General features: G+C 68.8%; 54 protein-coding genes and 1 pseudogene (1 of these 55 only partly in view). 4 read left to right on the plus strand and 51 right to left on the minus strand.

Features of this window, described 5'->3' with window-relative positions; all coding sequences use genetic code 11:
* Nucleotides 1-127 (plus strand): annotated as a pseudogene (locus ACFQUV_RS22715) (IS630 family transposase); the annotation flags it as partial.
* Nucleotides 128-301: 174 nt separating this feature from the next.
* Here the strand turns inward: ACFQUV_RS22715 and ACFQUV_RS22720 are convergent.
* A complete protein-coding gene (locus tag ACFQUV_RS22720; RefSeq protein WP_129607929.1) occupies nt 302-3,088 on the minus strand; it encodes a valine--tRNA ligase in 2,787 nt (928 codons plus the stop codon).
* A 211-nt stretch (nt 3,089-3,299) separates the two neighbouring features.
* Here ACFQUV_RS22720 and ACFQUV_RS22725 point away from each other — a divergent pair, with 211 nt between their 5' ends.
* Complete coding sequence (locus tag ACFQUV_RS22725; protein ID WP_129607928.1) at nt 3,300-4,517, plus strand: MFS transporter; 1,218 nt, start codon at nt 3,300-3,302, stop codon at nt 4,515-4,517.
* A gap of 54 nt (nt 4,518-4,571) precedes the next feature.
* Here ACFQUV_RS22725 and ACFQUV_RS22730 read toward each other — a convergent pair whose 3' ends face one another.
* The 50 genes from ACFQUV_RS22730 to rplJ form a co-directional block, all read right to left on the minus strand.
* Complete coding sequence (locus ACFQUV_RS22730; protein ID WP_378395789.1) at nt 4,572-5,354, minus strand: PopZ family protein; 783 nt, start codon at nt 5,352-5,354, stop codon at nt 4,572-4,574.
* A gap of 386 nt (nt 5,355-5,740) precedes the next feature.
* Entirely contained in the window at nt 5,741-7,126 is a 1,386-nt protein-coding gene (locus ACFQUV_RS22735) for a TolC family outer membrane protein (RefSeq protein WP_129609075.1), read from the minus strand.
* A 172-nt stretch (nt 7,127-7,298) separates the two neighbouring features.
* Nucleotides 7,299-7,967 carry a protein-L-isoaspartate O-methyltransferase gene (locus ACFQUV_RS22740; protein ID WP_111383791.1) on the minus strand — a complete coding sequence of 223 codons (669 nt, stop codon included), beginning with the start codon at nt 7,965-7,967 and terminating at the stop codon, nt 7,299-7,301.
* Nucleotides 7,968-8,121: 154 nt separating this feature from the next.
* Nucleotides 8,122-8,757, minus strand: a complete 636-nt coding sequence (locus tag ACFQUV_RS22745; protein ID WP_129609073.1) for an MBL fold metallo-hydrolase — start codon at nt 8,755-8,757, stop codon at nt 8,122-8,124.
* Nucleotides 8,754-9,500 (minus strand): 6-phosphogluconolactonase, encoded by a 747-nt coding sequence (pgl, locus tag ACFQUV_RS22750; RefSeq protein ID WP_129609072.1) that lies wholly within the window; start codon nt 9,498-9,500, stop codon nt 8,754-8,756. The genes ACFQUV_RS22745 and pgl overlap by 4 nt, the downstream gene beginning before the upstream one ends.
* A 148-nt stretch (nt 9,501-9,648) precedes the next feature.
* Nucleotides 9,649-11,169, minus strand: coding sequence for a glucose-6-phosphate dehydrogenase (zwf, locus tag ACFQUV_RS22755; RefSeq protein WP_129609071.1), 1,521 nt, complete (start codon nt 11,167-11,169; stop codon nt 9,649-9,651).
* On the minus strand, nt 11,166-12,158 hold the full coding sequence (gnd, locus tag ACFQUV_RS22760; RefSeq protein ID WP_129609070.1) for a phosphogluconate dehydrogenase (NAD(+)-dependent, decarboxylating): 993 nt from the start codon (nt 12,156-12,158) through the stop codon (nt 11,166-11,168). Before gnd ends, zwf begins: the two co-directional genes overlap by 4 nt.
* Nucleotides 12,159-12,169: 11 nt before the next feature.
* A complete protein-coding gene (locus tag ACFQUV_RS22765) occupies nt 12,170-15,016 on the minus strand; it encodes a bifunctional transaldolase/phosoglucose isomerase (protein ID WP_129609069.1) in 2,847 nt (948 codons plus the stop codon).
* Between the two features lie 271 nt (nt 15,017-15,287).
* Nucleotides 15,288-15,683, minus strand: coding sequence for a response regulator (locus ACFQUV_RS22770; protein WP_111383786.1), 396 nt, complete (start codon nt 15,681-15,683; stop codon nt 15,288-15,290).
* Nucleotides 15,680-16,723: a sensor histidine kinase gene (locus ACFQUV_RS22775; RefSeq protein ID WP_129609068.1), complete on the minus strand. Its 1,044-nt coding sequence runs from the start codon at nt 16,721-16,723 to the stop codon at nt 15,680-15,682. Before ACFQUV_RS22775 ends, ACFQUV_RS22770 begins: the two co-directional genes overlap by 4 nt.
* 627 nt (nt 16,724-17,350) lie before the next feature.
* The gene (locus ACFQUV_RS22780) at nt 17,351-18,886 is read right to left on the minus strand and encodes an RluA family pseudouridine synthase (protein WP_129609067.1); all 1,536 of its coding nucleotides are present in this window, start codon (nt 18,884-18,886) and stop codon (nt 17,351-17,353) included.
* 61 nt (nt 18,887-18,947) lie between these two features.
* A complete protein-coding gene (locus ACFQUV_RS22785) occupies nt 18,948-20,303 on the minus strand; it encodes a replication-associated recombination protein A (protein ID WP_129609066.1) in 1,356 nt (451 codons plus the stop codon).
* Between the two features lie 47 nt (nt 20,304-20,350).
* Complete coding sequence (locus ACFQUV_RS22790; RefSeq protein ID WP_129609065.1) at nt 20,351-21,772, minus strand: Do family serine endopeptidase; 1,422 nt, start codon at nt 21,770-21,772, stop codon at nt 20,351-20,353.
* A 165-nt stretch (nt 21,773-21,937) separates the two neighbouring features.
* Nucleotides 21,938-22,786: a cytochrome c gene (locus ACFQUV_RS22795; protein ID WP_129609064.1), complete on the minus strand. Its 849-nt coding sequence runs from the start codon at nt 22,784-22,786 to the stop codon at nt 21,938-21,940.
* A gap of 216 nt (nt 22,787-23,002) precedes the next feature.
* Complete coding sequence (rplQ, locus tag ACFQUV_RS22800; protein WP_111383533.1) at nt 23,003-23,422, minus strand: 50S ribosomal protein L17; 420 nt, start codon at nt 23,420-23,422, stop codon at nt 23,003-23,005.
* Between the two features lie 176 nt (nt 23,423-23,598).
* Nucleotides 23,599-24,636: a DNA-directed RNA polymerase subunit alpha gene (locus tag ACFQUV_RS22805; protein WP_111383534.1), complete on the minus strand. Its 1,038-nt coding sequence runs from the start codon at nt 24,634-24,636 to the stop codon at nt 23,599-23,601.
* Between the two features lie 103 nt (nt 24,637-24,739).
* Nucleotides 24,740-25,129, minus strand: coding sequence for a 30S ribosomal protein S11 (gene rpsK / locus ACFQUV_RS22810; RefSeq protein WP_111383535.1), 390 nt, complete (start codon nt 25,127-25,129; stop codon nt 24,740-24,742).
* A gap of 72 nt (nt 25,130-25,201) precedes the next feature.
* Nucleotides 25,202-25,570 carry a 30S ribosomal protein S13 gene (rpsM, locus tag ACFQUV_RS22815; protein WP_129609063.1) on the minus strand — a complete coding sequence of 123 codons (369 nt, stop codon included), beginning with the start codon at nt 25,568-25,570 and terminating at the stop codon, nt 25,202-25,204.
* 238 nt (nt 25,571-25,808) lie between these two features.
* Nucleotides 25,809-26,429: an adenylate kinase gene (locus ACFQUV_RS22820; protein WP_111383537.1), complete on the minus strand. Its 621-nt coding sequence runs from the start codon at nt 26,427-26,429 to the stop codon at nt 25,809-25,811.
* Nucleotides 26,426-27,757, minus strand: a complete 1,332-nt coding sequence (gene secY, locus ACFQUV_RS22825) for a preprotein translocase subunit SecY (RefSeq protein ID WP_111383538.1) — start codon at nt 27,755-27,757, stop codon at nt 26,426-26,428. Before secY ends, ACFQUV_RS22820 begins: the two co-directional genes overlap by 4 nt.
* Nucleotides 27,758-27,822: 65 nt before the next feature.
* Entirely contained in the window at nt 27,823-28,311 is a 489-nt protein-coding gene (gene rplO, locus ACFQUV_RS22830; RefSeq protein WP_111383539.1) for a 50S ribosomal protein L15, read from the minus strand.
* Between the two features lie 150 nt (nt 28,312-28,461).
* Nucleotides 28,462-28,656, minus strand: coding sequence for a 50S ribosomal protein L30 (gene rpmD, locus ACFQUV_RS22835; RefSeq protein WP_207211467.1), 195 nt, complete (start codon nt 28,654-28,656; stop codon nt 28,462-28,464).
* Nucleotides 28,657-28,676: 20 nt separating this feature from the next.
* On the minus strand, nt 28,677-29,234 hold the full coding sequence (gene rpsE, locus ACFQUV_RS22840; RefSeq protein WP_111383541.1) for a 30S ribosomal protein S5: 558 nt from the start codon (nt 29,232-29,234) through the stop codon (nt 28,677-28,679).
* A 38-nt stretch (nt 29,235-29,272) separates the two neighbouring features.
* Nucleotides 29,273-29,635, minus strand: a complete 363-nt coding sequence (gene rplR, locus ACFQUV_RS22845; protein WP_111383542.1) for a 50S ribosomal protein L18 — start codon at nt 29,633-29,635, stop codon at nt 29,273-29,275.
* 11 nt (nt 29,636-29,646) lie between these two features.
* Nucleotides 29,647-30,180 carry a 50S ribosomal protein L6 gene (gene rplF / locus ACFQUV_RS22850; protein WP_111383543.1) on the minus strand — a complete coding sequence of 178 codons (534 nt, stop codon included), beginning with the start codon at nt 30,178-30,180 and terminating at the stop codon, nt 29,647-29,649.
* Nucleotides 30,181-30,190: 10 nt separating this feature from the next.
* Nucleotides 30,191-30,583 (minus strand): 30S ribosomal protein S8, encoded by a 393-nt coding sequence (rpsH, locus tag ACFQUV_RS22855; protein ID WP_111383544.1) that lies wholly within the window; start codon nt 30,581-30,583, stop codon nt 30,191-30,193.
* Nucleotides 30,584-30,596: 13 nt separating this feature from the next.
* Nucleotides 30,597-30,902: a 30S ribosomal protein S14 gene (gene rpsN, locus ACFQUV_RS22860; protein WP_111383545.1), complete on the minus strand. Its 306-nt coding sequence runs from the start codon at nt 30,900-30,902 to the stop codon at nt 30,597-30,599.
* Between the two features lie 44 nt (nt 30,903-30,946).
* Nucleotides 30,947-31,648, minus strand: a complete 702-nt coding sequence (gene rplE / locus ACFQUV_RS22865) for a 50S ribosomal protein L5 (RefSeq protein ID WP_129609062.1) — start codon at nt 31,646-31,648, stop codon at nt 30,947-30,949.
* The gene (gene rplX / locus ACFQUV_RS22870; protein ID WP_111383547.1) at nt 31,641-31,958 is read right to left on the minus strand and encodes a 50S ribosomal protein L24; all 318 of its coding nucleotides are present in this window, start codon (nt 31,956-31,958) and stop codon (nt 31,641-31,643) included. The genes rplE and rplX overlap by 8 nt, the downstream gene beginning before the upstream one ends.
* On the minus strand, nt 31,958-32,326 hold the full coding sequence (rplN, locus tag ACFQUV_RS22875; RefSeq protein WP_111383548.1) for a 50S ribosomal protein L14: 369 nt from the start codon (nt 32,324-32,326) through the stop codon (nt 31,958-31,960). Before rplN ends, rplX begins: the two co-directional genes overlap by 1 nt.
* A gap of 37 nt (nt 32,327-32,363) precedes the next feature.
* Nucleotides 32,364-32,609, minus strand: a complete 246-nt coding sequence (gene rpsQ, locus ACFQUV_RS22880; protein WP_111383549.1) for a 30S ribosomal protein S17 — start codon at nt 32,607-32,609, stop codon at nt 32,364-32,366.
* Nucleotides 32,610-32,620: 11 nt separating this feature from the next.
* Entirely contained in the window at nt 32,621-32,827 is a 207-nt protein-coding gene (gene rpmC, locus ACFQUV_RS22885; RefSeq protein ID WP_111383550.1) for a 50S ribosomal protein L29, read from the minus strand.
* A gap of 14 nt (nt 32,828-32,841) precedes the next feature.
* Nucleotides 32,842-33,255 (minus strand): 50S ribosomal protein L16, encoded by a 414-nt coding sequence (gene rplP, locus ACFQUV_RS22890; protein WP_111383551.1) that lies wholly within the window; start codon nt 33,253-33,255, stop codon nt 32,842-32,844.
* A 36-nt stretch (nt 33,256-33,291) separates the two neighbouring features.
* On the minus strand, nt 33,292-33,993 hold the full coding sequence (gene rpsC, locus ACFQUV_RS22895; protein WP_111383552.1) for a 30S ribosomal protein S3: 702 nt from the start codon (nt 33,991-33,993) through the stop codon (nt 33,292-33,294).
* 11 nt (nt 33,994-34,004) lie between these two features.
* Nucleotides 34,005-34,388: a 50S ribosomal protein L22 gene (gene rplV / locus ACFQUV_RS22900; RefSeq protein ID WP_111383553.1), complete on the minus strand. Its 384-nt coding sequence runs from the start codon at nt 34,386-34,388 to the stop codon at nt 34,005-34,007.
* A gap of 17 nt (nt 34,389-34,405) precedes the next feature.
* On the minus strand, nt 34,406-34,684 hold the full coding sequence (gene rpsS / locus ACFQUV_RS22905; RefSeq protein WP_111383554.1) for a 30S ribosomal protein S19: 279 nt from the start codon (nt 34,682-34,684) through the stop codon (nt 34,406-34,408).
* Nucleotides 34,685-34,695: 11 nt separating this feature from the next.
* A complete protein-coding gene (gene rplB, locus ACFQUV_RS22910) occupies nt 34,696-35,532 on the minus strand; it encodes a 50S ribosomal protein L2 (RefSeq protein WP_111383555.1) in 837 nt (278 codons plus the stop codon).
* A 10-nt stretch (nt 35,533-35,542) separates the two neighbouring features.
* Nucleotides 35,543-35,842, minus strand: coding sequence for a 50S ribosomal protein L23 (locus ACFQUV_RS22915; protein ID WP_111383556.1), 300 nt, complete (start codon nt 35,840-35,842; stop codon nt 35,543-35,545).
* Nucleotides 35,839-36,459 (minus strand): 50S ribosomal protein L4, encoded by a 621-nt coding sequence (gene rplD / locus ACFQUV_RS22920; protein ID WP_111383557.1) that lies wholly within the window; start codon nt 36,457-36,459, stop codon nt 35,839-35,841. The genes ACFQUV_RS22915 and rplD overlap by 4 nt, the downstream gene beginning before the upstream one ends.
* A gap of 1 nt (nt 36,460) precedes the next feature.
* Nucleotides 36,461-37,207 carry a 50S ribosomal protein L3 gene (gene rplC, locus ACFQUV_RS22925; protein ID WP_129609061.1) on the minus strand — a complete coding sequence of 249 codons (747 nt, stop codon included), beginning with the start codon at nt 37,205-37,207 and terminating at the stop codon, nt 36,461-36,463.
* Nucleotides 37,208-37,244: 37 nt separating this feature from the next.
* Nucleotides 37,245-37,553 (minus strand): 30S ribosomal protein S10, encoded by a 309-nt coding sequence (rpsJ, locus tag ACFQUV_RS22930; RefSeq protein ID WP_008385434.1) that lies wholly within the window; start codon nt 37,551-37,553, stop codon nt 37,245-37,247.
* Nucleotides 37,554-37,663: 110 nt separating this feature from the next.
* A complete protein-coding gene (gene tuf, locus ACFQUV_RS22935) occupies nt 37,664-38,854 on the minus strand; it encodes an elongation factor Tu (protein WP_129609060.1) in 1,191 nt (396 codons plus the stop codon).
* 70 nt (nt 38,855-38,924) lie between these two features.
* A complete protein-coding gene (fusA, locus tag ACFQUV_RS22940) occupies nt 38,925-40,997 on the minus strand; it encodes an elongation factor G (RefSeq protein ID WP_129609059.1) in 2,073 nt (690 codons plus the stop codon).
* A gap of 36 nt (nt 40,998-41,033) precedes the next feature.
* Nucleotides 41,034-41,504, minus strand: a complete 471-nt coding sequence (gene rpsG, locus ACFQUV_RS22945; protein ID WP_111383561.1) for a 30S ribosomal protein S7 — start codon at nt 41,502-41,504, stop codon at nt 41,034-41,036.
* Between the two features lie 107 nt (nt 41,505-41,611).
* Nucleotides 41,612-41,983 (minus strand): 30S ribosomal protein S12, encoded by a 372-nt coding sequence (rpsL, locus tag ACFQUV_RS22950; protein WP_008385443.1) that lies wholly within the window; start codon nt 41,981-41,983, stop codon nt 41,612-41,614.
* Nucleotides 41,984-42,455: 472 nt separating this feature from the next.
* Nucleotides 42,456-44,093 (minus strand): alpha-amylase family glycosyl hydrolase, encoded by a 1,638-nt coding sequence (locus ACFQUV_RS22955; RefSeq protein ID WP_129609058.1) that lies wholly within the window; start codon nt 44,091-44,093, stop codon nt 42,456-42,458.
* 388 nt (nt 44,094-44,481) lie between these two features.
* A complete protein-coding gene (rpoC, locus tag ACFQUV_RS22960; protein ID WP_129609057.1) occupies nt 44,482-48,681 on the minus strand; it encodes a DNA-directed RNA polymerase subunit beta' in 4,200 nt (1,399 codons plus the stop codon).
* Nucleotides 48,682-48,837: 156 nt separating this feature from the next.
* Entirely contained in the window at nt 48,838-52,959 is a 4,122-nt protein-coding gene (rpoB, locus tag ACFQUV_RS22965; protein ID WP_129609056.1) for a DNA-directed RNA polymerase subunit beta, read from the minus strand.
* A 257-nt stretch (nt 52,960-53,216) separates the two neighbouring features.
* Nucleotides 53,217-53,591, minus strand: coding sequence for a 50S ribosomal protein L7/L12 (gene rplL / locus ACFQUV_RS22970; protein ID WP_111383564.1), 375 nt, complete (start codon nt 53,589-53,591; stop codon nt 53,217-53,219).
* Nucleotides 53,592-53,636: 45 nt separating this feature from the next.
* A complete protein-coding gene (rplJ, locus tag ACFQUV_RS22975) occupies nt 53,637-54,152 on the minus strand; it encodes a 50S ribosomal protein L10 (protein ID WP_111383565.1) in 516 nt (171 codons plus the stop codon).
* Nucleotides 54,153-55,081: 929 nt separating this feature from the next.
* Between rplJ and ACFQUV_RS22980 the strand changes: the two genes are divergently transcribed.
* Together ACFQUV_RS22980 and ACFQUV_RS22985 are read left to right on the plus strand one after the other, a co-directional pair.
* Nucleotides 55,082-56,056: a GDP-mannose 4,6-dehydratase gene (locus ACFQUV_RS22980; protein ID WP_378395810.1), complete on the plus strand. Its 975-nt coding sequence runs from the start codon at nt 55,082-55,084 to the stop codon at nt 56,054-56,056.
* A 105-nt stretch (nt 56,057-56,161) separates the two neighbouring features.
* On the plus strand, nt 56,162-56,445 hold the 5' end (the start) of the coding sequence (locus tag ACFQUV_RS22985) for a polyphosphate kinase 2 family protein (RefSeq protein ID WP_129607944.1). It continues 613 nt past the right edge of the window; only the first 284 of its 897 coding nucleotides appear in the window; its start codon is at nt 56,162-56,164; the stop codon falls past the right edge of the window.

The raw sequence follows: 56,445 nt of genomic DNA on the forward strand, positions 1-56,445 counted from the left end.
CAACCGTGTCTTCGACACCTACGACGACATCGTCGACGCCTGCTGTGACGCCTGGAACGCCCTCGCCGCCGAGCCGGGCCGCATCCGCTCGATCGCAACCAGAGCTTGGGCAGCGGTCAATCTCTGATGCCGTGGGTATCAGAGCTCGCGGCTGGATTCCGGGTTCGGCGCTGCACGCCGCCCCGGAAAGACCATCGGCTGGATCCGCCGGATCTCGTCTCGCACGGGAGATGGATCGCCGCGTCTCCAGCGATCCTGCCGAGGGCCCCGGCGGCGCACCGCCGGCGCAGCCCGGGCGCGGTCAGTCGGCCGCCTTCAGCCGCTCCAGGGCTTCGAGGATCTTGGCGCGGCGCGCCATCGCCTCCTCGCGCTTCTCGCGCTCGCCCTCGACCACCTCCTCGGGGGCGCGGGCCAGGAAGTCGGCATTGCCGAGCTTGCCGTCGACGCGGCGGATGTCGGCCTCGGCCTTGGCCTGCTCCTTGCCGAGGCGGGCCCGCTCGGCCGCGATGTCGATGACCCCGGCGAGCGGGATCGCCGCCACCTCGCCGCGCACCACGAGCTGCACCGAGCCCTTCGGCACCGCGTCGGCGCGGCCGATGTCCTTCAGCCGGGCGAGCCGGCCGATGACCTCGGCCCAGCGGGTCGCCCGCTCGTAGGTGGCGGCCGAGCCGGTGAGCACCAGCGGCAGCAGGGTGGCGGGCGGCACGTTCATCTCGGCCCGCACCGAGCGGATCGCGGTGACGAGGTCGATCACCCAGCCGATCTCGGCCTCGGCGTCGGGATCGGCCAGCTCCTCGGCGGTCGGCCACGGGGCGAGCGCCAGCAGGCTCTCGCGCGCCGGCCCGCCGGCGCCGGCCGCCTCCCCCTCGGCGGTGACGGCCCACAGCTCCTCGGTGACGAACGGCATGAACGGATGCAGGAGCTTCAGGATCTCGTCGCGCACATGGGCCACCATAGCGCGGGTCTCGGTCTTGGCCGGGCCGTCGGCGCCGAGCAGCACCGGCTTCGACAGTTCGAGGTACCAGTCGCAGTAGACGTTCCAGACGAAGCGGTAGACCGCCCCGGCCGCCTCGTTGAACTTGTAGGCTTCCAGCGCCGCGGTGGTCTCGGCGACCGCCCGGGCCAGCTCGTGGCCGATCCAGCGGTTGAGGGTCTCGTCGCAGCCGCGCGGATCGAAGCCCGGCACGGTCACGCAGCCGTTCATCTCGGCGAACCGGCAGGCGTTCCACAGCTTGGTGGCGAAGTTCCGGTAACCCTCGACCCGCGACTTGGCGAGCTTGATGTCGCGCCCCTGCGCCGCCATGGCGGCGAGCGTGAAGCGCAGCGCGTCGGCGCCGTACTGGTCGATCAGCTCCAAGGGGTCGATGACGTTGCCCTTGGACTTCGACATCTTCTGGCCGCGCTCGTCGCGGACCAGGGCGTGGATGTAGACGGTGCCGAACGGGACTTCATCCATGAAGTGAAGTCCCATCATCATCATTCTGGCAACCCAGAAGAAAATGATGTCGAAGCCCGTCACCAGCACGCTCGTCGGATAGAACCGTCCGAGCTCCTTGGTCTCGTCCGGCCAGCCGAGCGTCGAGAACGGCCACAGGGCCGAGGAGAACCAGGTGTCGAGCACGTCCTCGTCGCGGATCAGGAAGGGCGCGCGGCTGTCCGGATCGAGCGCCATGTCGTGCCCTTCCATGGGCGTGATGGCCTCGGTCTCGGCGTAGTAGGCGAGCGCGCGGGCGACCGCCTCCTCCTCGGTCTCGGCGACGAAGACCTTGCCGTCCGGCCCGTACCAGGCCGGGATCTGGTGCCCCCACCAGAGCTGGCGCGAGATGCACCACGGCTGGATGTTCTCCATCCACTCGAAGTAGGTCTTCTCCCAGGTCTTCGGCACGAACACGGTGGAGCCGTCGCGGACGGCCTCGATGGCCCGCACCGCCAACGCCTTGGCGTTGACGTACCACTGGTCGGTCAGGAACGGCTCGATCACCGCGTTCGACCGGTCGCCGTGCGGCACCATGTGGGTGTGCGGCTCGATCTTCTCCAGGAAGCCCTCGGCCTCCAGCCGCTCGACGATCTTGCGGCGCGCCTCGAAGCGGTCGAGCCCGTGCAGCGCGATCGTCTCGGTCAGCGCCGGCGACATCGGCACGCCCTTGAGGAACTCGGCGTTCTCGGCCAGGTCGAGGCGGCCTTCGGTGTCGAGCACGTTGATCAGCGCCAGGTGGTGCCGGCGCCCCACCTCGAAGTCGTTGAAGTCGTGCGCCGGGGTAATCTTGACGGCGCCGGTGCCCTTCTCCGGGTCCGAATAGGTGTCGGCGACGATCGGGATGCGGCGGCCGACCAGCGGCAGGATGACATGCCTGCCGACCAGATGCGTGTAGCGCTCGTCGTCCGGATGCACCGCCACCGCGGCGTCGCCCAGCATGGTCTCGGGCCGGGTGGTGGCGACCGTGATGAAGGTATCCGCCATCCCTTCGACCGGATACTGAATGTGCCACAGGCTGCCCTTGACCTCGACCTGCTGCACCTCGAGGTCGGAGATCGCGGTGAGCAGCTTGGGGTCCCAGTTGACCAGCCGCTTGTCCTTGTAGATCAGCCCCTCTTCGTAGAGGCGGACGAAGACCTTCAGCACCGCGCGCGACAGCCCCTCGTCCATGGTGAAGCGCTCGCGCGACCAGTCGCAGGAGGCGCCGAGCCGCCGGAGCTGGTTGACGATGGTGCCGCCCGATTCCGCCTTCCAGGCCCACACTCGCTCCAGGAACGCCTCGCGGCCCATCTCGCGGCGCGACGGCTCCTTGCGCTCCATGAGCTGGCGCTCGACCACCATCTGGGTGGCGATGCCGGCATGGTCGGTCCCGGGCTGCCACAGCACGTCCTTGCCGCGCATCCGCTCGAAGCGCACCAGCACGTCCTGCAACGTGTTGTTGAGCGCGTGGCCCATGTGGAGCGAGCCGGTGACGTTGGGGGGTGGGATCACCAGGCAATAGGGCGCCGCGGCGCGGCGCTCGGGACGACCGGCGCGAAACGCCTCGGCCGCCTCCCAGGCGGCGGAGATGCGGTCCTCGATGGCGGCGGGCTGATAGGTCTTCTCGATCATTTGGGACTCTCGACGCGCGTTTGGGGGTCACCAAACCCGTGCCCATGCCCCCTGTCAACGGCGGGAACCGCAGGTGACGCCTGAGTTTGCGGTCGCGCCTCCGCCGGCGCGACGCCGTCGGCCGGCCACACACGCCGCCGTGGACCCGCACCGACATGGCGCACGGCTCACGCCGGTGTAAGCTGCCAGCCCGAGCCACCGGACCCATCCCTTGCCCGCACCCTCGCCTCCCGCACCCCCGGTGGCGCCGCCCTCGACCACGCGCCCGATCGTCGTGCTGGCGCTCGCCGCCTTCGCCAGCCAGGCCCAGGTGCGGGCCGCCGACTCGGCGCTGCCGCAGATCGCCGCCGACTTCGGCGTCTCGGTCGGCGCCGCCTCGGTGATGGTGTCGTCCTATCTGGTCGCCCACGGCACCATGCAGCTCTTCGCCGGGCCGGCCGGTGACCGCTTCGGCAAGTTTCGCACCGTGACGGTCGCCGCGGCGCTCGGCGCCGGGCTGGTGCTGGCCTGCGCGGCGGCCTCCTCGCTCACCGGGCTGACGCTGATCCGCCTCGCCTGCGGGGTGACGGCGGCCGGCATCATTCCGCTCGGCATGGCCTATATCGGCGACACCGTCCCGTCGGCCCAGCGCCAGCCGGTGCTCGGCCGCTATCTCACCGGCCAGATCAGCGGGCAGCTGTTCGGCCAGGCGGCGGGCGGCATCGTCGGCGATGCGCTCGGCTGGCGCGCCGTGTTCGTGGTGCTCGGGCTGATCTTCATGCTCGCCGCAGCGGCGCTGGCGCTGGAGATGCGCCGCAATCCCGCGACCCACAGCGCCGGGACGAGCGACGGCAGCCGCAGCCCCGGCTTCGTCGGCGGCTACCGCATGGTCCTCGGCGATCGCTGGGCCCGCACGCTGCTCGGCATCGTCTTCGTCGAGGGCATGATGATGTACGGGTCGCTCGCCTTCATCGGGGCGGACCTGCATCTGCGCTTCGGGCTCGGCTTCACCCTGGTCGGGGTGGTGATCGCGGCGTTCGGGGCCGGCGGCCTCGCCTATGCGGCCACGGTTCGGGTGCTGGTCCTCCGCCTCGGCCAGCGCGGTCTCGCCACGGCGGGCGGCGTCATCCTCGGTCTCGGCTACGCCATCCTGGCGATCGCCCCGGTCTGGTGGATCACGCCGGCCGCCGTCGCCCTCATCGGGCTCGGCTTCTACATGCTGCACAACACGCTGCAAACCCAGGCGACGCACCTGACGCCGGCGGCGCGCGGCACCGCCGTGGCGGCGTTCTCGGCCTCGCTCTACATGGGACAGCCGATCGGGGTGACGCTGTTCGCCGCGGTCATCGACCGGCACGGAGCGCCGCCGGTGTTCCTGGCCGCCGCCGTGGTGCTGCCGCTGCTCGGCCTGTGGTTCGCGGCCCGCCTGCGCGCCCGCGGCGGCCGTTGACCGGATCACCGCAGCCCGAGATCGATCTTCGGCCCGAGCCGGCCCGGCACCGGATCAGCTCCGGCCGCGCGACACCCGCTCGATCTCGGCCCGCACCAGGCGCTCGACCATCTGGGGCAGGTTGTCGTCGAGCCACGACTTGAGCATCGGCCGCAGCATCTCGCGGACCAGATCCTCGAGGGTGCGGGCGTTCTGCACCAGCACCGTCTGGGCGAGTGCGTTGAAGGCCGAATCGACCGCCGCGGACGTCGCCGCCGACATCAGCGGCCGCTCGGGCGGCAGCTCCGGCTGCGGCGCGGCCGACGACGGGCTGAACGACGGTCCAGCGGACGGTGGACGCGGTGCGGCATGCGAGGGCATCGCCTCGTCCCAGCCGTCCGACTCGCTGAACACCACGTCGGACGGCCGCCCGTCGATCTTGCGGAACGGCGGCGCCGGGGTCCGCATGTCCTCGGTGAGATCGAGGATGTCGTCGGCCCGGGGGGCCGGCGGCGGGGGTGGCGGCGCCTTGGCGGCGGCGGGTGGTGGCGGCGCAGGCGCCTTCGCGACGGGGGGCGGCGGCGGCGGAGGTTCCGGCTCGGGCTCGGGCGCGGGGGCCGCGTCGAAGCTCGCGAACAGCGCGTCGATGTCGTCCTGGCTGTTGGTGGCGGACGGATCGGACGCCTTCGGAGGCGGCGGCGGCGGCGGCGCGACCGCGACGGGCTTCGGCGGCGGCGGAGGGGGCGCCGCCGGCTTGGCCGGCGCCGCCTTGGTCGAGTCGTCGTCGGCGATGATCCTGCGGATCGACGCCAGGATCTCCTCCATCGACGGCTCTTGCGCCTTTGCCGGTTGGTTCATGCGATCCGTTCCCGCTGCCGGTCGCTCCGGTCGAGCCGACGCCTCGGGCGAGTGTCGATCCCACGGGATCGGCCGCCGCCCTCGAAGTCCTTACATGGCCGCACTTTCGACGGCGAACCGGGTCCCACTTCGCCGGAAAGTGCTCGAGGTGGTGCGAATCATCGCCCCGTGCCTGTCCGGCAGTATGGAGACGGGGCGATCATGCGCAATCAATCCAATGACCTTAAACCCGATTCTCGATTCCGACGAGGGCGGCCGGCGGCGACCGACCCGGCCGCCGTCCGGCTAGGGCGGCATCCGATCCAGCTGGATCGAATGCCGCCCTAGACGTGCTTATGGATCGCATTTTCGACGGCGAACCGAGTCCCACTTCGCCGGAAAATGCTCTAGCGACCGTCCGGCGTGCGCACGCCGCCCCAGGTGTCGCGAACCTGGTGATAATGCGTGACCGGATCGTAGATCGCGGTGGGCAGGCCGAGCACCACCGGCGACAGCCGTCCGACGGCCGCCAGGAGGTTGTAGGACGCCACCACGCGATCGCGCTGCGCCGTCACCAGTGCCACCCGGGCGTTGACCAGCTCCTGCTGGGCATTGAGGACGTCGAGGGTGGTGCGCTGGCCGACCCGGGCCTCCTCGCGAACGCCGTTGAGGGCGATCTCCGCGGCCGAGACCTGCGCCTGCGTCGCCTCGATCTGGGCCTTGGCGGCCTGGAGCTGGCCCCACGCCTGCGCCACGTTGGCCTGCGCCTGGTCGCGGGCCGTCTCCAGGTCGAGCCGCTTCTGGCCGAGCGTCTCCTTGGAGGCGCGGATGGCCGCATAGTTGGCGCCGCCCTGATAGATCGGCACCGCGAGCTGCCCCATGAAGGAGGCGCTGAACTGGCTCGACACCATCGGGCTCGGGTCCCAGTTCTGCTGAACGTTGGCGTTCGCCATGACGGTCGGATAGAGGGCGCCCTCGTTGATCTTCACCTGCAAGGCCTGGACGTCGATGCCGAACATCGCGGCCGTGACATTGGGGTTCTGGGCGCGGCCGGAGCCGATCGCGGCCTGGAGGTTCGCCGGCGACAGCCGGTCGACCGGAGTGGCCGCCGACAGCCGACCCGGCTCGACGCCGATGACCTGGCGATAGGTGGCGCGCGAGGCGGTGTAGTTGGATTCGGCCGCCGACACCTGGGAGCGGCCCGCCGCGAGACGGGATTCGGACTGCGCCACGTCGGTGCGGGTCACCTCGCCCACCGCAAAGCGGTCGCGGGTTTGGCGGAGCTGCTCCTGGAGCACCTCGACGTTGCGCCGCTGGAGATCGAGAATCGCGGTGTCGCGCAGCAGGTTCATGTAGGCGGTGGCGGCGTTGAGCAGCACGTTCTGCTCGATCAGCCGCAGCGTCTCGCGCGCCGCCGAGACCTGGCCCTCGGCCTGGCGCACGCGATTGCCGGTCTGGAAGCCGTTGAACAGCGTCTGGGTGCCGGTGAGGCCGACGCCGCGCGGCGTCGTCCAGCCCTCCACCACCTCGCCGCCGCGACCGCCCCCCGACACCTGGCGCTCATACTGCTGGCCGATGGAGGCGGTCGCCGAAATACTCGGGCGATAGCCGGACAGCGCCGTCGGCACGTTCTCGTCGGTGGCGCGCACGATGGCGCGCTGCGAGTTGAGCTGCGGATTGTTCTGATACGCCTGAGCGAGCGCACCCGGCAGGGTATCGGCCGATGCCGCGCCGACCGTGCCCAGTGTCGCGGCGAGAACCGCTGCGGCTACGGTATGTCGCCGGCGCGTCATCTCCCCTGTCATTGTCAACCTCGACCTCGTGAGCATTGCAAGATGTGACGCCGCCGAGGCGGCGCCACCGTGGGCTCACAATAGAAATCGGTCAGGGCCCTGGAAACCCCGCGGCCGAAAAAGATGCGAGGTGGCGCATTCGAGCCACAGCTGGGGAAAGCCTAATTGTCCCTTAGAAAACAAAGGTCGGCGGCGTCGAAAAGGCAGGCAGTACGGGGGCTGCCGCATCGAACACCGGAACCCCGCTCGCGACGCCGTTGACGGAGCGGAAGAGGACGACCTCGCCCGGCGCCTTGGTTCCCAGCACGGCGATCAGCCGCCCGCCCTCGGCGAGCTGGGACAGCAAGGCGGGCGGCACCGTCTCGACGGTACCGTTGACCAGGATGGCATCGTAGGGTCCGCCGGCCGGCCAGCCGGCCTCCAACGGTCCCTCGACGACCTTGGCGTTGGCGACGCCGGCCTCGGCGAGCAGCCGGCCCGCCGTGGCGGCGAGCGCCGGGGTCTCCTCCAGCCCCACCACGGTGGCGGCGAGGCGGGCGAGAATCGCGGTCGAGTAGCCGGTGCCGCAGGCGAGATCGAGCACCCGGTCGGTCTCCGCCAGATCGAGCGCCTGGATCATGCGGGCCTGGACCATCGGCTTGAGCAGGCAGCGGTCGGGTCGGCCGTGCGCCACCGGGGCGACCGGCAAGTCGCCGTCCATGTAGGCGAGCGCCGCCTTGGCGGCCGGGACGTAGTGCTCGCGCGGAACCTCGTTCAGGGCGGCGATCAGGCGCAGATCGGTGACGTCGTTCGGTCGCACCTGGTTGTCGACCATCTTGCGGCGTGCTGCGGCAAAATCCATGGGCTCGGCTCCGCTGGCGTCCCGGCGGACGCGGGTCGGCGGGAGTTGTGGGGCAGTGCCCGGGAAAACGCAAGGCGCCTCTCCGCGCCCCCGCCCTGCCCGACACCGGCAGCCCCGCTGTCCCGTCCGGGGCCGCGGCTCGGCTGGATTCGCCTCAGCGCAGGAACGGGTTGGTGGCGCGCTCGTGGCCGATCGTCGACGTCGGCCCATGGCCGCACACGAAGGCGAAATCGTCGCCGAGCGGCAGCAGCTTCTCCTTGATGGAGCGGATCAGCGCCGCGTGGTCGCCGCCCGGCAGGTCGGTGCGGCCGATCGAGCCGCGGAACAGCACGTCGCCGACCACCGCGAAGCCCTGGCTGCGATCCACATAGACGACGCTGCCGGGCGAGTGGCCGGGACAGTGCAGCACGTCGAGCGACAGTTCGCCGACCGCGACCGTGTCGCCCTCCTCCAGCCAGCGATCCGGGACGATGTTGCGGGCCTCGATGCCGTAGACCTCGCCGGTCTCCACCAGGTTGTCGAGCAGGAAGGCGTCGGCGCGGTGCGGGCCGGTGACCGGCACGCCCAGCCGGTCCTTCAGGTCGGCGGCGCCGGCGGCGTGGTCGATGTGGCCGTGGGTCAGCCAGATCTGCTCGACCGTCACGCCCGCCTTGTCGATGGTCGCGGCGACCGCCTCGAGATCGCCGCCCGGATCGATCACCACGCCGCGCTTGCTCGCCTCGCACCACAGGAGCGTGCAGTTCTGCTGAAACGGCGTGACGGGGACGATGGCGGCACGGGCACGGGTCATGAACGGTCCTCGATCAGGGTGTCGGGCGCGGCGGCGCGGTCGACGAGCCACAGGACCGGCCCGGCGCAGCGCACCCGCGCGGCCGGCAGGTCGGCGCCGGCCAGGAGCTGCGCGATGACCGGCCGCTTCTCGGCCCCGGCGACGATGAACAGCATCGCCCGGCTGGAGGCAAGCGCCGGCAGCGTCAGCGTCACCCGCGGCACGAAGGGGGCGAGCCCCGCGGTGTCGACCCCGACCGCCCAGCGGTCGCGCTCGGCGAGCGCCGACCTGCCGGGAAACAGCGAGGCGACATGGCCGTCCGAGCCGAGGCCGAGCAGCACCAGATCGAACAGCGGCCGCGCCGGATCGAGCCGGTCGCTTCCATAGAACCCCGCGAGCTCGGCCGCGTAGCGGCGCGATGACGTGTGCGGATCGGCGTCGTCGGTCGGAATCGCGTGGATGCGCGCGGCCGGCACGCCGAGCGGATCGAGCAGCGTCGCCCGCGCCTGCCCGGCATTGCTGCGCGGATCATCGGCCGGCACCATGCGCTCGTCGCCGAAGAACCAGTCGAGACGGTCGAGCGGCAGTCGCGCCGCGAGGTCCGGCTGCGCCAGCCGGCGATAGACGGGACCGATCGTGCCACCGCCGGTGAGGCAGACGGCCCCGCGCCCGCCGACGCGCTCCAGAATGCCGGCGATGTGCTCCGCCGCTGCAGCGGCGAGCGCGGCGGCATCGTCGAGCACGACGAAGCGTCGGTCGGCCATCCTCGCGCTCACGGTCCGTCATTCCGGGATGCGCGCCTCGGCGCGCGGACCCGGAATCCAGCCCGAACCTCAGTGCTGGTTGCTGGATTCCGGGTTCGCTGCTTCGCAGCGCCCCGGAATGACCAAAGCCCAGCCATCCTGCCCTTCCTCATCGGATCGGCCGCCAGCGCCGGCCGTGATTGCCGACCAGATCGTGGGCCTCCTGCGGCCCCTCGCTGCCGGCGTCGTAGACGCACAGCCCGTCGGCGCCGACCTCTCGCCACGCATCGAGGAACGGCTGCACGGCGCGCCACCCCGCCTCCACCCCGTCGGCACGCTGGAACAGGATGGCGTCGCCGATCATGCAGTCGTAGATCAGCGTCTCGTAGCCGGTGCTCGGCGCCGCGTCGAAGTAGTCGCGGTACTGGAACGTCATGTTGACGCCGTCGATGGCGATCGACGGCCCCGGGACCTTGGCGTTGAACTGGAGCGAGATGCCTTCTTCGGGCGCGATCCGCACCGTAAGGAAGTTCTCGGCCAGATGCTCGATCGGCATGTGGCGGAACATCGCGAACGGCGCCTGCTTGAACTTGATCGCCACCTCGCTGACGCGCCGGCCGAGCGCCTTGCCGGTGCGCAGGAAGAACGGCACCCCGGCCCAGCGCCAGTTGTCGATCTCCAGGCCGAGGGCCACGTAGGTCTCGGTGGTGCTGTCGGGGGCGACGTCGGCGGTCGCCCGATAGGCCGGCACCTCGGTGTCGCCGACCCGGCCGGCCGCATACTGGCCGCGCACCGAGCGACGCAGCGCCTCCGTCGTGCTCTCCACTTGGATCTCGTCGAGCACCGCCGCCTTGGCGCGGCGCACCGCGGTGGCATCGAAGCGCGACGGCGGCTCCATGGCGGTCAGCGCCAGGAGCTGGAACAGATGGTTGGGCACCATGTCGCGCAGCGCGCCGGTGGCGTCGTAGAACTTTCCGCGCCGCCCCACCGCCAGCGTTTCCGCCACGGTGATCTGCACATGGTCGATATGGTCGCGATTCCAGATCGGCTCGAACAGGCCATTGGCGAAGCGCAACACCAGAATGTTCTGCACCGTCTCTTTGCCGAGATAGTGGTCGATGCGGAAGATCTGATGCTCCTCGAACATGTCGAGCAGCGCCCGGTTGAGCGCCTGCGCCGAGGCGAGATCGGTGCCGAACGGCTTCTCGACGATCAGCCGCCGCCAAGCGCCCTTCTCCTCGCGCGCCATGCCGGCGGCACCGAGCGCGCGGGCGATCGGCACGAAGGCGGTCGGCGGCGTCGCGAGGTAATAGAGCCGGTTGCCGCGGGTGCCGCGCTGCGCCTCGATGACTTCGAGCCTGTCACGCAGGCGATCGAAGGAGCCCGGCTCCTCCGGCCCGCCCGAGACGTAGCTGACGCAGGACAGCAGACGATCGACCACGGCGGGATCGACCGGACGGGTGGCGAAGCGGTCGAGCGCCTTGCGCAGGCCCTCGCAGAAGGCCGCCGTGGTCATCTCGGCGCGGGCGACGCCGACGATCGAGAAGGCGTCGGGCAGATGGCCCGCCGCCGCGAGATTGTAGAGCGCCGGCACCAGCAGACGGTGGGTCAGGTCGCCGGAGGCGCCGAACACCACGAAGCAGCACGGATCGGCCGGGGGAACGACCCGTGCGGCGGTCTTGGCCGTCACGCGCGGTCCTTCGGCTCGACGTGGCCGCCGAAGCCCTGCCGCATCGCCGACAGGATCTTTTCACCGAAGGTGTGGTCGCGGCGCGAGCGGAAGCGCGCATAGAGGGCCGCCGACAGCACGTCGGCCGGCACCGCCTCGTCGATCGCCGCCATGATGGTCCACCGCCCTTCGCCGGAGTCCTCCACATAGCCGGTGTAGTCGCCGAGCTGCGGATCGCGCGTCAGCGCCGCCGTGGTGAGATCGAGCAGCCACGACGTGATCACGCTGCCGCGGCGCCACGTCTCGGCGATATCGGTGAGGTCGAAATTATAGCGCTCCTCCTTGGGCAGCGCCTCGCTGTTGGCGTTCTTGAGGATGTCGAAGCCCTCGGCATACGCCTGCATCAGGCCGTACTCGATGCCGTTGTGGATCATCTTGACGAAGTGGCCGGCGCCGCTCGGCCCGGCATGCAGATAGCCGCGCGTCGGGCGGGAGTCGCGCCCGTCGCGATCGTCACGGCCGGGCGTCGGCGAGATGTCGCCCTCGCCCGGCGCCAGCGCCGAGAAGATCGGATCGAGCCGCTTCACGATCTCCTTCTCGCCGCCGATCATCATGCAGTAGCCACGCTCCAGCCCCCACACGCCGCCCGAGGTGCCGACGTCGACATAGTGGACGCCGCGTTGCTTGAGCCAGCGGGCGCGGCGGATGTCGTCCTTCCAGAAGGTGTTGCCGCCGTCGATGATGATGTCGCCGGCCGACAGCAGGCCCGACAGGGTCTCGATGGTGCCCTCGGTGATCGGGCCGGCCGGCAGCATCACCCAGACGACGCGCGGCGGCGTCAGCTTGCGGAGCAGATCCTCGATGTCGGCGGCCCCGACGGCACCGTCGGTCACCAGGGCGGAGACCGCCCGCTCGTCGCGGTCGTAGACGGCCGCCGTGTGACCGTTGCGCATGAGGCGGCGCACGATGTTGCCGCCCATCCGTCCAAGCCCGATCATGCCGATCTGCATGGGGATCTCCTTCAGCTCAGGGCGTGCTCGACGGCCGCGGCGAGTGCCGCCAGCCCGGCCGCCACGTCGGTCTTGATGTGGACCCGCAGGGCCCGTCGGCCGCGCTCGGCCAGCACGCCGAAGTCGCCGCGCGCCTGCGCCGCCTTGACGATCCCGAAGCTCGCCGCCTGGCCCGGCACCGGCAGGTCGGGATGATCGTCGGCGGTGATCTGGAGGAACACGCCGGTGTCGGGGCCGCCCTTGTAGGCTTGCCCGGTGGAGTGCAGGAAGCGCGGCCCGAAGCCCACGCAGGTCGCCACCTTGCGGCGGGCCCGCACGGCGAGCCGCATGCTCTGCAACATGCCGGCATGGGCGGGGTTGCGCGCCACATAGGCGAGCAGCGCCACATAGTCGCCGGGCTTCACCCGGGCGAGATGCGCCCGCAGCCAGCCGTCGAGATCGGTGCCGGCGCCGGCGGCGCGCAACGCGGCGGCGTTCGCCGGATCGGTGAAGACGTCGAAGGAGTCGCTCGACGCCACCGGCGTCTCGGCCGGCAGCCGGCCGGTCGCTTCGAACGCCGCGGTCAGCTCGCGGGTCTTGATCTTGCTCGCCTCGACATCGGGCTGGTCGAACGGGTTGAGACCCATCACGGCGCCCGCCACCGCGGTGGCGATCTCGAAGCGGAAGAACTCCTGGGCGATCTCGGCGCGGTCGCGCAACACGATGCGCACCACCGGATGACCGGCCTTCTCCAGCGCGGCCATCTCGGCGTCGTGGTGCGACGGTGCGTCGCCGGCGAGCCGCAGATCGACGAACAGGCGGTCGTCGCCGTAGCACACCGGCGAGCCCAGCGGCTCGCCGTCGACCGGGATGATCGCCTGGCCGTTCTTGCCGGTCGACTCGGCGACGAGCTGCTCGGCCCAGGCGCCGAAATCGGCGAGCCCGCGCGACGCCAGCATGGTCATCTTGTCGCGTCCGGCCTTGGCGGCGACCCCGAGCAGCAGGCCGAGCTGCACCCCCGGATTGGCGGCCGGCGGCACATCGGGGCCGCAGGCGTTGACCATCAGCTCGGCCGAGGCGAGAAACTGCGCCACATCGATGCCGGCGGCCGCCGCCGGCACCAGCCCGAACGGCGACAGCACCGAGTAGCGGCCCCCGATGGTCGGCTCGCCATGGAAGATCGCCCGGAAGCCGTCGCGCTGCGCCACCTTCTCCAGCGACGAGCCGGGGTCCGTGATGGCGACGACGTGACGGCCGGCCGCGTCGCCCACCACCTTGCGGAGCCGGTCGAGGAAGTAGGCCAGCATGACGTTGGGCTCGGTGGTCGAGCCCGACTTGCTGGCCACGATGACCAGCGTCGAGGCGAGCTTGACGGCCGCCTCGGTGGCGCGCACCTGCGCCGGGTCGGTCGAATCGAGGATGCGCAGCCGCGGGAAGCCGGGCTGCGGCCCGAAGGTCTCGGCCAGCACCTCGGGGCCGAGGCTCGACCCACCCATGCCGAGCAGCAGCACGTCGGTGAAGCCGGCCGCCTTCACGTCGGCCGCGAACGCCTGATAGTCGGCGAGCTTCGCCTGGCCCTCGGCGGTGCCGGTGAGCCAGCCGAGCCAGCGGTGCTCGTCGGTGCCGGTCCACACGGACGCATCCTTCGCCCACAGCCGGCGGATGGTGCCGGCCTTGCGCCAGGCGTCGGCCTCCGCCGCGACGGCGGCGGCGAGCGCCGGCGGCACCGATACGGCCTGCCGGTTCAGACGATCGCCCAGCACCGCGGCGCGCGCCTGCGCCACAGCGCCGAGCAGCTTGTCGAAGGCGTCGGCGAACAGCGCGACGCCCTCCTCCACCAGCCGGTCGGTGACCGCATCGAGCGAGATGCCGGCGGCGTCGAGCGCCGCGAGCGCCGCCTCGGCCTCGTCGACGCCGCGCTCCAGGGTGGCGGCCGGACGGCCGTGGTCCAGGAAGGCGTCGAGGGTCGCCGGCGGCACCGTGTTGACGGTGTCGGGGCCGATCAGCTCGTCGACATAGAGGACGTCGCTGTAGGCCTTGTTCTTGGTCCCGGTCGAGGCCCACAGCAGCCGCTGCGGCCGCGCCCCCTTGGCGGCCAGCACCCGCCAGCGGTCGCCGGCGATCAGCGCCTTGTAGCTGCGATAGGCGAGCTTGGCGTTGGCGACGGCGATCTCGCCCTTCAGCCCTTCGAGGCGGGCCTTCTCGTCGGGATCGTTGGCGGCGGCGATGCGGGCGTCGAGCAGCGCGTCCGCCGCGGTGTCGATGCGGCTGACGAAGAAGCTCGCCACGCTCGCCACCCGGGCGACATCGCCGCCCTTGGCGCCGAAATCCTCGAGACCGGCGATGTAGGCGTTCGCCACCGCCTCGTAGACCGGGCGGGCGAACAGGAGCGTGACATTGACGTTGATGCCATCACCGATCAGCGTGCGCACTGCCGGCACGCCCGCCGCGGTGCCGGGGACCTTGACCATCAGGTTCGGCCGATCGACGGCGGCCCACAGGCGGCGCGCCTCGGCGATCGTCGCGTCGGTGTCCATGGCCAGATAGGGCGACACCTCCAGGCTGACGAAGCCGTCCACCCCGCCGGTCTGGTCGTAGATCGGCCGCAGCACGTCGGCGGCGCGCTGGATGTCTTCGACGGCGAGGCGCTCGTAGAGGTCGCCGACGCCGCGGTCGCCGTCGGCCAGGGCCGCCCGAATGGCGCCATCGTACTCGGTCGAGCCGGCGATCGCCTTCTCGAAGATGGACGGGTTGGAGGTGACGCCGCGCACCCCCGCCTCGACCAGCCGGCGCAGCTCGCCGGTCTCGACGAAGCTGCGGGCGAGGAAGTCCAGCCACACGGCCTGTCCTTGGGCGTGCAGCGCATGGAGTGGGGTCATCGTCATGGTCCAGAGGTTCGGGTGGCCGGCCGGCGAGCCGGCCGCGAGCCGAACGGTGCGCGAGGGCCGGTGACCGGAGCGAAATCCGAGTCGATCTTAGCCCGTCGGACGGCACCGACAAACGACCCCCGGCGGAACTCCACCGCCGCGACGCCGCGGGGCACGGCCGGGCGGCAGGCGCAAGGGCGCGGCAGCCGGGGGCGCGGCGACGGGACGCCGACGGGGCACGGCGATGGGGGCACGGCGATGGGGGCACGCCAATTGGGCGTCGTCAGGGCTTGACCAGGACGGCTTCGAGGGCGCGGGCCAGCATGTCGGAGCGGAACGGCTTCTGCACCACCGGCATGTGGGCCCAGCCGGGATCGAGGCCGTCGGCGCCGTAGCCGGTGGTGAAGACGAACGGAATGCCGCAATCGCGCAGCCGCTCGGCCACCGGATAGACCTCGACCCCGTCGAGATTGACGTCGAGAACGGCGACGTCCGGGCGGGCCTCGTCGAGCGCCGCGAGCGCCTCCGCGATGCCGGCCACGTTGCGCACCACGCCGCAGCCCAGCTCGCGCAGGATGTCCTCGATCAGGAACGAGATGATGGCCTCGTCCTCGACGATGAGGACGCTCAGACGGTCGAAGTTCGGTAGAGACGGGTCCGCGCTCTGGTCCAAGCTCATCCCGGCGTCGACGACAATGGAATATCCATTGTACATCGCAACCCGGCGGGATCGTAGTCAAGCGCGGCCGCCCCCCGGAGCTGGCGGGCCAGCCCCTGCTCCACCAGCCGGGTGCCGAAGCCCCGGTGCCGCGGCGGCGCCACCTCGGGTCCGCCCTCTTCCTGCCAGGCGATGCGCACGACCGGACCGCGGTCGGCTTCGCGCACCGTCCAGGTCACCGCGACCCGGCCGTCCGTCGACGACAAGGCGCCGAACTTCGCCGCATTGGCGGCCAGCTCGTGGAACACCAGCGACAGCGTCAGCGACGCCTGGGCGCCGAGCCGGATGGAGTCTCCCGCCACATGCAGCCGGGCCGGAGAGGCGCCGGTGGAGGGAGCGACGGCACTCTCGATGATGGTTTTCAGGTCGATCGGGTCCCAGCAGCCGCGGGTGAGCTGATCGTGGGCTCGACTGAGCGCCACCAGGCGGCCCTCGAAATCGTCCTGGGCCTCCTTGGAGGCGCCGCACTTGCGGATGGTGTGGTCGGCGAAGGACTGGACCGTGGCCAGCGCGTTCCGGACCCGGTGGTTCAGCTCGTCGAGAAGCGCGCGTTGCCGGTGGTCGGCGCGCTTGCGCTCGGTGATGTCATGGAAGCAGCCGACGGCGCCCAACACGGCCCCGTCCGGATCGGTGATCGGCTCGACATTGGCCAGCACGATGGCGCGGCCGCCATCCGAGCGCTCCAGGATGATCTCGCGGTCGCGGACCGGCTCGCCCACGCGCATGAAGGTGCCGACCGGGGTATCGACGAGGCCGAGATGGCGCCCGTTGTCGCGGACCGGGCGGAGCGGCACGCTGCCGGGCGCATCGTCGGCGACGATCGGCGAGCGGCCCCACATCTCGGCGGCGCGGCGGTTGCAATGGACGATCGCGCCGGCGTCGTCGCACAGATAGGCGGCGACCGGAAGGACGTCGAGCATCTCCTTCCACGAGTCGAGCTTGCCTGCGGCCGAGGACTGGGATGCAGCGCCGTCGCGGACGTCGTGAGTCAGGGCATCCATGGCGGAACCTTCAGGGGGTAACCGGCGCAGCGGTAATACGATCGCAGGCCAACGCCGCAGCGCCGGATTGGTTCCATGCCGCCCCCTACCCCTGGGCCGTTCGGGTGAGTTATCCACCGGATGGGCTATGGGGGGCGATCGGAGGACGATCGGAGTCGCGACGGCGGCGCATGGAGGAGAACCGGCTGGCGTCCATTCGATGTCACTCCGGACGCCGCGAAGCGGCTGTGCGGGCTCCGGCCGAGCGTTCCTTGCGCACCGGCATCAGGCAGGGCGGCGGGCCGTCCTCGCCGTCCGCATGGGTCTCGGTGGACAGGCGAAGTCGCCGATGGACAGCGTCACGCGCGCCACCGCGTGATCGCTCCCGGCGGGACGCCGGATCTCGGAACGCCGGATTTCGGGACGACGGGTCTGGTCGTGGCGCAAGTCTGTCATGCCGGTCCTCCCGTGCGAGGCACGGTCCGCCCGAATGGCGAGGGTCTCGACGACCGGCGGCGAGCGACGCCCACAACGTCCCGACAGACCCGAAGCACCGGCACCGGCAGACTACGGGAGGCCCGCCTGCGTCGGGCATCCGGGCGATTGCGATTCGGAAGAGTCCGCACACCTCGGCGGAGTAATCGCCGATCAATCCTCGTCGGGGGACTCCTCGATCGGGTCGTAGCGGGTGGCGTCGAAGCCGACCAGGTTCCACGATTGCAGCATGTGGGGCGGCAGCGGCGCCGTCACGTCGATGACGCCGCCGCGCGGATGGGGGATCACCAGGCGGCGCGCCATCAGGTGAAGCCGGTTCTGAATTCCGCCTGGCAACTGCCAGTTTTCAATGGAGAAGTACTTGGGATCGCCGACGATCGGATGGCCGATATGGGCGAGGTGGGCGCGGAGCTGATGGGTGCGCCCGGTGACCGGCTTGAGCGACAGCCAGGCGAGCTGCTGGGCCGCCGTCTCGACCACGGCATAGTAGGTGACGGCGTGGGTCGCACCCTCTTCGCCGTGGCGGGCGATCCGCATGATGCTCTCGTCCTCCCGCTCCTCCTTGACCAGGAAGGTCGAGATGCGGCCCTGGCGCGGCTTCGGCACCCCGGCGGCGAGCGCCCAGTAGATCTTCCGCGCCTCCCGCGACCGGAAGCTCTTGGCGAGTGTCGAGGCGGCGAACCGTGTCTTGGCGATCAGCAGGCAGCCGGCCGTGTCCTTGTCGAGCCGGTGGACCAGCCGGGGCCGCTGGCCCTTGGCGTCGCGCAGAACCTCCAGCATGCCGTCGACATGGCGCGTGGTGCCGGAGCCGCCCTGCACCGCGAGACCCATCGGCTTGTTGAGCACCAGCACGTCGGCGTCCTCGAACAGGGTGATCGAGGCGAGGAGCTTGCGGGTCTTCTCGTCGGCCTCGGCGGCGGCGCCGCTGCGCGGCGGCGGCGCGTCGAGCCGCAGCGGCGGGATGCGCACCGCCTGTCCGGTCGCGAGCCGGTCCTTGGTGTCGACCCGCTTGCCGTTCACCCGCACCTCGCCCTTGCGGACGATGCGCTGGATGTGACTGAATGACAGGCCCGGAAAGCGCGCCTCGAAGAAGCGGTCGACCCGCATGCCGTCCTCGTCGGGCGACACCGTGACGGTCTGCACCGCGGTCGGCTGCACCGCGGTCGGCGGCGGCGCGGGCACGGCGGCGGGCTCCGCCACGGCGCGGGCGGCCGAAGGACGCCCCCCCGACGCCTCGCCCCGGCTGCGGGGTGATCGGACGCGCGCGTCGCCGGCGCGGTCCCCGTGCGATCGCTCGTCATGCCCCTCTCGCCGCGGCCCGACCGACCGGGCGGCCACGGGGCGCTCCGTCGCGGCCCAATCGTCCCGCTCGTCACGCTCGTCGCGGCGTGGCCCGGTCTTGACGAACCGCTGGTCGGGACGCCGCCGCTCGTCCTTGTTGCGCCCGGTCCGCGGCCGATCGTCGAAGCGTGGCCCGCGCGAGCCCTGCTCGGTGGTGCGCTTGCCGCCGATCCCCGGTCCGCCGCCCGGCCGCTTGGCCCCGAATGCCCCCTTGGGCTTCCGGCCCGGCTTGCCGGCCGGCCCGCGGCCCGGTCCGGTGCCGGCGCTGCCGCTACGATCGTGATCGCGCGGCCCGGCGATCCGCCGTCCGCCACCCGGCTGCCGGGGGCCGCCGCTGCCTCGTTTCATCTCGTGCTCCGCTGGGATCGGGTCATCCCGGTGTCTCGTATCCCGGTGTCTCGTGAAGGGCTCACCCGCCGCCCCGCTCCTTGCGCAGCCGCGCCCAATAGTCCAGCCGCTTGCGGATCTCGCGCTCGAAACCGCGCTCCGGCGGATCGTAGAAGGTCTGCCGCCCGAGCGTCTCGGGGAAGTAGTCCTGGCCCGAGAACGCCTCGGGCGTGTCGTGATCGTATTCGTAGCCGGCGCCGTACCCTTCTTCCTTCATCAGACGGGTCGGCGCATTGAGGATGTGCTTGGGGGGCAGCAGCGAGCCCGCCTGCTTGGCGGTGCGCATCGCGGCCCCGTAGGCCCGATAGGCGGCGTTCGACTTGGGCGCCGTCGCCACATAGATCACCGCCTGGGCGATGGCCAGCTCCCCCTCGGGGCTGCCGAGGAAGTCGTAGGCGTCCTTGGCGGCGTTGGCGATCACCAGCGCCTGCGGATCGGCGAGCCCGATATCCTCGACCGCCATGCGGACGATCCGGCGGGCCAGGAACAGCGGGTCCTCGCCGGCGTCGACCATCCGGCAGAACCAGTAGAGCGCCGCGTCGGGATCGGAGCCGCGCACCGCCTTGTGCAGCGCCGAGATGAGATTGTAGTGGCCGTCCTGGCTCTTGTCGTAGATTGGCGCGCGCCGCTGGACGATCTCCTGGAGGGTCGCGAGGTCGAAGGTCTCGCCCGCGCGCGCCGCCCGCCACACCTCCTCGGCGAGCGTCAGGGCGGCGCGGCCGTCGCCGTCCGCCATGCGGACGAGCGCCGCGCGGGCCTCCGGGTCGAGCGGCAGCGGACGTCCCTCGGCCGCCTCGGCCCGCCCCAAGAGCTTGCCGACCGCGGCCTCGTCGAGCGAGCGGAACACCAGCACGCGGGCGCGCGAGAGAAGGGCCGCGTTCAGCTCGAAGCTCGGGTTCTCGGTGGTGGCGCCGACCAGCACCACGGTGCCGTCCTCCATCACCGGCAGGAAGGAGTCCTGCTGGGTGCGGTTGAAGCGATGCACCTCGTCGACGAACAGCAGGGTCCCCTGCCCGGCCTCGCGGCGGGCGCGTGCCGCCTCGAACGTCTTCTTGAGATCGGCGACGCCCGAGAACACCGCCGAGAGCTGGACGAATTCGAGATCGGTGGCGTGCGCCAGCAGCCGCGCCACCGTGGTCTTGCCGGTACCGGGCGGCCCCCAGAACACCAGCGAGCCGAGCGACCGCGTCTCGATCATCCGGGTCAGCGCGCCGTCCGGCCCGAGCAGGTGATCCTGACCGACGACCTCGTCGAGCCGGGTCGGCCGCAGACGGTCGGCGAGCGGTCTCGGCGCGTCGTGCTCCAGCCCGGCCGCCGCGAACAGCGACGGCCCGTCTTCGGACGTCTTGGTGCCGGAGCTCTTGGCACGCGGAGCCATGGAAAACACCCTCGGCCGGCGGCGCGCCAGAGGCCGCGCGCCTGCGGTCAGCCGCCGAACACCACCGAGATCGGCTGCCCGTCGCGCTGGATGGTGATGCGCCACACCCGCTGCTGCTGGCCGGCGATGCGCTCGAGGTCGCCGCTCGACCCGATGGCCTCGCCGTTCACGGCGAGCACCAGATCGCCTTTCCGGAAGCCGAGGCCACGCGCCGTGGAGCCGTCCTGCACCTCGATGATGGCGACCCCCTGGAGGGTGACGTCGAGGCGCAGCTCGTCGGCCAGCGCCGGCGACAGATTGGCGACCCGGGCGCCCGCGAACGGCGAGCGGCTGCGGATCAGGCGCTCGTCGCGCGGCCCGTCGGGCACGCTCTCCAGCGGCACGGCGACACGGATCTCGCGGCCGCTGCGCAGCACGCCGATCTGCGCCTGGCCGCCCATCGCCTTCATGGCGAAGCGATAGTCGAAGGCGTTGGGATCGTCGACCTCGACCCCGTCGATCGCCACGATCAGGTCGCCGGTGCGCAGGCCCGCCCGCTCGGCCGGGCTCTTCTTGGCGACGGTGCCGACCAGCGCGCCGGCCGGGCGCTTGAGGCCGAACGCCTCCGAGATCTCCGCCGTCACCGCCTGGAGCTTGGCGCCGAGCCACGGCCGGCGCACCACGTTCGATCCGCCCTGGGCCGAGGCGATGACCACCCGCACCATGTTGACGGGGATGGCGAAGCCGATGCCCTGCGAGCCGCCCGAGCGCGAGAAGATCGCCGTGTTGATGCCGACCAGCCGGCCCGACAGGTCGACCAGCGCGCCGCCCGAGTTGCCCGGATTGATGGCCGCGTCGGTCTGGATGAAGAACTGATAATCGGTGATGCCGATCTGGGTGCGGGCCACCGCCGACACGATGCCGTGCGTCACCGTCTGGCCGACGCCGAATGGGTTGCCGATGGCGAGCACGAGGTCGCCGACCTGCAACGTGTCGGAGTCGCCGATGGCGATCGCCGGAAACTTCTCGGTGACGTCCTTGAGGCGCAGCACGGCGAGATCGGAGCGGGCGTCCTTGAGGACGATCTCGGCCTCGAACTCGCGCTTGTCGGCGAGCGAGACCTTCACCTGATCCATGTTCTCGACGACGTGGTTGTTGGTCATGATCAGGCCGCTCGGATCGACGATCACGCCCGAGCCGAGCGAGCGCTGCACCTGCTCCTGCGGCCGGCCGCCGAAGAAGCGGCGGAACACCGGATCGTCCATCAGCGGATGACGGTTCTCGACGATGCGGGCCGCGTAGACGTTGACGACCGACGAGGCGACGCGCTTGACCACCGGCGCATAGGACAGCCGGATCTCGCCGGTCGAGCTCGGCACCCGGGCCTCCTGCGCCCGGCTGTCCTGGGCGAGCACGAGCGGCGCCGCGACAGCGAGCATCGTCAAGGCGGTGACGACGGCAGGTCCGAACCGCGACGGCAGAGACGGCATGGGGTGGCACTCCTGGACGAGAATCCGCGCACCATAGAGCCTCGCGCCGATCAGTTGAAGGCCGCAGGCGGGCGTTGCCGCCGCCGGGCGGGTCCGGTGGCGGCCGTCTCGTCGTCCAGCCGACAGAGGCCGCTCGCGGCGGGCGACCCCGGCGGCACCTCCGGCCTACTCCCGCGGCGGCAGCGTCCGCAGATAGGCCACCACGGCGTCGACATCGGCCGGTGTCATCTTGGCGTAGAAGCCGTAGCCCATCGGCGGCTTCAGCTTGCGGCCGTCGCGCGAAAGGCCCTCCGTCAGGGCGCGCCGGATCTCGGCATCGCTCCAGCCACCCAGCCCCTTCTGCGGATGCGACGAGATGTTGGGGGCGACCGAAACGCCCCACGGCCCCCTGAACTCCTGACCACCCGCCCCGGCCGCCGCGAAGTTCAGCCGCCCGTCGACACGCGGCGTGTGGCACTCCAGGCAGTGCGCGATGGTGACGAGATAGCGGCCGAGCTCGACCTTGTCGGCGAAACGGGCCGGATCGGCGGGACGCTCGGCCTCCGGCATCACCTCGCGCTCCACCGCGGCCCGGTAGACCGGCGCCTCGACCCGGTTCGGCGACGGCGGCAGGCTGCGCAGATAGGCCACGATGGCGTCGGTATCGGACGGCGTCAGCACGCCGTAGAAGCCGGTCGGCATGATCGGCGCGAGCGGCACGCCGTTCGGGCGCACGCCCTCACGCAGCGCGGCCTTCAGCTCGGCGTCGCTCCAGGCGCCGATCCCGTGCTCGCGATCGGGCGTCAGGTTGGAGCCGCGCACCCGAAACGCCGGCTCGTCGAACAGCACCGTGCCGCCGGTGAGCGCCTTGCTCATGTCCGGCCCGGCCGGGCCGATCGGGGTGTGGCAGTTGTGGCAGGTCATCACCGTGCCGACCAGATAGGCGCCCCGCTCCACCGGCGTCTCGGCGAAGGCCGTCCCGGCCGCCCCGGCGAGACTCACGGCCAGCAACAGCCCGGTGGTCCGCTCGAACATGCATTTCCTCCCATTTGCCGCTTTGTGCGACTTTCGCTTGGTGCGATTGGCGGGCGGATTGTTCGAGACCTGTCGACGTTCGTCCAGGGCAGAGGGGCCGTTGAAACAGCGAGCCGAACAAAAAAGCGCGCCGCGGACAGGGTCCGGGCGCGCTCTCGCTACTCGATCTGGCAGGCGCCGGCGTCGCGATGCGACGGCCGGCACGGGGATTCCGCGTCAGGCCGCCTCGGCCTCGCCGCCGTCGGCGGTCGGGCCGGAGTCCTTGCCCTTGGCGGTGACGTCGCGGTCGACGAACTCGATGACGCCGACCGGCGCCGAGTCGCCATAGCGGAAGCCGGCCTTGAGCACGCGGGTGTAGCCGCCCTGACGGTCCTTGTAGCGCGGGCCAAGGACGTCGAAGAGCTTCTTGACCATGGCGACGTCGCGCAGCTCGGCGATCGCCTGGCGGCGGGCGTGCAGGTCGCCGCGCTTGCCGAGGGTCACCAGCTTCTCGACGATCGGCCGCAGGTCCTTGGCCTTCGGCAGCGTGGTGACGATCTGCTCGTGCTTGATCAGCGCCGCCGCCATGTTGGCGAACATGGCGCGCCGATGCTCGGAGGTGCGGTTGAGCTTCCGGTGGGCGGAGCCGTGGCGCATGGTCCTATCCTCTATTTGGGCCCGTTCGACCGGCCCAGAATTCCGATTTGTCCCCTCTCCCCTGCGGGGAGAGAGCTAGGGTGAGGGGGACGGGCCTCGACAAATTTCGACGCCTGGTCCCCTCACCCGGACCGCGTCGCGGTCCGACCTCTCCCCACAGGGGAGAGGTGAAGAGGTCAGTAGTGATCCTCGAAGCGCTTCGCCAGCTCCTCGATGTTCTCGGGCGGCCAGCCGGGCACTTCCATGCCGAGATGCAGGCCCATCTGTGCCAGCACCTCCTTGATCTCGTTGAGCGACTTGCGCCCGAAATTCGGCGTGCGGAGCATCTCCGCCTCGGTCTTCTGAACGAGATCGCCGATATAGACGATGTTGTCGTTCTTCAGGCAGTTGGCCGACCGCACCGACAGCTCCAGCTCGTCGACCTTCTTGAGGAACGCCGGCGGGATGCCGCCGAGATCGTCGGCCAGCAGCATCGGCTGCTCCTGGCGCTTCGGCTCCTCGAAGTTGACGAAGACGTTGAGCTGGTCCTGGAGGATGCGGGCCGCATAGGCGAGCGAGTCCTCGGGGCTGACGGCGCCGTTGGTCTCGATCGACATGGTCAGCTTGTCGTAGTCGAGGATCTGACCCTCACGGGTGTTCTCGACCTTGTAGGAGACCTTCTTGACCGGCGAGTACAGGCTGTCGACCGGGATCAGGCCGATCGGCGCGTCCTCGGGCCGGTTGCGCTCGGCCGGCACGTAGCCCTTGCCGGTGTCGACGGTGAACTCCATGCGGATCTCGGCGCCCTCGTCGAGATGGCAGAGCACCAGCTCCGGATTGAGGATGACGACGTCGCCGACCGTCTGGATGTCGCCCGCGGTGACGACCGACGGTCCCTGCTTCTTCACCACCATGCGCTTCGGGCCTTCGCCCTGCATCTTGATGGCGATGTCCTTGATGTTGAGGACGATGTCGGTGACGTCCTCGCGCACGCCGGCGATCGACGAGAACTCGTGCAGCACGCCGTCGATGTGGACCGACTGCACGGCGGCGCCCTGGAGCGACGAGAGCAGAATCCGGCGCAGCGCGTTGCCGAGCGTCAGGCCAAAGCCCCGCTCCAGCGGTTCAGCCACCACGGTCGCGAGCCGCTTGGGGTCGGCCCCGGCGGTGACCTGGAGCTTGTTCGGCCGGATCAGTTCTTGCCAGTTCTTCTGAATTGTCACGTCATCACCCATCGTTAGGTGGCGCGGGGGTCTTTCGGCCGCGCGTCCCGCTCCGCCCGCGGGACCGAAATGCGGCGACGGACGCGACGGTCGTCCGCCGGAACACTGAAAATCGTCAGACGCGGCGGCGCTTACGCGGCCGGCAGCCGTTGTGCGGAATCGGCGTCACGTCGCGGATCGAGGTGATGGTGAAGCCGGCCGACTGCAAGGCCCGCAGCGCCGACTCGCGGCCCGAGCCCGGCCCCGCCACCTCGACCTCGAGGGTCCGCATCCCATGCTCCTGGGCCTTGCGGGCGCAGTCCTCGGCGGCGATCTGGGCCGCATAGGGGGTCGACTTGCGCGAGCCCTTGAACCCCATGGTGCCGGCCGACGACCACGCGATGGCGTTGCCCTGGGCGTCCGTGATGGTGATCATCGTGTTGTTGAACGAGGCGTTCACATGCGCCACGCCGGAGGCGATGTTCTTGCGCTCGCGGCGACGGACGCGGGTGGTTTCCTTGGCCATTGTCGATCCTTCTGCGGTCCGTCGCTCGCGCGCTCCGACCCGCCCTGTACCCTGAAGACTTGCGGCTCTCGCTTACTTCTTCTTGCCGGCGATCGGCTTCGCCGGGCCCTTGCGGGTCCGCGCATTGGTGTGGGTGCGCTGGCCGCGCACCGGCAGGCCGCGACGATGGCGCAGGCCGCGATAGCAGCCGAGATCCATCAGCCGCTTGATGTTCATGGAGACATCGCGGCGCAGATCGCCCTCGACCAGATAGTCGCGGTCGATCACCTCGCGGATCTGGAGCACCTCGTGGTCGGTGAGCTGCGACACGCGGCGCTCGACCGGAATCCCGACCTTCTCGATGATCTCCTGGGCCTTCGCGGGCCCGATCCCGTGGATGTACTGAAGACCAATGAGGACGCGCTTATTGGTCGGAATGTTGACGCCAGCGATACGGGCCAAGGCCGCAGCTCCTTCTTCCCCCGGCTGTCAGCCGGTTAAACCGAATCAGTCACGCGCTGCCGATAAGCGCGAAAACGACGCCATTCCCCGACCTCCGGGGCGCGGCGCCGTCCATGAGTTCACTCCGACTGGGACGCCGTGTTTACGAGTTCCGACGGAACTCGTCAACCTTCGGCACCCGTCGTCGCGGACCGGACGGCCGGGCCGGCCGCCGCCGGCCACCCCGTCCTGGCTCGCCTCACCGAACCGCCGCCGGGGTGGATCGGCTCTCCCCCGCGGCCGTCTTCAGCACCGCGTCGATCGCCGCGCTGACCGCCCCGATGGGCGCCATGCCGTCGATCGTCCGCAGCATTCCCTTGGTCTCGTAATAGGCCGAGAGCGGCGCCGTCTGGGCCCGGTAGGCGGCCAGACGGGTCTTCAGGGCCTCGGGATTGTCGTCCGCCCGCAGCGGCTCGCCGCGCGCCGTCATCTCGCGCACCCGCTTCTCGACGCGCTCCAGCAGCGCCTGCTCGTCGACCTTGAGCTCCACCACGGCGTCGAGCGCCAGGCCGCGCTCGGCGAGCATCCGGTCGAGCGCCTCGGCCTGCGGCACGGTGCGCGGAAAACCGTCCAGGATGAAGCCCTTGGCGGCGTCCGGCTCGCCGATCCGGTCGGCCACGATGGCGACCACCACGGCATCCGGGACCAGGTCGCCGCGCGCCATGATCTCCTTGGCCTCCAGCCCGACCGGGGTACCGGCCTTGACGGCGGCGCGCAACATGTCGCCGGTCGAGAGCTGGACGATGCCGTGCGCCTGGACCAGGTGTTGGGCCTGGGTGCCCTTGCCGGCACCGGGCGGTCCGAGGAGGATCAGTCTCATCGCCGGCGGCCCCTCAGCTTGGATTTCTTGATCAGGCCCTCGTACTGATGGGCCAGCAGATAGCCCTGCACCTGGGCCACGGTGTCCATGGTGACGCTAACCACGATCAGCAGCGACGTGCCACCGAAGTAGAACGGCACCGACGCATAGGAGATCAGGATCTCGGGGATCAGGCAGACCACCGCCAGGTAGGCGGCGCCCACCACGGTGATCCGCGACAGGACGTGGTCGATGTACTCGGCGGTACGCTCGCCGGGACGGATGCCCGGGATGAAGCCGCCGTGCTTCTTCAGGTTGTCGGCCGTCTCGGTCGGGTTGAACACGATCGCCGTGTAGAAGAAGGCGAAGAAGACGATCAGCCCGATATAGAGAACCAGGAACAGCGGCCGGCCATGCCCGAGCTGCGTGGTGATGATGTTCAGCCACTCGGGCCCCTGCCCGGCGTTCAGGTTGGCCACCGTGGTCGGCAGCAGCAGCAGCGACGAGGCGAAGATCGGCGGGATGACGCCCGAGGTGTTGAGCTTGAGCGGCAGATGCGAGGTCTGGCCCTCGAACATGCGGTTGCCGATCTGGCGCTTCGGATACTGGATCAGCAGCCGGCGCTGCGCCCGCTCCATGAACACGATGAAGCCGATCACCACGACGGCCATCACCATGATGAGCAGGATGATGCCGGTCGACAGCGCGCCCTGACGGCCGAGCTCGAACATGCCGACCAGCGCGCCGGGCAGCTCCGCCACGATGCCGGCCAGGATGATCAGCGAGATGCCGTTGCCGATGCCGCGGGCGGTGATCTGCTCGCCCAGCCACATCAGGAACATGGTGCCACCCGTCAGGGTGATGACGGTGGAGATGCGGAAGAACCAGCCCGGATCGGACACCACCGACCCCGCCCCTTCGAGGCCGACCGAGATGCCGTAAGCCTGGAAGACCGACAGCACGACGGTGAGGTAGCGGGTGTACTGGTTGATGACCTTGCGGCCCTGCTCGCCTTCCTTCTTGAGGTTCTCGAGCGTCGGCGAGACCGTGGTCAGGAGCTGGATGATGATCGAGGCCGAGATGTACGGCATGATGTTGAGGGCGAAGATCGCCATCCGGTGGATGCCGCCGCCCGCGAACATGTTGAACATGCCGAGGATTCCGCCCGCTTGCGTGCGGAAGATCTGGTCCCATTGCCCGGGATCGATGCCGGGCAGCGGGATGTAGGTGCCGAGCCGGTAGACCAGCAGAGCCCCGAGCGTGAACCAAATACGCTTCTTCAGCTCCTCGGCCTTGGCGAGGGCCGAGAAGTTGAGGTTGGCTGCCAGTTGCTCTGCTGCAGAAACCATGTCCGAGGCTCCGGTTGCCCGCGTCCGGCGGTGTCACCCGCCCGGCGTGACCCGCAATATAAGGATCAACCGGCCTGTTCGCCCGTCTCTTTTCGCGGCGCCAGCACCGTCACGGTGCCGCCGAGCTTCTCGACCGCGGCGATCGCCGACTGCGACGCACCGTGGACCTCGAATTGCAGCTTGCTGGTCAGCTCGCCACCGCCGAGCAGGCGGACCCCGTCGCGGGCGCGGCGCAGCACGCCGGCCTCGACCAGCGCAGCCACGTCGATCACCGCGCTCGCATCGAGCCGGCCCTTGTCGACCGCCTGCTGCACCCGGCCGAGGTTCACCTCGTTCAGGGTCAGCGCGAAGATGTTGTTGAAGCCGCGCTTCGGCAGGCGCCGATGCAGCGGCATCTGGCCGCCCTCGAACCCCTTGATGGCGACGCCGGTGCGCGCGGTCTGGCCCTTGCCGCCACGCCCGCCGGTCTTGCCCTTGCCGGAGCCGATGCCGCGACCGACCCGCATGCGCCCCTTGCGGGCGCCCGGCTTGTCGGCGATCTCGTTGAGCTTCATGGTTCTTCCTCGGTCGTCTCGGGTCGCGCGCGGTCGGCGGGCCGACGGTCGGCGGATCGATGCTCGGCGGGCGAATGACAGGCTGTCGGGCGCCCGCCCCCCGGTTGCGCCGGCCGACCGGCCGGGGACCGGCCCCGGCCGCCTCGCGCCTCACTTCTCGTCGATCACCCGGACCAGGTGGCCGACCTTGCTGATCATGCCACGCACCGACGGGGTGTCCGGAAGCTCCGACACCCGGCCGATACGGTTGAGGCCGAGCCCGATCAGCGTCTCGCGCTGATCGTGGCGGCGGCGGATCGGGCTGCCCGTCTGCTGGACCCGAACGGTCTTGGACTCGGTCGCCATCGTGGATCTCCCCTGCCGCATCACTCGCTGGCGGCCTGGTCGTCGGCGCCCTCGCGGCGACGCGACTGGAGGGCCGACACCTTGATGTTGCGCCGGGCCGCGACGGACCGCGGCGAATCCTGGTGCTTCAGGGCATCGAAGGTGGCGCGCACCATGTTGTACGGGTTGGACGAGCCGATCGACTTCGCCACCACGTCCTGCATGCCGAGCGTCTCGAAGACGGCGCGCATCGGGCCGCCCGCGATGATGCCGGTGCCGGGAGGCGCGGCGCGCAGATACACCTTGCCGGCGCCGTGGCGACCCGCCACGTCGTGGTGCAGGGTGCGGCCCTCGCGCAGCGGCACCCGGATGAGGCCGCGCTTGGCCGCATCGGTCGCCTTGCGGATCGCCTCGGGCACCTCGCGGGCCTTGCCGTGGCCGAAGCCGACGCGGCCCTTCTGATCGCCGACCACCACCAGCGCCGCGAAGCCGAAGCGCCGTCCGCCCTTCACCACCTTGGCGACGCGGTTGATGTGGACCAGCTTGTCGGTGAACTCGCTGTCCCGCTCGTCACGGTCGCGTCCGTGTTCACGTGCCATCTGAAACCGTCTCCCTCGGGCGATCGCCCGTCATCGCCCTAGAAATTCAGCCCGCCCTCGCGGGCGCCGTCGGCCAGCGCTTTGACGCGGCCGTGATAGATGTAGCCGCCGCGATCGAAGATCACGTCCTTGACGCCCTTGGCGACCGCCCGCTCGGCGATCAGCTTGCCGATGGCCTTGGCGGCCTCGGTGTCGGCGCCGGTCTTGAGGGTCGACCGCAGGTCCTTCTCGAGCGACGAGGCGGCCGCGACCGTGACCCCCTGCCGGTCGTCGATGACCTGGGCGTAGATGTGCTTCGACGAGCGGAACACCGACAGCCGCAGGCGATCGCCGGCGGCCGCCTTGAGGGCGCGACGAACCCGACTGGTGCGACGCGCAGTCTTGATATTGAGCCTGGACATCCTGCGCTCCGCTATTTCTTCTTGCCTTCCTTGCGGAAGATGTATTCGCCCGCGTACTTGACGCCCTTGCCCTTGTAGGGCTCGGGCGGGCGGAACGCCCGGATCTCGGCGGCCACCTGGCCGACCTTCTGCTTGTCGATGCCGGCGATCAGCACCTCGGTGGGCTTCGGCGTCGTGATCGCGATCCCCTCGGGGATCGGATAGACGACGTCGTGGCTGTAGCCGAGCGCGAGTTGCAGGTTCTTGCCCTGCACCGACGCGCGGTAGCCGACGCCGACGATCTCCAGCTTCTGCTCGAAGCCCTTGGTCACCCCGGTGAACAGGTTGGAGACGAGGGTGCGCGAGGTGCCCCACATGGAGCGCGCCCGCTTGGTCTCGTTGCGAGGGTCGACCTTGACGGTCCCCTCCTCCATCTTGATCACGACGTCGTCGGGCAGCACGAGCTGAAGAGCGCCCTTCGGGCCCTTCGCCTTGACGGTCTGCCCCTCGATATTGGCGGTGACCCCGGTGGGGACCGGCACCGCCTTCTTGCCGATGCGAGACATGCTGGCCCCTCTAGAACACCGTGCAGAGAATCTCGCCGCCCACGTTGGCGTCGCGCGCGGCGTGGTCGGCCATGACGCCCTTCGGGGTCGACACGATGGCCACCCCGAGGCCGTTGTTCACCCGCGGCAGCGCCTTCACCGAGGCGTAGACGCGGCGGCCCGGCTTCGACACCCGGGCGATCTCACGGATCACCGGAGCACCGTCGAAATACTTCAGCTCGATCTCGAACTCGGTGCGCCCGTCGGCGTGCTCGGTGGTCGAGAAGTCGCGGATGTAGCCTTCGCTCTTGAGCACCTCGAGGACGCTCGCGCGCAGCCGGGAGCCGGGGGTCGAGACCTTCGACTTCGCCCGCATCTGCGCGTTGCGAATCCGGGTGATCATATCGCCGATCGGATCGTTCATCGCGGCGCCCTCCTCACCAGCTCGACTTCAGGAGGCCGGGGATCAGGCCCTTCGACCCGAGCTCGCGCAGCGCGATCCGGCTCATCTTGAGCTTCCGGTAGTAGGCGCGCGGCCGGCCCGTCACGTCGCAGCGGTTGCGGATGCGGGTCTTCGAGCCGTTGCGCGGCATCTCCGCGAGCTTGAGGGTCGCGGCGAAGCGCTCCTCCATCGGCTTGTCCTTGTCGTTGGCCTCGGCCTTCAGACGCGCACGCTTCGCCGCCTGCTGGGCGACGAGCTTGCGCCGGTGCTCGTTCTTCTCGACAGAGCTCTTCTTCGCCATGCGATGCTCCTAACTCCGCGTTTGAGACGGAACGTCAGTCCGACTCACTGCCGGAACGGGAAGTTGAAAGCGGCCAGCAGGGCGCGGCCTTCCGCGTCGCTGCGTGCGGTGGTGCAGACGGTGATGTCCATGCCCCACACCTCGGCCACCTTGTCGTAGTCGATCTCGGGGAACACGATGTGCTCCTTGACCCCGAGCGTGTAGTTGCCGCCGCCGTCGAAGCTCTTCGGATTGAGGCCGCGGAAGTCGCGGACGCGCGGCAGCGCGATGTTGATCAGCCGGTCGACGAACTCGTACATCCGGTCCTTGCGCAACGTCACCTTGCAGCCGATCGCCTGCCCCTCGCGCACCTTGAAGGTGGCGATGGACTTGCGCGCCTTGGTGATCACCGGCCGCTGGCCCGCGATCAGCGCCAGATCGGCGGCCGCCTGCTCGACCTTCTTGCGGTCCGCGACGCCCTCACCGACACCCATGTTGATCACGATCTTGGTGATCTTGGGCACCTGGAACTGGTTCTTGTAGCCGAACTGCTCGGTCAGCTTCGCCTTGACGACCTGGTCGTACTGGACGCGCAGGCGCGACGGACCCTTCGGCTCCTCGACGGCGGGAGCCGCCGGCTTCGCGGCAGCCTTCTCGGTCTTGGCGGCGCCCTTGTCGGTCTTCGGGGCAGCGGCCTTCGCGCCCTTCTCGGCCTTCGGGTCCGGCTTGCCGGCCTTCTTGGCGTCCTTCTTGTCCTTGTCAGCCATTGATCTCGGCTCCCGAACGCTTGGCGACCCGCACCTTCTTGCCGTCGGCCAGCACCTTGAACCCGATGCGGGTGGGCTTGCCGTCCTTGGGATCGGCGACCGCCAGGTTGGACAGATGCACCGGCGCCTCCTTGGAGATGATGCCGCCTTCCTGGTTGGCGGACTGGCGCTGGTGACGCTTGACCATGTTGACGCCGCGCACGAGCGCACGGTTCTCGGTCGGACGCACCTCGATCACCTCGCCGGTGCGGCCCTTGTCGCGCCCGGTGAGCACGACGACCTTGTCGCCCTTGCGAATCTTCGCAGCCATCACAGAACCTCCGGGGCGAGCGAAATGATCTTCATGTGGTTCTTGGCACGAAGCTCGCGCGGCACCGGGCCGAAGATACGAGTCCCGACCGGCTCCATCTGCGGGTTGATCAGCACCGCGGCGTTCCGGTCGAACCGGATCACCGAGCCGTCGGGCCGGCGAATGTCCTTCGCCACCCGCACGACGACCGCCTTCATGACGTCGCCCTTCTTCACGCGGCCGCGCGGGATCGCCTCCTTCACGGACACCACGATGACGTCCCCGATGGTCGCGTACTTGCGCTTCGAGCCGCCCAGCACCTTGATGCACATGACACGGCGCGCGCCGGAGTTGTCCGCCACGTCGAGATTGGTCTGCATCTGGATCATGAGCCGCCTCTAATTCTTTCGTGTCTGAGTGCGCGGTCTACTTCGCGCGCTTCTCGCCTTGGACGACAGCCCACCGCTTCAGCTTGGAAATCGGGCTGTGCTCTTCGATCCATACGGTGTCGCCCACGGCATACTGATTCGTCTCGTCGTGTGCGTGGTACTTCTTCGACCGCCGGACGGTCTTCTTCATCACCGGGTGCGTGAAACGACGCTCGACCCGCACGATGACGGTCTTGTCCTGCTTGTCGCCCACCACGACACCCTGCAACATGCGCTTCGGCATCGTCGTTCTCCTTACTTCGTGACGTCCGAGGCGCGCTTGGCCTGGGCGACCGTCTTGACGCGGGCGATGTCGCGGCGAACCTGCCGCACCCGCGAGGTGTTCTCGAGCTGGCCGGTCGCCTTCTGGAAGCGCAGGTTGAACTGCTCCTTCTTCAGCTTGAGCAGCTCGTCGTCGAGCTGGTCGACCGTCATGGCGCGGAAGTCTTCGATCGTCGACATGGCGTTCGGCGTCCCTACTCGGCGATGCGCTCGATGAAGCGCGTCTTGATCGGCAGCTTGGCCGCGGCGAGCGTCAGCGCCTCGCGCGCGACCTCGCTGGTGACGCCGTCGACCTCGAACAGAATGCGGCCGGGCTTCACCCGGGCCACCCAATACTCCGGCGCGCCCTTGCCCGAGCCCATGCGGACCTCGAGGGGCTTCTTGGAGATCGGCACGTCCGGGTAGATGCGAATCCACACCCGCCCGGCGCGCTTCATGTGGCGCGTCATCGCCCGGCGAGCCGCCTCGATCTGGCGGGCCGTGATGCGCTCGGGCGCCATCGCCTTCAGTCCGAACTGGCCGAACGCCAGGGTGGTCCCGCTGGTCGCGATGCCGTGGATGCGGCCCTTGTGCGCCTTGCGGAACTTTGTGCGCATCGGTTGCAGCATGGATCGTCGCCTTTCCTGTCTCTCGCGCCGGGCCGATCAGGCCGCGTCGCGGCGCGGGCGACCACCCGCATCGCTCTCGGCCGCGCGCTTGTCCTGCGCCATCGGGTCGTGCTCGAGAATCTCGCCCTTGAAGATCCACACCTTGACGCCGCAGGTGCCGTAGGTGGTGAACGCCGTGGCGACGCCGTAGTCGACGTCCGCCCGCAGCGTGTGCAGCGGCACCCGCCCCTCGCGGTACCACTCCATGCGGGCGATCTCGGCGCCGCCGAGCCGGCCGGAGCAGTTGATGCGGATGCCCTCGGCGCCGAGGCGGATCGCCGACTGCACGGCCCGCTTCATCGCCCGGCGGAACGCCACGCGGCGCTCGAGCTGCTGGGCGATCGACTCGGCGACCAGCTGGGCGTCGAGCTCCGGCTTGCGGATCTCGACGATGTTCAGCACGACGTCCGAATTGGTGAGCGACGCCACCTTGCGGCGCAGCTTCTCGATGTCGGCGCCCTTCTTGCCGATCACCACGCCCGGACGGGCCGAGTGGATGGTGACGCGGCACTTCTTGTGCGGCCGCTCGATCACGATGCGCGACACCGCCGCCTGCTTGAGCTGCTTATGCAGCTCGGCGCGGATCGCCATGTCCTCGTGCATCAGCTTGCCGTACTCGTTCTTGCCCGCGAACCAGCGCGAATCCCAGGTGCGGTTGATCCCGAGGCGAAGCCCGATCGGATTGACCTTCTGACCCATGGGGCCTCTCCTTACGATGCGCTGGCTTCGACCTGACGGACGACGATCGTCAGGTGCGAGAAGGGTTTCATGATCTTGCCGGAGCGACCGCGGCCGCGCGGCACGAACCGCTTGATCACCAGCGCCTTGCCGACATGCGCCTGCGAGACGACCAGATCGTCGATATCGAGATCGTGGTTGTTCTCGGCGTTGGCGATCGCCGACTGGAGGCACTTGCGGACGTCGCGCGCGATCCGCTTGCGCGAGAACTCGAGATCCGCGAGCGCCGTCTGCACCTTCTTGCCGCGAATGAGCTGCGCGACCAGATTGAGCTTCTGCGGCGACACCCGGAGCATCCGGGCGACCGCCTTGGCCTCGTTGTCGGCGAGGCTGCGCGGGCGTGCTGTCTTGCTCATCGTTTATCGTCCTCGGCTCACGCCCGCTTGGCTTTCTTGTCGCCGGAGTGACCGTGGAAGGTGCGGGTCGGCGAGAACTCGCCGAACTTGTGCCCGACCATCTCCTCGGTCACCAGCACGGGGACGTGCTTGTGCCCGTTGTGGACCCCGAAGGTGAGCCCGACGAACTGCGGCAGGATCGTCGAACGCCGCGACCAGATCTTGATCACGTCGTGCCGGCCGGATGCGCGGGCGGTTTCCGCCTTCTTCAGCAGATAGCCGTCGACGAACGGACCTTTCCAAACGGAGCGCGCCATCTCGTGCTTCCTTACTTCTTCTTCCGCGCGTGGCGGCTCGAAACGATGAACTTCGTGGTGCTCTTGTTCTTGCGGGTCTTCTTGCCCTTGGTCGGGAAGCCCCACGGAGTCACCGGATGCCGACCGCCCGAGGTGCGGCCTTCGCCGCCGCCATGCGGATGATCGACCGGGTTCATCGTGACGCCGCGATTGTGCGGACGCTGGCCGAGCCACCGGGATCGACCGGCCTTGCCGATCGACGTGTTCATGTGGTCCGGGTTCGACACGGCGCCGACCGTCGCCATGCAACGGCCATGCACGAGCCGCTGCTCGGACGAGTTGAGGCGCAGGATCACGTAGTCGCGGTCGCGACCGACGATCTGGGCGTAGGTGCCGGCCGAGCGCGCGATCTGCCCGCCCTTGCCGATCTTCAGCTCGACATTGTGGACGATCGTGCCGATCGGCATCGAGGCCAGCGGCATCGCATTGCCGGGCTTCACGTCGACATGCTCGCCCGCCACCACCTGGTCACCCACGGCCAGGCGCTGCGGCGCCAGGATGTAGGCGAGCTCGCCGTCCTCGTACTTGATCAGCGCCAGGAACGCGGTGCGGTTGGGGTCGTACTCCAGCCGCTCGACCCGCGCCGGCTGGTCGAACTTGCGACGCCGGAAATCGACCGTGCGCAGCGTCCGCTTGTGGCCGCCGCCGCGAAACCGAACCGTGATGCGCCCGTTGTTGTTGCGGCCGCCGCTCGACGACTTGCCAACCGTCAGCGCCTTGACCGGCTTGCCGGCGTGCAGGCCGGAGCGGTCGACGATGACGAGCTGCCGCTGTCCGGGCGTCGTCGGCTTGAAAGTCTTGAGTGCCATCGCGGTTCCCCTAGAGCCCCGTGGTCACGTCGATCCGGTGCCCCTCTTCGAGGGTCACGATCGCTTTCTTGACGTCCGACAGCTCGCCCTTGACGCCACGGAAGCGCCGCAGCTTGCCCTTGCGGATCAGCGTGTTGACGGCCTTCACCTTGACGTCGAACAGCTTCTCCACCGCGTCCTTGATCTGCGGCTTGGTCGCGGTCTTGCGAACGTTGAACAGGACCTGGTTGTTCTCCGATGCCGTCGTCGCCTTCTCGGTGATGATCGGGCTGACGATGACGTCGTAGTGGCGCGGGTCACGGGTGCTCATTTGAAGCGCGCCTCCAGCGCATCCACCGCGGCGCGAGTCAGCACGAGCGTGTTGCGACGCAGGATGTCGTAGACGTTGATGCCCTGGATGGGCAGCACGTCGATGTTCGGGATGTTGCGGGCCGCCAGCGTGAACTTCGACTCGAGCTCGGCCCCGTCGACGATCAGCGCGTTGCGGACGCCGAGCTTCTCGAAATGCGCCTTCAGGGTCTTGGTCTTGCCGTCGTCCAGCGCGGCGCGATCGAGCACCACGATGCCGCCGTCCTTCGCCTTGGCCGACAGCGCGTGGCGCAGCGCCAGCGCCCGCACCTTCTTGGGCAGGTCGATGGCGTGGCTGCGGACCTGCGGCCCGAAGGCCCGGCCACCGCCGCGGAACTGCGGCACGCGGGCCGAGCCGTGGCGGGCACTGCCGGTGCCCTTCTGCTTGTACATCTTCTTGCCGGTCCGCCAGATCTCGGCGCGGTTCTTGACCGCGTGGGTGCCGCGCTGACGGCGCGACAGCTGCCACACGATGCAGCGCTGGATCAGGTCGGCGCGCGGCTCCAGCCCGAAGATCTCGGCATCGAGCTGGATCGAGCCGGCGGCGCCACCGTCGAGGGTCTTCACTTCCATGTCCATATCACGCTCCCTCGCCGGGCGCCGCCGCCTGAGCCTCGGCCGCCTGAGCGTCCGCCGCCTCACCGTCGCCGGACGGCAGCCGGAACTTGCCGGGCCGCGGTGCGTCCTTCGGCAGCGACTTCTTGGCGGCGTCACGCACCGTGATCCAGCCGCCCTTCGCGCCGGGCACGGCGCCTTCGACCAGGATCAGGCCGCGATTGACGTCGGTCTGCACCACCTTGAGATTGAGGGTGGTCACCCGCTCGACGCCGAGATGGCCGGCCATCTTCTTGTTCTTGAAGGTCTTGCCCGGGTCCTGACGGCCGCCGGTGGAGCCGTGCGAGCGATGCGAGATCGACACGCCGTGGCTGGCGCGAAGGCCGCCGAAGTTCCACCGCTTCATCGGGCCGGCATAGCCCTTGCCGATCGACGTGCCGGTCACGTCGACGAACTGGCCGACCACGAAGTGGTCCGCCGTGATCTCGGCACCAACCGGGATCAGCCCGTCGTCGTTGACGCGGAACTCGACCATCTCGCGCTTCGGCTCGACCTTGGCGACGGCGAAGTGGCCGCGCTCGGCCTTGCTGACATTCTTCGGCTTGCGCGATCCGGCGCCGAGCTGCATCGCCACGTAGCCGTTCTTCTCTCGGGTGCGGTGGGCCACGACCTGACAGTTCGCGAGCCTGAGCACCGTGACAGGCACGTGCTCACCCCCATCCGTGTAGATGCGGGTCATGCCGACCTTTTGTGCGATCACACCGGAACGCATCGTTCTCGTCCTTTTCTGCGCTCTGCCGTGTGGCGCCTTAGAGCTTGATCTCGACGTCCACGCCGGCGGCGAGGTCGAGCTTCATCAAGGCGTCGACGGTCTGCGGAGTCGGATCGACGATGTCGAGCAGCCGCTTGTGGGTGCGCATCTCGAATTGCTCGCGGCTCTTCTTGTCGACGTGCGGCGAGCGATTGACGGTGAACTTCTCGATCTTGGTCGGCAGCGGAATCGGACCGCGCACCTGGGCGCCGGTCCGCTTCGCGGTCGCCACGATCTCGCGCGTCGAGGCGTCGAGAATCCGGTGATCGAACGCCTTGAGGCGAATTCTGATGTTCTGGCCGTTCATGGTCTCTCTGCCTCGATCAGGCGCGAGTATTGACTATCGGTGGCGAATAGAGAGTAGCGAGTAGCGAGTAGCGAACCCGCCGTTCGCTACTCCCCATTCGCTATTCGCCCCTACTCGATGATGCTGGCGACGACGCCGGCGCCGACCGTGCGGCCACCCTCACGGATGGCGAAGCGCAGCTTCTCCTCCATGGCGATCGGCACGATCAGCTCGACCGTCATGGCAATGTTGTCGCCCGGCATCACCATCTCGGTGCCTTCCGGCAGATGCACGACGCCGGTCACGTCGGTGGTGCGGAAGTAGAACTGCGGGCGGTAGTTGGTGAAGAACGGCGTGTGGCGACCGCCCTCCTCCTTGGTGAGGATGTAGGCCTCGGCCTTGAACTTGGTGTGCGGCTTCACGGAGCCGGGCTTGCACAGCACCTGGCCGCGCTCCACGTCCTCGCGCTTGGTGCCGCGCAGCAGGCAGCCGACGTTGTCGCCCGCCTCGCCCTGGTCGAGCAGCTTGCGGAACATCTCGACGCCGGTGACGGTGGTCTTGACGGTCGGACGGATGCCGACGATCTCGACTTCCTCGCCGACCTTGACCACGCCGCGCTCGATACGGCCGGTCACCACGGTGCCGCGGCCCGAGATCGAGAACACGTCCTCGACCGGCATCAGGAAGGGCTGATCCTTCGGACGCTCCGGCTGCGGGATGTAGTCGTCGACCTGACGCATCAGCTCGAGGATGGCCTCCTTGCCGAGCTTCTCGTCCTTGCCCTCGAGCGCCATCAGGGCCGAGCCCTTGACGATCGGGATCTTGTCGCCCGGGAAGTTGTACTTGGACAGGAGCTCACGAACCTCGAGCTCGACCAGCTCCAGGAGCTCCGGATCGTCGACCATGTCGACCTTGTTCATGAACACGACGAGCGCCGGCACGCCGACCTGGCGGGCGAGCAGGATGTGCTCGCGGGTCTGCGGCATCGGGCCGTCGGCGGCCGACACGACCAGGATGGCGCCGTCCATCTGGGCCGCGCCGGTGATCATGTTCTTCACGTAGTCGGCGTGCCCGGGGCAGTCGACATGCGCGTAGTGGCGCTTCTGGGTCTGATACTCGACATGCGCGGTCGAGATGGTGATGCCGCGCGCCTTCTCTTCCGGAGCCTTGTCGATCTGGTCGTAGGCCGTGAACGTGGCGCCACCCGTCTCGGCGAGGATCTTGGTGATCGCGGCCGTCAGCGTCGTCTTGCCGTGATCGACATGCCCGATCGTGCCGATGTTGCAGTGGGGCTTGTTACGTTCGAACTTCTCTTTGGCCATCGGGACTCTCCGTTGCCTCTAGACGTCTGTGTCGTTGCGGTCGTGGTGGTCGTCGGGCGGTGGTACGCGATCAGGCGTACTTGGCCTGGACCTCCTGAGCCACGTTCTGCGGAACCTGCTCGTAGTGGTCGAACTGCATGGTGAACGTGGCGCGGCCCTGCGACATCGACCGCAGGGTATTGACGTAGCCGAACATGTTGGCGAGCGGCACCATGGCGTTCACCACGTTGGCGTTGCCGCGCATGTCCTGGCCCTGGATCTGGCCGCGGCGCGAGTTGAGATCGCCGATGACGGAACCCGTGTAGTCCTCCGGCGTCACGACCTCGACCTTCATGATCGGCTCGAGCAGCACCGATCCGCCCTTTTGCAGAGCCTCACGCAGCGCCGAACGCGACGCGATCTCGAACGCCAGCGCCGAGGAGTCGACGTCGTGATACTTGCCGTCGATCAGCGACACCTTGAGGTCGACGACCGGGAAGCCGGCCAGCACGCCCGAGGTGAGAACCGAGTTGAGACCCTTCTCGACGCCGGGCACGTACTCCTTCGGCACCGCGCCGCCGATGATCTTGTTCTCGAACACGAAGCCCGAGCCCGGCTCGGTCGGCTCCACCTCGATCTTGACGCCGGCGAACTGGCCCGAGCCACCCGTCTGCTTCTTGTGGACGTACTCGATGGTCACCGGCTTGGTGATCTTCTCGCGATACGCCACCTGCGGGGCACCGATATTGGCCTCGACCTTGTAGGTGCGCTTGAGGATGTCGACCTTGATGTCGAGATGCAGCTCGCCCATCCCCTTGAGGATGGTCTGGCCGGACTCCTGATCGGTCGACACCCGGAACGACGGGTCCTCGGCCGCGAGCTTGGCCAGCGCGACGCCGAGCTTCTCCTGGTCGGCCTTCGACTTCGGCTCGATGGCGATCTCGATGACGGGGTCCGGGAACTCCATCTTCTCGAGGATCACCGGGTTCTGCGGATCGCACAGCGTATCGCCGGTGCGGGCCTCCTTGAGGCCGGCCAGCGCCACGATGTCGCCCGCGTAGGCTTCCTTGATGTCCTCGCGGTTGTTGGCGTGCATCAGCAGCATGCGGCCGATGCGCTCCTTGCGCTCGCGCGTGGAGTTGATGACGCCGGTGCCGCTCTGGAGGACGCCCGAGTAGATGCGGCAGAACGTGATGGTGCCGACGAAGGGGTCGTCCATGATCTTGAAGGCGAGCGCGGCCAGGGGCTCCTGGTCGGTCGAGTGGCGCACCACCTCGTTGCCCTTGGGATCGACGCCCTTGATGGCGGGCACGTCGACGGGCGACGGCAGGAAGTCCACCACGGCGTCCAGCAGCGGCTGCACGCCCTTGTTCTTGAAGGCCGAGCCGCACAGCACCGGATAGAACGCGCCGGTGACCACGGCCTTGCGGATCAGCGCCCGCAGGGTCGCCTCGTCGGGCTCCTGGCCCTCGAGGTAAGCGGTCATCGCGTCGTCGTCGAGCTCGACGGCGGCCTCGATCATCAGCTCGCGATATTCCTTGGCCTTGTCGAGCATGTCGGCCGGAATCTCGACGTCCTCGTACTGCGAGCCGAGCGCCTCGTCGTTCCACACCACGCCGACCATGCGGATCAGGTCGACGAGGCCCTTGAACTGGCTCTCGGCGCCGATCGGCAGCTGGATCGCCACCGGCTTGGCCCCGAGGCGGACCTTGATGTCGTCGAGGCACTTGAAGAAATCGGCCCCGATCTTGTCCATCTTGTTGCAGAAGACGATCCGCGGAACCTTGTACTTGTCGCCCTGACGCCAGACCGTCTCGGTCTGCGGCTCGACGCCCTGGTTGGAGTCGAGCACGCATACGGCGCCGTCGAGCACGCGCAGGCTGCGCTCCACCTCGATGGTGAAGTCGACGTGCCCGGGCGTGTCGATGATGTTCAGGCGCTTGTTGCGCCAGAACGCCGTCGTCGCGGCCGACGTGATGGTGATGCCGCGCTCCTGCTCCTGCTCCATCCAGTCCATGGTGGCCGCGCCCTCGTGGACCTCGCCGAGCTTATGGCTCTTGCCGGTGTAGTAGAGGATGCGCTCCGTGGTCGTCGTCTTGCCGGCATCGATGTGCGCCATGATGCCGAAGTTGCGGTAGTCCTCGATCGGATGCGCGCGGGGCATGGGGGTATCCTTCGATGTTCCTGGGTCTCGCCCGCGTCACCAGCGGTAGTGCGAAAAGGCGCGGTTCGCTTCCGCCATGCGGTGCGTATCCTCGCGCTTCTTCACGGCATTGCCGCGGTTGTTGGAGGCGTCGAGCAGCTCGGCCGAGAGCCGCTCGGTCATGGTCTTCTCGTTGCGGTCGCGGGCCGCGGAGATCAGCCAGCGGATGCCGAGCGCCTGGCGGCGATCGGTGCGAACCTCGACCGGCACCTGATAGGTGGCGCCGCCGACGCGCCGCGAGCGGACCTCGATGGCCGGCATCACGTTGTCCAGCGCCTGCTGGAACACCGACAGCGGGTTGGTCTTGGTCTTGCCTTCGATGATGTCGAAGGCGCCATAGACGATCGCCTCCGCGGCCGACTTCTTGCCGGCGTACATGATCGAGTTCATGAACTTGGTGACGACCACGTTCCCGAACTTGGGGTCCGGAAGGATTTCACGCTTGTCGGCACGGTGGCGGCGGGACATGCTCTTCTTTCCTTCGTCATGGCCGGGCTCGTCCGGCCATCCACGTCAGAATTCCTCGGTTCGAATTCCTCAGGGCTCGCCCGAGGAGGACCTTCGCTGGGCTCAGGTCACTTCGGCCGCTTGGCGCCGTACTTCGAGCGGCGCTGCTTGCGGTTCTTGACGCCCTGGGTATCCAGCACGCCACGCAGGATGTGGTAACGCACGCCCGGCAGGTCCTTCACGCGGCCGCCGCGGATCATCACGACCGAGTGCTCCTGCAAGTTGTGGCCCTCGCCCGGGATGTAACCGATCACCTCGAAGCCGTTGGTGAGGCGAACCTTGGCGACCTTGCGGAGCGCCGAGTTCGGCTTTTTCGGCGTCGTCGTGTAGACGCGCGTGCAGACGCCGCGCTTCTGCGGGCTCTGTTGCAGGGCCGGAACCTTCTTGCGCGCCCGCTGCGGGACCCGCGGATTACGGATCAGCTGATTGATCGTCGGCATCGCTCGCCTTCAGTCTCCCTGCGGGTTTCCCCTGCGGGCTTTCCCAACCTGTGCGGGACATCCCGCTCCGGCGGTTCGCCCCGTTCAACGCCCCTGCCCGTGTCCGGACCGGAGCGCCTGCGGGCTCGCCCGCGCTCGCCGACGCGGCACACGAGCACGCTCACGCGCGCAAACGCACCGCGCGCCATCCCTCGCGGAGATGGCGCTTCCGTCGACAGAGGAGCACGTGACGTCGCCGTCCCGCGCTCGTGTACATCCAACCTGACAGTCGTGTGTCAGAGGCAGCGTTTGAGCATCAATCGTCGAGGCTTGGGTGCCCTGCCGCCCGCCGGACCAAAGAGTTCCGGACGAGCGTGACTGCAAGACATGCCGTTCCGAACAGCGAAGCTCACCGCCTGCCGAAAAGTGGGCGGGTTTTAGCGGCCGTACCGCGGGAAGTCAAGCACCATCGGCCGCGCGCAACGGCGGATCGTCATGCCTCGCCGTGGGTTTCGGCCGGGTCGAGGCCGACGACCGCACCTTCGTGGCTGCGAAGGTAGAGCTCGCCGGTGACGGCCTCGCCGTCGCGGTCGCCCAGCGAGGAGACCAGCACGCGCCCCTCCGCCGCGTCGCCGCGTAGCGACACGGTCACCGGCTCCGGACCGAGATTGAGGGCCACCAGGACCCGCTCCCGACCGTGCCGGCGCACATAGACGAGCAGGTCGCCGCTCGCCGCCATCGGTTCGTAGCTGCCCCGCGTGAGCGCCGTGTGACGCCGCCGAGCGGCGATCAGGCGACGATAGAGATTGAGCAGGGAGCCCGGATCACCCCGCTGATTCGTCACGTTTTCCCGGCCGCTATCGGGCCCCGGCGGCAGCCACGGCTCGGCCGTCGAGAAGCCCGCCGCAGCGCCGCTGTCCCACTGCATGGGGGTGCGGCAGCCGTCGCGGCCGACGCCGATTCCCGGCACGTTCTTCTCGAACGGGTCGCGCACCCGATCGGGCGGAATCGCCACGTCGGCCATGCCGATCTCCTCGCCGTAATAGATCGTCGGCGTCCCGCGCAGGGTGAGCAGCAGCATCGCCGCCACCCGAAGCTGGTCGCGACCGACGCGACTCGCCACCCGGGGCCGGTCGTGATTCCCGAGCACCCAGTTGGGCCAGCCGCCCGGCGGCAGCGCCGCCTCGTACTCATCGACGAGCTGGGCGATTCGCCGGGCGTGCCAGGGGGCATTCAGCAGCGCGAAGTTGAACGGCAGATGGGCGCCCGACAGGTCGGCGCCGTAATAGGTGACGAGCCGCTCGATCGGCAGATAGATCTCGCCGATCAGGACCCGCTCCTCGAACTCCTCAACCACCCGACGCATCTCGGCGATCACCTCGTGCACCTCGGGCCGGTCGGCCGTGTAGATCGGCACCAGCGATTCGTTGGGGGGCCGGCCGGGCCGCCAATCGGGATTGGACGGGTTGTCGCGGAACTGGTCGTCCTTGATCAGATGCCAGATGACATCGACCCGGAAGCCGTCCACCCCGCGCCGCAGCCAGAACCGCATGACGTCGTAGATGGCGGCGCGCACCTCGGGGTTGCGCCAGTTGAGGTCGGGCTGGGCATCCAGGAAGGCGTGGTAGTAGTACTGGCCCGTCGCCGGGTCGAACGCCCAGGCGCTGCCGCCGAACTCCGACAGCCAATTATTGGGCGGCCCGCCATCCGGCGCCGGATCGCGCCAGATGTACCAGTCGCGCTTGGGATTGTTCCGGGACGCGCGGCTCTCCTCGAACCAGGGATGGCGGTCCGAGGTGTGATTCGGCACCAGGTCGAGCAGCACCTTGATGCCATGCCGGTGCGCCGCGTCGAGCAGCGCGTCGAAATCCGCCAGCGTGCCGAACACCGGATCGATGTCGGTGTAGTCGGAGATGTCGTAGCCGAAGTCCGCCATCGGCGACGGATAGATCGGCGACAGCCACAGGGCATCCACCCCGAGCTCCACCAGGTGGGGCAGCCGCCGCATGAGCCCGGGAAGATCACCGATGCCGTCGCCGTCCGTGTCCTGGAACGAGCGCGGATAGACTTGGTAGAGCACGGCGGACTGCCACCAGGGCGCGGTGCGATCGGCGACGCGCGCGGGTTTCATCTGCTGTTCGGCGAGAGCCCCCATGGGTACGCCCTTTCGTCTCTGGATCTGGTGACGACAGATCGCCCCGGCGGATGATCTGCCGGTAGACGAACGCACTGGAGCCCATGCGGTTCGCCCGTGATGCCGCATTGCGGCATTGCCCCAGTCGCCGCCCTATCCTCTTCTCGTCACGCGACCCGCATGCCCGCCCGTGCGGGGGCGCGACCGCGCCTGCGGCCCGACGATGCCGCGAACCTATGGGGCACACAACTTTCGGGATCGGCTGACGACCGAAACACGACCGAAACGCGAGCGGGCCACCCGTCGCCGGGCGGCCCGTCGCTTTCGTCGTCATCCATCGCGGCTGCAGTCGCGGCCGCGATGGTGCAGCCCGGACGCGCGCCGGCTACTCGGCCGCCGGCAGGGCGGCCGGCTGCTCCGCGGCCTTCTCGGCCCGCTCCTTCTCACGCTCCTCGAGGATGAGGGTGTCGCGCTTGGTGGCGACCTCGCGCAGGACGTTCATGGTGGCGCCGGTGCCGGCCGGGATGAGGCGGCCGACGATGACGTTCTCCTTGAGCCCGTCGAGCGTGTCGATCTTGCCGGCGACCGCCGCCTCGGTGAGCACGCGCGTGGTCTCCTGGAACGACGCCGCCGAGATGAACGAGCGGGTCTGCAACGAGGCCTTGGTGATGCCGAGCAGGACCGGATGCGCCTTCGCCTCCTTCTTGCCCTCCTCGCGCGCCCGCGCATTGACCTCGTCGAACTCGACCCAGTCGATCTGCTCGCCCTGGATGAGGTCGGTCTCGCCCGAGTCGTCCACCTCGACCTTCTGCAACATCTGGCGAACGATCACCTCGATGTGCTTGTCGTTGATGCTCACGCCCTGGAGCCGATAGACCTCCTGGATCTCGTTGACCAGATAGGCGGCCAGCTCCTCGACGCCCTTGACGGCGAGGATATCGTGCGGGGCCGGGTTGCCCTCGACGATGTAGTCGCCCTTCTCGATCAGGTCGCCGTCCTGGAGATGGACGTGCTTGCCCTTCGGGATCAGGTACTCGCGGGCCTCCTCGTCCTTGTCGTTCGGCTCGATGGTGAGGCGACGCTTGTTCTTGTAGTCGCGCCCGAAGCGCACCGTGCCGGAGACCTCGGCGATGACCGCCGCCTCCTTGGGCCGCCGCGCCTCGAACAGCTCCGCCACCCGCGGCAGACCGCCGGTGATGTCGCGGGTCTTGGCGCTCTCGGTCGGCATGCGGGCGATGGCGTCACCCGCCTGCACCCGGCTGCCCGGATCGACCGAGAGAATGGCGTCGACGGCGAGCTGATAGCGCGCGTCGCCGCCACGGGCGAGCTTGAGGATCTTGCCGTCGTCGCCCTTGATGACGATGGCGGGACGCAGGTCGGCACCGCGGCCGGCCCCCTGGGCGCGCCAGTCGATGACGACGCGCTTGGCGATGCCGGTCGACTCGTCGAGCGTCTCCGACATCGACTGGCCTTCGACCAGGTCCTCGAAGTCGACCACGCCGTCCACCTCGGTGAGAATCGGACGGGTGTACGGGTCCCACTCGGCGATGCGCTGGCCGCGCTTGATCTTGTCGCCCTCGTCGACCTTCATGCGCGAGCCGAACTGAATGCGGTGCACGGCCCGCTCGGTGCCGTCCTGATCGACGACGATCACCGCCATGTTGCGCACCATGGCGATCAGCTCGCCATCGGAGTTCCGCATGATGTTGCGGTTCTTGATCCGGATGGTGCCCTCGAAGTTCGACTCGACGAAGGACTGCTCCGAGATCTGTGCCGCGCCACCGATGTGGAAGGTGCGCATGGTGAGCTGGGTGCCCGGCTCGCCGATCGACTGCGCCGCGATGACGCCGACCGCCTCGCCCATGTTGACCGGCGTGCCGCGGGCGAGATCGCGCCCGTAGCAGGCCCCGCACACGCCCGCGGTGCTCTCGCAGGTGAGCACGGAGCGGATCTTCAGCTCCTGCACGCCGGCGGTCACGATGGCGTCGACGTCACGCTCGTCGAGGAGCGTGTTGCGCGGCACGATCAGCTCGTTGGTGGACGGATCGCGCACGTCCTCGGCGACGGTGCGGCCGAGAATGCGGCTGCCCAGCGACGCGACCACCTGGCCGGAGTCGATGATGGCCCGCACCTTGATGCCGCCGAGCGTGCCGCAGTCGTCGGACGTGATGATGCAGTCCTGCGCCACGTCGACGAGACGGCGGGTCAGGTAGCCCGAGTTGGCGGTCTTCAGCGCGGTGTCGGCGAGGCCCTTGCGGGCGCCGTGGGTGGAGTTGAAGTACTCCAGAACCGACAGCCCCTCCTTGAAGTTGGAGATGATCGGGCTCTCGATGATCTCGCCCGACGGCTTCGCCATCAGGCCGCGCATGCCGGCGAGCTGACGCATCTGGGCCGGCGAGCCGCGGGCGCCCGAGTGCGCCATCATGTAGATCGAGTTGATCGGCACCTCGCGGCCGGTGGCCTCCTGCTTCCGCACCGCCGAGATCTCGCGCATCATCTCGTCGGCGATCTGCTCGGTGCACTTCGACCAGGCGTCGACCACCTTGTTGTACTTCTCGCCCTGGGTGATCAGGCCTTCGAGGAACTGCTGCTCGAACTCCTTGGCGAGCGTGCGGGTCTGCTCGACGATCTTCCACTTCGAGCTCGGCACCACCATGTCGTCCTTGCCGAACGAGATGCCGGCCTTGAAGGCGTGGTGGAAGCCGAGCGCCATGATGCGATCGCAGAAGATCACCGTCTCCTTCTGACCGCAGTGGCGGTAGACGGTGTCGATCATGTTGGAGATCTCGCGCTTGGTCATCAGCTTGTTGACGACCTCGAACGAGATCTTGCGGTGCTTGGGCAGCACCTGGCCGAGAATGATGCGGCCCGGCGTGGTGTCGACGACACGACGGACGAAGTCGCCGTTCTCGTCGATGCCCTCCCAGCGATACTTGATCTTGGAGTGCAGCGTGACGACGCGCTGGCCGAGCGCATGCTCGATCTCGGCCAGGTTGCCGAACACCTTGCCCTGCCCCGGCTCGTTCTCGCGGGTGAGCGAGAGATAGTAGAGCCCGAGCACGATGTCCTGCGACGGCACGATGATGGGCGAGCCGTTGGCCGGGTGCAGGATGTTGTTGGTCGACATCATCAGCACGCGCGCCTCGAGCTGCGACTCGAGCGACAGCGGCACGTGAACCGCCATCTGGTCGCCGTCGAAGTCGGCGTTGAAGGCCGCGCACACCAGCGGATGGAGCTGGATCGCCTTGCCCTCGATCAGCACCGGCTCGAACGCCTGGATGCCGAGGCGGTGCAGCGTCGGGGCGCGGTTCAGCAGCACCGGATGCTCGCGGATGACCTCGTCCAGGATGTCCCAGACCTCCGGCTTCTCCTTCTCCACGAGCTTCTTGGCCTGCTTCACCGTGGTCGACAGGCCCTTGGCGTCGAGCCGCGAGTAGATGAACGGCTTGAACAGCTCCAGCGCCATCTTCTTGGGCAGGCCGCACTGGTGCAGCTTGAGCTCCGGACCGACGACGATCACCGAGCGGCCCGAATAGTCGACGCGCTTGCCGAGCAGGTTCTGGCGGAACCGGCCCTGCTTGCCCTTGAGCATGTCGGCGAGCGACTTGAGCGGCCGTTTGTTGGCGCCGGTGATGACGCGGCCGCGCCGGCCGTTGTCGAACAGCGCGTCCACCGCCTCTTGCAGCATCCGCTTCTCGTTGCGGATGATGATGTCGGGCGCGCGCAGCTCGATCAGCCGCTTGAGGCGGTTGTTACGGTTGATGACGCGGCGATAGAGATCGTTGAGGTCCGAGGTCGCGAAGCGGCCGCCGTCGAGCGGCACCAGCGGACGCAGGTCCGGCGGGATCACCGGCACGACGGTGAGGATCATCCACTCCGGCTTGTTGCCGGACTGGACGAACGCCTCGATCAGCTTGAGCCGCTTCGCCAGCTTCTTCGGCTTGAGGTCGGAGGTGGACTCGGCGATCTCCTTGCGCAGATCCGTCGCGAGCTTCTCCAGGTCCATCGCCTTGAGCATCTCGCGGATCGCCTCGGCGCCGATCATCGCCGTGAAGCTGTCCGCCCCGTACTCGTCCTGGGCGCGCAGGAAGTCCTCTTCCGACAGGAGCTGCCGGTGCTGGAGCGGCGTCAGGCCGGGCTCGATGACGACGTAGTACTCGAAGTACAGGATGCGCTCGAGGTCCTTCAGCGTCATGTCGAGCAGCAGACCGATGCGGCTCGGCAGCGACTTCAGGAACCAGATGTGCGCCACCGGCGCGGCGAGCTCGATGTGGCCCATCCGCTCGCGCCGCACCCGCGACAGCGTCACCTCGACGCCGCACTTTTCGCAGATGATGCCCTTGTACTTCATGCGCTTGTACTTGCCGCACAAGCACTCGTAGTCCTTGATCGGACCGAAGATGCGGGCGCAGAACAGGCCGTCGCGCTCCGGCTTGAAGGTCCGGTAGTTGATCGTCTCCGGCTTCTTGATCTCGCCGTACGACCACGACAGAATCTTTTCCGGGCTCGCGATCGAGATGCGGATCTGGTCGAACACCTGGGCCGGCACCTGCGGCCCGAAAAGATTCATGACCTCTTGATTCATTGCTGTCTCCACACTTGGTGGGTTCGACCGCCGAGGGTTCCGCAGCCGTGTCGATCGAAAAATCCGCCCTCGACCCGTCGCGCGAGGGCGCGATCCCGTCCACGGCCCGTCGGCCGCGGCGGGAGGGCCGGGACATGCCCGGCCCGCATGGTCGCGCTACTCGGCCGCCTCCGCCGCGTCACCCGAGCCGCGCGCGCTCTTGGAGTTGTAGAGGTCGACGTTGAGGCCGAGCGACCGCATCTCCTTGACCAGCACGTTGAACGACTCCGGAATGCCGGCCTCGAAGGTGTCGTCGCCGCGGACGATCGACTCGTACGCCTTGGTGCGGCCGGCGACGTCGTCGGACTTCACGGTCAGCATCTCTTGCAGCGTGTAGGCGGCGCCGTACGCTTCGAGCGCCCACACCTCCATTTCGCCGAAGCGCTGGCCGCCGAACTGCGCCTTGCCGCCCAGCGGCTGCTGGGTGACGAGCGAGTACGGACCGATCGAGCGGGCGTGGATCTTGTCGTCGACGAGATGGTGGAGCTTCAGCATGTAGATGTAGCCCACCGTCACCTTGCGATCGAACTCCTCGCCGGTGCGCCCGTCGTACAGGTTGACCTGGCCCGAGCCGTCGAGCCCGGCGAGGTTCAGCATGGCCTCGATGTCGTGCTCCTTGGCGCCGTCGAACACCGGGGTGGCGATCGGGACGCCCTTGCGCAGATTGGTTCCGAGCTCGACCAGCTCGGGCTCGCCGAGCGACCGGATGGTCTCGTCCGCGCCATAGACCTTGTCGAGGGTCTCCTTCAGCGGCTTCAGCTCGCTGCGCTCGTAATAGGCGTCGACCGCCTGCCCGATGCGCTTGCCGAGGCCGGCGCAGGCCCAACCCAGATGGGTCTCGAGGATCTGTCCGACATTCATGCGGCTCGGCACGCCGAGCGGGTTGAGCACGATGTCGACCGGCTGGCCGTCGGCCAGGAACGGCATGTCCTCGGACGGCACGATCTTCGACACCACGCCCTTGTTGCCGTGGCGTCCGGCCATCTTGTCGCCGGGCTGGATCTTGCGCTTCACCGCGACGAAGACCTTGACCATCTTCATCACGCCGGGCGGCAGCTCGTCGCCACGCTGGAGCTTCTCGACCTTGTCGAGGAAGCGCTGCTCGAGACCCTTCTTGCTCTCCTCGTACGACTTCCGGATCGCCTCGATCTCCGACATCAGCCGGTCGTCGGCGACCGCGAACAGCCACCACTGCGAGCGCGGATACTCGTCGAGGCCGGCGCGGGTGATCTTGGTCTCCCGCTTGAACCCCTTCGGGCCGGCCACCGCGGTCTTGCCGTCCAGCATCTCGGCCAGGCGGCCGTAGACGTTGCGGTCGAGGATCGCCTGCTCGTCGTCGCGGTCCTTGGCGAGACGCTCGATCTCCTCGCGCTCGATGGCGAGCGCACGCTCGTCCTTCTCGACGCCGTGGCGGTTGAACACCCGCACCTCGACGACGGTGCCCTGCACGCCGGGCGGCACCCGCAGCGAGGTGTCGCGCACGTCCGACGCCTTCTCGCCGAAGATGGCGCGCAGCAGCTTCTCTTCCGGCGTCATCGGGCTCTCGCCCTTCGGGGTGATCTTGCCGACCAGGATGTCGCCGGCATGCACCTCGGCGCCGATATAGACGATGCCCGCCTCGTCGAGATTCTTGAGCGCCTCTTCCGACACGTTCGGGATGTCGCGGGTGATCTCCTCCGGCCCCAGCTTGGTGTCGCGGGCCATCACCTCGAACTCCTCGATGTGGATCGAGGTGAACACGTCATCCTTCACGATCCGCTCGGAGAGCAGGATCGAGTCTTCGAAGTTGTAGCCGTTCCACGGCATGAACGCGACGAGCACGTTGCGGCCGAGCGCCAGCTCGCCGAGATCGGTCGAGGGACCGTCGGCGATGATGTCGCCCTTCTTCACCGCGTCGCCCACCTTCACCAGCGGACGCTGGTTGATGCAGGTGTTCTGGTTCGAGCGCTGGAACTTCTGGAGCCGGTAGATGTCGACGCCCGACTTGGTGGGGTCGAGATCTTCGGTGGCGCGCACCACGATACGGGTGGCGTCGACCTGGTCGATGACGCCGGTGCGGCGCGCCGCGATGGCGGCCCCCGAGTCACGGGCGACCACGCCCTCCATGCCGGTGCCGACGAACGGCGCCTCGGCCCGCACCAGCGGCACCGCCTGCCGCTGCATGTTGGAGCCCATCAGGGCGCGGTTGGCGTCGTCGTTCTCCAGGAACGGGATCAGCGCCGCGGCGACCGAGACGAGCTGCTTCGGCGACACGTCCATGTAGTCGACGCGGTCGGGCGAGATCATCAGCACGTCGCCGGCGTGGCGGCAGACGATCAGGTCCTCGGTGAACTTGCCGTTGCTGTCGACCGGCTGGTTTGCCTGGGCGACGTAGTAGCGCCCCTCCTCCATGGCCGAGAGATAGATCACCTCGTCGGTGACCCGCCCCTCCTTGACGCGCCGATAGGGCGTCTCGACGAAACCGTACTTGTTCACCCGCGCATAGGTGGCGAGCGAGTTGATCAGGCCGATGTTCGGACCTTCCGGCGTCTCGATCGGGCAGATGCGGCCGTAGTGGGTCGGGTGCACGTCGCGCACCTCGAAGCCGGCGCGCTCGCGCGTCAGGCCGCCCGGGCCGAGCGCCGACAGGCGGCGCTTGTGGGTGATCTCGCTGAGCGGGTTGGTCTGGTCCATGAACTGCGAGAGCTGCGACGAGCCGAAGAACTCGCGCACCGCCGCCGCCGCCGGCTTGGCGTTGATCAGGTCCTGCGGCATCACGGTGCCGATGTCGACCGAGCTCATCCGCTCCTTGATGGCGCGCTCCATGCGCAGGAGACCGATGCGGTACTGGTTCTCCATCAGCTCGCCGACCGAGCGCACGCGCCGATTGCCGAGATGGTCGATGTCGTCGATGGCGCCCTTGCCGTCGCGCAGATCCACCAGCGTGCGGATGACGCCGATGATATCGTCCTTGCGCAGCACCCGGATGGTGTCCGGGCACTGGAGATCGAGGCGCATGTTCATCTTGACGCGGCCGACCGCCGACAAGTCGTAGCGCTCGGCATCGAAGAACAGCGACTGGAACATCGCGCTCGCCGTGTCGATGGTCGGCGGCTCGCCCGGGCGCATCACGCGGTAGATGTCGAACAGGGCGTCCTCGCGCCGCATGTTCTTGTCGACGCTGAGGGTGTTGCGGATGTAGGCACCGATGTTGACGTGGTCGATGTCGAGGACCGGCACCTCCTTGTAGCCGACGTCGGCCAGGAGCTTCAGGGTCTTCTCGGTGATCTCCTCGCCGGCCTCGACATAGATCTCGCCGGTGGCGGCGTTGACGAGGTCCTCGGCGATGTAGTTGCCGATCAGCTCGTCGTCGGTCATCCGCAGCGCCTTCAGCCCCTTCTCCTGGAGCAGGCGCGCCTGACGCACCGTGATCTTCTTGCCGGCTTCCACCACCACCTTGCCGGTGTCGGCATCGACGAGGTCGTTGATCGCCTTGTAGCCCTTCAGGCGGTTGGCGTCGAAGGGCACGCGCCAGCCATCCTTGGTGCGCTTGTAGAGGATCTGGTTGTAGAAGGTGTTGAGGATCTCCTCGCCGTCCATCCCGAGCGCATAGAGCAGCGACGTCACCGGAATCTTCCGGCGCCGGTCGATACGGGCGTAGACGATGTCCTTGGCGTCGAACTCGATGTCGAGCCAGGAGCCGCGATACGGAATGATGCGGGCCGCGAACAGGAGCTTGCCCGACGAGTGGGTCTTGCCCTTGTCGTGATCGAAGAACACGCCCGGCGAGCGGTGCATCTGCGAGACGATGACGCGCTCGGTGCCGTTGACGATGAAGGTGCCGTTGTTGGTCATGAGCGGGATGTCGCCCATGTAGACATCCTGCTCCTTGATGTCCTTGACCGACTTGGCTCCGGTCTCCTCGTCGACGTCGAACACGATGAGGCGCAGCGTCACCTTGAGGGGTGCCGCATAGGTCATGCCGCGCTGGCGGCACTCGTCGACGTCGTACTTCGGCGGCTCGAACTCGTAGCGAACGAATTCGAGCTGGGCCGTGTTGGAGAAGTCGGAGATCGGGAACACCGACTTGAAAACCGCTTGCAGGCCCTCGTCGGGGCGGCCGCCTCGCGGCTCCTGGATGAGCAGAAACTGGTCGTAGGAGGCCTTCTGAACCTCGATGAGGTTCGGCATCTCCGCGACTTCCTGGATTTTGCCGAAGAACTTGCGAACCCGCTTACGACCCGTGAACGTCTCTGCCATCGTGGCCTCTCGCTTCCTCCGCCGGCCGACATGGCGGCGGGGGGCTTCCGGGGGCCCTGGAGGGCGCTGCCTGGAAGCGGCATCGCGGCGAACCTTTCGCATGCTCGCCGCCCGAACCGGGCGGTCCGGGAGGTCCCGGACCGCCTGATCGACCGCGCGGGCGGGTGCACCCACCTCGCACGGTCGATTCCGTCACCGCGCCGGTGACGCTGTCGATTCCGCAATATAGGAACGGAATCGCTTGACAAAGCTCACGATTACTTGAGTTCGACCTTGGCGCCGACCTTCTCGAGGGTCGCCTTGATCTTCTCGGCCTCGTCCTTGTTGACGCCTTCCTTGACGGCCTTCGGGGCGCCCTCGACCAGATCCTTGGCCTCCTTGAGGCCGAGCCCGGTGAGCGCGCGCACCTCCTTGATGACCTCGATCTTCTTGTCGCCGGCGGCGGCCAGGATCACGTTGAACTCGGTCTTCTCCTCGGCCGGCGCCGCGGCCGCGGCACCCGGAGCAGCGGCGACCGCGACGGCCGCAGCCGCCGACACGCCCCACTTCTCCTCGAGCAGCTTGGCCAGCTCGGCCGCCTCGAGCACCGTGAGGCTCGACAGGTCGTCAACGATCTTTTGCAGATCAGCCATTGAAGTCAGTCCTTCTCGATTTCGACTTGTTCGGGTTTGCGAGCCTCACGCCTCGCCCTTGCTGGCATAGGCCTGAACCACCCGGGCGAGCTTGCCCGCCGGCGCGTTGACCAGCTGAGCCACCTTGGTCGCCGGGGCCTGCACGAGGCCGACGATCTTGGCGCGCAGCTCATCGAGAGACGGCAGCGAGGCGAGTGCCTTCACGCCGTCCGGGTTCAGGGCGGTCCTCCCCATGGCGCCGCCGAGGATCACGAGCTTGTCGTTGGCCTTGGCGAAATCGGAGACGACCTTCGGCGCAGCGATCGGATCACCCGAATAGGTGAGCACGGTCGGCCCCTTGAGGAGGGGCGCGACGATCGCCGCGTCGGTGCCATCAAGAGCGATCTTGGCGAGACGGTTCTTGGCGACCTTCACCGAGGCACCCGCCTGCTTGGCCTGCCTGCGCAGGGTCTGCATCTGGGCGACGGTGAGGCCGGCATAGTGAGCCACCACGACCACGTTGGAGGCCTTGAAGACCTCGTTCAGGGTCGTGACGAGCTCTTTCTTTGCCGCTCGATCCACGTCTTGCTCTCTCTGGTTGGCGGCCCCCCGGAAGGAGCCGCCGGTTGCGTCGAATCGTCCCGCGCCTGCGCCTCACGGCGCCGAAGCGGAACGACGCTTCTTGCCCTGTCCCCCGAGAGCGCGCGGACCGCGCCGCCGGGACAAACCCGAGTCGGAACCGTACGGGGTCTCCCCCGAATCGATCTTCCCCGTCTGTGCAGGCCCTGGGATCGAATTAAGCCGTCGCTCTTGCGTCCTAATGCCTATGCAATTGACATTGCTCATGCAAAATCGCGCGCTAGCAGCAGCACCTGCAGTCTCGGACAGGACTGGCCGCTCCACCGGAGCGGCCGCGTGCGTCACGGAGGCGGCCGGTTTCCGGCCCTGCCCTTCTGATCGATCCGATCGGATGCCCAAAAGGAACAGAGTCCTGATCCAACAGCTTTTCCGAGAACACGCAAGGGCGCGCCGACAAAGGGCCGGCACGCCCGTGGGCGCTATTTAACGGCTCGCACACCGTTTGCCAAGTCCCTCTTAGCAACCTCCGTGCCGCGCGATCCGCCGCACCCCGGAATCTCAGGCCCGATCGCCGAGGGCAGCCGGAATCGACCTTGACGAAAAACTTCAAAATCGAAGCTTATATGATTGATATAGTGATTTTTTAGCTTCATTCCAGCTCCGATCGAGGCCCCCCGCCGGGGCGCGCCCGACGATCTGCCCGTCACCCGGCGCCGGGCCGTGGATCGCCGCGCCACACCGGCGGAACGCGGCCGGAGCAGCGCGACCCGGACACGCTGTTCCGGAAGCCGCCCCTCTGGTAAGACGGCGCTCGCCGCCACCACGCCCGAGCTTCGATCCATGGTGCCCGCCGCCCCCCGATCCACTGCCTTCGCGACCCGGTCGCCGTGCTCCGCCGGTGGGCGCAGGGCCACGCGCGGGCCGCACCGCGCATGAGCCGCACCGCGCTCGTGTTCGGCGTCTCCGGCCAGGACGGCAGCTTGCTGGCCGAGCAGCTCGCCGCCGAGGGCACCGTGGTGCATGGCACCTCGCGGCAGCCGGCCGGCCCCTTCCCCAACCTGGCAGCGCTCGGCCTCGGCGACAGGGTCCGGCTGCACGGCTGCCGGCCCGACGACATCGATGCGGTCCGCCGCCTGCTCGATGCGGTGCAGCCGGACGAGGTCTACAACCTCTCGGCCCAGAGCTCCGTCGGCCTGTCCTTCGCGGAGCCGCGCGAGACCATCGACAGCATCCTGTCGGCCACCGTGGCGATCCTCGACGCCATCCGGCTAAGCGGGGCCGCGATCCGCTTCTGCAACGCCGGCTCGGGCGAGTGCTTCGGCGAGACCCCGCCGACGGGCGCCGACGAGAGCACGCCGTTTCGCCCCCGCAGTCCCTACGCGGTCGCCAAGGCGGCCGCGCACTGGACGGTCGCGACCTATCGCGAGAGCTACGGCCTGTTCGCCGCGACCGCCATCCTGTTCAACCACGAGTCGCCGCTGCGGGCCGAACGCTTCGTCACCCAGAAGGTGGTGCGCGGCGCCGCCCGCATCGCGGCGCGGCTGGCCGCCGGCCAGGCCGCCGAGCCGCTGCGGCTCGGCAATCTCGACATCTGCCGCGACTGGGGCTGGGCCGCCGACCATGTCGCGGCGCTGCGCCTGATGCTGCGGGCCGACAGCGCCGAGGACTTCGTCATCGCCACCGGCGAAGCGACCACGCTGCGCGACTTCGTCGCCGCGGCGTTCTCGGCCTTCGGGCTCGACTGGCGCGATCATGTCGTCTCGGTTCCGGAGCTGATGCGACCGTCCGACATCGCCGTCTCGGTCGGCCGTCCCGACCGCGCCTTCGCCCGTCTCGGCTGGCGGGCCACGACCCGGATGCCCGAGCTGGTCCATCGCCTCGCCGCGGCGGCCCGGACAGCCGGCTGACCGGCGCCCCCACCCGGCTCACGGTCCGTCCTTCGTGATTTGCCGGGGCCGGCCGGCCCCGTTACAGCCGGAGCCCCGCCGCCCCTGCCCCCCAGGAGACGCCGCATGCCGATGAAGGCCGCCGAGCTGATCGCACCCTACCGGGTCACCAAAGGCCGTAAGTTCGAGTTGTCCGACATCGCGCCCGACGACACCAACGGCCTCGACATCGAGAAGGAGGAAGCCAAGCTCTACATCGCGGCCGGGGTGACGCGGCTCTCCGAGATGCAGGAGATGCTCTACGCCCAGGACCGCTGGTCGGTGCTGCTGATCTTCCAGGCGATGGACGCGGCCGGCAAGGACGGCGCCATCAAGCATGTGATGTCGGGCGTCAACCCGCAGGGCTGCGA

Source organism: Rhodoplanes sp. P11, assembly GCF_964266735.1.
Taxonomy (GTDB): domain Bacteria; phylum Pseudomonadota; class Alphaproteobacteria; order Rhizobiales; family Xanthobacteraceae; genus Rhodoplanes; species Rhodoplanes serenus.

Excerpts from the sequence above, each read along its gene's own strand:
- ACFQUV_RS22955 (WP_129609058.1), bottom strand. The coding sequence starts at position 44,093 with ATGAAACCCGCGCGCGTCGCCGATCGCACCGCGCCCTGGTGGCAGTCC.
- rpsG (WP_111383561.1), bottom strand. The coding sequence starts at position 41,504 with ATGTCCCGCCGCCACCGTGCCGACAAGCGTGAAATCCTTCCGGACCCC.
- rplP (WP_111383551.1), bottom strand. The coding sequence starts at position 33,255 with ATGCTGCAACCGATGCGCACAAAGTTCCGCAAGGCGCACAAGGGCCGC.
- rpsN (WP_111383545.1), bottom strand. The coding sequence starts at position 30,902 with ATGGCGAAGAAGAGCTCTGTCGAGAAGAACGAGCACCGGCGCAAGCTC.
- ACFQUV_RS22805 (WP_111383534.1), bottom strand. The coding sequence starts at position 24,636 with ATGGGTGATGACGTGACAATTCAGAAGAACTGGCAAGAACTGATCCGG.
- gnd (WP_129609070.1), bottom strand. The coding sequence starts at position 12,158 with ATGCAGATCGGCATGATCGGGCTTGGACGGATGGGCGGCAACATCGTG.
- ACFQUV_RS22795 (WP_129609064.1), bottom strand. The coding sequence starts at position 22,786 with ATGTTCGAGCGGACCACCGGGCTGTTGCTGGCCGTGAGTCTCGCCGGG.
- ACFQUV_RS22765 (WP_129609069.1), bottom strand. The coding sequence starts at position 15,016 with ATGACCCCACTCCATGCGCTGCACGCCCAAGGACAGGCCGTGTGGCTG.
- ACFQUV_RS22775 (WP_129609068.1), bottom strand. The coding sequence starts at position 16,723 with ATGGATGCCCTGACTCACGACGTCCGCGACGGCGCTGCATCCCAGTCC.
- rplV (WP_111383553.1), bottom strand. The coding sequence starts at position 34,388 with ATGAGCAAGACAGCACGCCCGCGCAGCCTCGCCGACAACGAGGCCAAG.
- rplB (WP_111383555.1), bottom strand. The coding sequence starts at position 35,532 with ATGGCACTCAAGACTTTCAAGCCGACGACGCCCGGACAGCGGCAGCTC.
- rpsS (WP_111383554.1), bottom strand. The coding sequence starts at position 34,684 with ATGGCGCGCTCCGTTTGGAAAGGTCCGTTCGTCGACGGCTATCTGCTG.
- rpmD (WP_207211467.1), bottom strand. The coding sequence starts at position 28,656 with ATGGCGACCGAGTCCAAGACCGTTCGGGTCCAGCAGACGGGCAGCCCG.
- rplE (WP_129609062.1), bottom strand. The coding sequence starts at position 31,648 with ATGGCTGACAAGGACAAGAAGGACGCCAAGAAGGCCGGCAAGCCGGAC.
- ACFQUV_RS22790 (WP_129609065.1), bottom strand. The coding sequence starts at position 21,772 with ATGCCGTCTCTGCCGTCGCGGTTCGGACCTGCCGTCGTCACCGCCTTG.
- rpsL (WP_008385443.1), bottom strand. The coding sequence starts at position 41,983 with ATGCCGACGATCAATCAGCTGATCCGTAATCCGCGGGTCCCGCAGCGG.
- rplC (WP_129609061.1), bottom strand. The coding sequence starts at position 37,207 with ATGCGTTCCGGTGTGATCGCACAAAAGGTCGGCATGACCCGCATCTAC.
- ACFQUV_RS22980 (WP_378395810.1), top strand. The coding sequence starts at position 55,082 with ATGAGCCGCACCGCGCTCGTGTTCGGCGTCTCCGGCCAGGACGGCAGC.
- fusA (WP_129609059.1), bottom strand. The coding sequence starts at position 40,997 with ATGCCCCGCGCGCATCCGATCGAGGACTACCGCAACTTCGGCATCATG.
- ACFQUV_RS22915 (WP_111383556.1), bottom strand. The coding sequence starts at position 35,842 with ATGAGCACCCGTGACCCGCGCCACTACGACGTCATCGTCAGCCCGATC.
- ACFQUV_RS22720 (WP_129607929.1), bottom strand. The coding sequence starts at position 3,088 with ATGATCGAGAAGACCTATCAGCCCGCCGCCATCGAGGACCGCATCTCC.
- rpsK (WP_111383535.1), bottom strand. The coding sequence starts at position 25,129 with ATGGCCAAGGAAACCACCCGCGTCCGTCGCCGCGAGCGCAAGAACATC.
- rplR (WP_111383542.1), bottom strand. The coding sequence starts at position 29,635 with ATGTCCAGGCTCAATATCAAGACTGCGCGTCGCACCAGTCGGGTTCGT.
- rplD (WP_111383557.1), bottom strand. The coding sequence starts at position 36,459 with ATGGACATGGAAGTGAAGACCCTCGACGGTGGCGCCGCCGGCTCGATC.
- rpoC (WP_129609057.1), bottom strand. The coding sequence starts at position 48,681 with ATGAATCAAGAGGTCATGAATCTTTTCGGGCCGCAGGTGCCGGCCCAG.
- rplQ (WP_111383533.1), bottom strand. The coding sequence starts at position 23,422 with ATGCGCCACGGCTCCGCCCACCGGAAGCTCAACCGCACCTCCGAGCAT.
- rplN (WP_111383548.1), bottom strand. The coding sequence starts at position 32,326 with ATGATCCAGATGCAGACCAATCTCGACGTGGCGGACAACTCCGGCGCG.
- rpsJ (WP_008385434.1), bottom strand. The coding sequence starts at position 37,553 with ATGAACGGCCAGAACATCAGAATTCGCCTCAAGGCGTTCGATCACCGG.
- rpsQ (WP_111383549.1), bottom strand. The coding sequence starts at position 32,609 with ATGCCGAAGCGCATGTTGCAGGGTGTCGTGGTGGGCGACAAGCAGGAC.
- ACFQUV_RS22770 (WP_111383786.1), bottom strand. The coding sequence starts at position 15,683 with ATGAGCTTGGACCAGAGCGCGGACCCGTCTCTACCGAACTTCGACCGT.
- rpsC (WP_111383552.1), bottom strand. The coding sequence starts at position 33,993 with ATGGGTCAGAAGGTCAATCCGATCGGGCTTCGCCTCGGGATCAACCGC.
- rplX (WP_111383547.1), bottom strand. The coding sequence starts at position 31,958 with ATGGCTGCGAAGATTCGCAAGGGCGACAAGGTCGTCGTGCTCACCGGG.
- ACFQUV_RS22735 (WP_129609075.1), bottom strand. The coding sequence starts at position 7,126 with ATGACGCGCCGGCGACATACCGTAGCCGCAGCGGTTCTCGCCGCGACA.
- rplL (WP_111383564.1), bottom strand. The coding sequence starts at position 53,591 with ATGGCTGATCTGCAAAAGATCGTTGACGACCTGTCGAGCCTCACGGTG.
- ACFQUV_RS22745 (WP_129609073.1), bottom strand. The coding sequence starts at position 8,757 with ATGACCCGTGCCCGTGCCGCCATCGTCCCCGTCACGCCGTTTCAGCAG.
- ACFQUV_RS22730 (WP_378395789.1), bottom strand. The coding sequence starts at position 5,354 with ATGAACCAACCGGCAAAGGCGCAAGAGCCGTCGATGGAGGAGATCCTG.
- ACFQUV_RS22820 (WP_111383537.1), bottom strand. The coding sequence starts at position 26,429 with ATGAGACTGATCCTCCTCGGACCGCCCGGTGCCGGCAAGGGCACCCAG.
- secY (WP_111383538.1), bottom strand. The coding sequence starts at position 27,757 with ATGGTTTCTGCAGCAGAGCAACTGGCAGCCAACCTCAACTTCTCGGCC.
- tuf (WP_129609060.1), bottom strand. The coding sequence starts at position 38,854 with ATGGCCAAAGAGAAGTTCGAACGTAACAAGCCCCACTGCAACATCGGC.
- rpoB (WP_129609056.1), bottom strand. The coding sequence starts at position 52,959 with ATGGCAGAGACGTTCACGGGTCGTAAGCGGGTTCGCAAGTTCTTCGGC.
- ACFQUV_RS22780 (WP_129609067.1), bottom strand. The coding sequence starts at position 18,886 with ATGAAACGAGGCAGCGGCGGCCCCCGGCAGCCGGGTGGCGGACGGCGG.
- rpsH (WP_111383544.1), bottom strand. The coding sequence starts at position 30,583 with ATGAACGATCCGATCGGCGATATGATCACCCGGATTCGCAACGCGCAG.
- rplO (WP_111383539.1), bottom strand. The coding sequence starts at position 28,311 with ATGAAGCTCAACGAGATCGCCGACAAGCCGGGCGCCCGCAAGGGGCGC.
- rpmC (WP_111383550.1), bottom strand. The coding sequence starts at position 32,827 with ATGTCGACGATCGAAGACTTCCGCGCCATGACGGTCGACCAGCTCGAC.
- rpsE (WP_111383541.1), bottom strand. The coding sequence starts at position 29,234 with ATGGCACGTGAACACGGACGCGACCGTGACGAGCGGGACAGCGAGTTC.
- pgl (WP_129609072.1), bottom strand. The coding sequence starts at position 9,500 with ATGGCCGACCGACGCTTCGTCGTGCTCGACGATGCCGCCGCGCTCGCC.
- rplF (WP_111383543.1), bottom strand. The coding sequence starts at position 30,180 with ATGTCTCGCATCGGCAAGAAGGCGGTGCCGGTCCCCACCGGGGTCACC.
- ACFQUV_RS22740 (WP_111383791.1), bottom strand. The coding sequence starts at position 7,967 with ATGGATTTTGCCGCAGCACGCCGCAAGATGGTCGACAACCAGGTGCGA.
- ACFQUV_RS22785 (WP_129609066.1), bottom strand. The coding sequence starts at position 20,303 with ATGGCTCCGCGTGCCAAGAGCTCCGGCACCAAGACGTCCGAAGACGGG.